This window comes from Cobetia sp. LC6 (genome assembly GCF_030264805.1).
GTDB lineage: Bacteria > Pseudomonadota > Gammaproteobacteria > Pseudomonadales > Halomonadaceae > Cobetia.
In genome coordinates, this window is the sequence record NZ_JASSPL010000003.1 from 1 (window position 1) to 57,671 (window position 57,671).

A 57,671-nucleotide genomic window follows, 5' to 3' on the forward strand; every position below is an offset into this window, starting at 1 on the left:
TTTCACCGCTGGTAACGCCATGCGTCCCCGGCAGCGGATGCGTACTTTACGCACGAACCGCCGTGAGGGCAAGGGCTTTTTTGAGAGAATCTCGCCACGATGAGGCCAGGCGCTCAGAACGCGCTCGGCCCCACCATGTCTGGTGAGGCCGAGCGGGAGGTGACTTACGACAGCGACTTCTCAGTAATAGTACATCTGAGTACCTCAGCGCGTCACGGTCACTCGTGCGTAGCGCTTCTTGCCCGCCTGGATGACGATGGCAGTATCGAAAGGTGCCATATAGGAAGGCTCGACCACTTCGCCATCCACTTTCACGCGGCCATTCTTGAGCATGTCCTTGGCCTGGGCACTGTTGTTGGCCAGACCCGCACGATTGATGACCGCCGCGATCGGCGCCACCTCGGCGCCCTCCAGGCTGACGGTGACATCCGGCATGTCCGCCGGCAGCTCGCCGTCAGCCAGCTGATTGCCGCTGGAAAGGTGCGCCGTCGCCGCCGCATCTTCATCGTGGAAGCGTGCCACCAGCTCGCGTGCCAGCTCCATCTTGATATCACGCGGGTTGGCGCCGTCGTCGATGCTGGCCATCAGCGCCTTCACTTCATCGAGAGGACGCAGCGACAGCAGCTCGAAGTAACGCCACATCAGCGAATCCGGCATGGAGACGATCTTGTTGAACATCTCGCCCGGGCGGTCATTGATGCCGATGTAGTTGCCCAGCGACTTGGACATCTTCTGCACACCATCCAGGCCTTCGAGGATCGGCATGGTGATCACCACCTGCGGCTCCTGGCCGCGCTGGCGCTGAAGCTCACGCCCCATCAGCAGATTGAACTTCTGATCGGTGCCGCCAAGCTCGATATCCGCTTCCAGCGCCACGGAGTCATACCCCTGGATCAGCGGGTAGAGGAACTCGTGGATGGAGATCGGCTGATTGCCGCTATAGCGCTTGTCGAAATCGTCACGCTCGAGCATGCGCGCGACCGTGCTGGAGGCCGCCAGCTCGATCATGTCACCCGCGGAGAGCTTGCTGATCCATTCGGAGTTGAAGGCTATGCGCGTCTTCTCCTTGTCGAGAATCTTGAAGACCTGCTCCTGATACGTCAGGGCGTTGGCCTTCACATCCTCTTCGGTCAACGGCTTGCGCGTCACGCTCTTACCGGTGGGGTCGCCGATGCGGCCGGTGAAATCACCGATCAGGAAGATGATCTCGTGACCGAGGTCCTGCAGCTGGCGCAGCTTGTTGATCAGCACCGTATGACCGAGGTGCAGGTCCGGCGCCGTCGGATCAAAGCCCGCCTTGACCTTGAGCTTGCGCCCGGACTCGAGCTTCTTGATCAGCTCTTCCTCGACCAGTACCTCATCGGTACCGCGCTTGATGATCTCCAGCGCTTCCACTACTGACTTGTCGCTCATCCTGCCCTCTCTGACCGTTGCTGCTCCCCTCGTAGCGGGGCATGTTGGCCGAGAATGTTAGCATGACGAGCATGGCATGCACCCCCTGCCGCAGGGCGGCGTGCTCACGAGCTTCACGCCCCTGTTGCACGCCCCCCCAATGATCGGGAGATCCCAATGGCGCTTTACCTTGGCTTGATGACCGGCACCAGCCTGGACGGACTCGATATCGCCTTGCTCGATATCGCCCCCTCCTCGCCAGACCACGAGCGGATTCGTTTCATTGATGGGCTCGACCTGCCGCTGCCCGAGACACTGCGGTCTCGCCTCTGGCAGCTGATGCATTGTGATGAAGCATGCTTCGCGGATCTCGCCGCCGCCGAGAAGGCGTTGGCTGAACTGGCTGCCAGCGCGGTGACGCGCTTGCTGACACGCCAGCAACTGACTGCAGAGGAAGTCACGGCCATTGGCAGCCATGGCCAGACCATCGAGCATCGCCCCTATGGCTTCAGCGATCAGCCATGCCACACGCCCTACACCCTGCAGCTCGACAACCCCAGCCTGCTGGCCGAGCTGTGCGGCATTCCCGTCGTCGCTGACTTCCGGCGCCGTGATCTGGCCGCCGGCGGTCAGGCGGCCCCGCTGGCGCCCGCCTTCCACGCTGCTCTCTTCAGTCAGCCAGGCCAATGGCATGGGCTGCTCAACCTGGGCGGCATCGCCAATCTGACACTACTTCCCCCTCAGGGCTCCACAGCTGACATCATCGGCTTCGACACCGGCCCCGCCAACTGCCTGCTGGATGCCTGGCATGCGCGTCATCGTGGTACCGCAGTGGATCAGGACGGTCAGTGGGCCGCCAGCGGCAAGGTGATTCCCGACTTGCTCGAGAGATTGCTGTCGGCCGATTACTTCCGCCGACCACTTCCCAAGAGCACCGGCCGCGAAGATTTCCATCTCGACTGGCTGGCTCAGCATCTGACCGGCGACGAGTCACCGGCCAACGTGCAGGCCACGCTCCTGAGTCTGACCGTCGAAAGCATCGTGCGAGCATTGGAGCAGACCGGCGTATCACTGGCCGCGCTGACCCCCTGCGGTGGCGGGGCACGCAATGGCGCCCTGCTCACGCAGCTGGAGCAGCGCCTGGCGCAAGGCGAGCAGGCGACGCCTCTCGTGTCCTGCGCTGACATGGGCTGGAATGCAGACCTGCTCGAAGCCAGCGCATTCGCCTGGCTCGCGGCACGCAGAGTACTGGAGCGCCCCGGCAACCTGCCCAGCGTCACTGGCGCGAGCGGCCCGAGAGTGCTGGGCGGCCTCTACGCTCGCTGACCCTCATCGGATACGAAAAAGCCGCCCTTCTCGTGATGAAGAGGGCGGCTTTTGATTGAGACAATCACTGCGCTGGCATCACCGACACGCCTCAGTCGTCATCCCCTTGCAACGAGAAGCGACTGGCGGCGTTCATGACATCCAGCTGGGCTTCCTGGGCACTATCGGAATCACCGAACTTGATCATCAGGCGCAGGTCATTGGCGGAATCGGCATGCGCCAATGCCACTTCCTCGGTGATCAAGCCCTGCTGATGCAAGGCGTAAAGCGATTGATCGAAAGTCATCATGCCCTGTTGCTGCGAGCGCTTCATGACGTCCTTGATCTCGACCACCGCGCCCTTGCGGATCAGGTCGACAATCAACGGCGAACGCAGCATCACCTCAATGGCAGGCACGCGCTGGGTGGTGTTGCCGCTCTTGTGAGGCAACAGCTGCTGGGCCACGATGCCCTTGAGGTTCAGCGACAGATCCATCCACACCTGTTCGTGACGCTCCTCCGGGAAGAAGTGGATGATGCGGTCCAGCGCCTGGTTGGCATTGTTGGCATGCAACGTCGCAAGACACAGGTGACCTGTCTCGGCGAAGGTCAGCGCGTGCTCCATGGTCTCACGCGAGCGGATCTCGCCGATCATGATCACGTCCGGCGCCTGACGCAGCGTATTGCGCAGCGCCACCTCGAAGGACTCGGTATCGATTCCCACTTCACGCTGCGTCACGATGGAGCGCTGGTGAGGATGGATATACTCGATCGGGTCTTCGATGCAGATGATATGCCCGCTCGAGGTCTGGTTGCGGTGCTGTATCATCGCCGCCAGCGAGGTCGACTTGCCGGCGCCGGTACCGCCGACGAAGATCACCAGACCACGCTTGGTTTCGGAAAGCCCCTTGATGATCTCCGGCAGCCGCAACTCTTCCAGGCTGGGAATCGACAGCTGGATGCGGCGAATCACCATGCCCATCTGGCTGCGCTGGTAGAAGGCGCTGATCCTGAAGCGCCCGACTCCCGGCAGACTATGCGCGAAGTTGGCCTCGCGCTCTTCCTCGAAGCGCTCGCGCTGCATGTCACTCATCGGTGCGAGCACCAGCTCTCTCACCTGATCGACACCCAGCTTCCTGTCACCCAGCGCCACCATGCGGCCATTGACCTTCATCTGCGGCGGTGTGCCAGTGGAGATGAACAGGTCCGAGCTGCCCTTGCTGACCATCAACTGCAGAAGTTCATGCAGCCATTCATGAGGAGTCATGAGTTGTATCCCGATATGCGCCTTGAGAGTCGCGCCCAAGGCCTCGCGCTGAAATGCCGTCCCATGAACCTGAAAAGTTGACGTGTTCCGGCCCCTGCCCCACCTACCTGCAACGTGATTGTCGGCCCTCCTGGCGAATTCAGCTCAACAAGCCCTTGGCTTTCGCCTGAGCATCTTCATTGGTCACCAGCCCTTCAGCCAACAGACGCGTCAGCGCTGCATCCAATGTCTGCATGCCCAGGGCACCACCGGTCTGGATGGAGGAGTACATCTGCGCCACCTTGTCCTCGCGGATCAGGTTACGAATGGCAGGCGTCGCGATCATGATCTCGTGAGCCGCCACCCGGCCACCGCCAATCTTCTTGAGCAGTGTCTGGGCGATGACGCCCTGCAGGGACTCGGACAGCATCGAGCGCACCATTGCCTTCTCCTCGCCGGGGAAGACGTCAATGATACGGTCGACGGTCTTGGTCGCGGAGGTAGTGTGCAGGGTGCCGAATACCAGGTGACCCGTCTCGGCCGCGGTCAGAGCCAGACGGATGGTCTCGAGATCTCGCAGCTCCCCGACCAGAATGACATCCGGGTCTTCACGCAGCGCTGAACGCAGCGCGGGCGCGAAGCCGTGGGTATCACGATGCACTTCACGCTGGTTGACCAGACACCGCTTGGACTGGTGCACGAATTCCACCGGGTCCTCGATGGTGAGAATGTGGTCGTACTTGTTCTCATTGATGTAATCGACCATTGCCGCCAGCGTGGTGGATTTACCGGAACCGGTCGGCCCGGTGACAAGAATCAGGCCGCGCGGCAGCATGCACATCTTGCGGAAGGCTTCACCGAGCCCCAGATCCTCCATCGTCAGCACTTCCGAGGGGATGGTGCGGAAGACAGCCCCCGCGCCACGCCCCTGATGGAAGGCGTTGACACGAAAGCGCGAGACACCCGGCACCTCAAAGGAGAAATCGGTCTCGAGGAATTCCTCGAAGTCACGGCGCTGCTTGTCGTTCATGATCTCGTAGATCAGCGCGCGCACCTGCTTGTCATCCATTGACGGCACATTGATGCGCCGCACATCACCGTCGACACGAATCATCGGTGGCAAACCTGCGGACAGGTGAAGATCCGACGCGTTCTGTTTTGCCGAAAAAGCCAGCAGTTCGGTAATATCCATGCAGTTCCCTCGCGAAGACCGAAGCTCTTGTACCAACGAGTCTTGTGTACTCTGGTGAAAGTGTGAAGTGGCTCTTCAGTAGATAGTGCGATGGGCACCATGTCACCAGGCCTGTCACGCCCATGCCATTGATGACATGCCTGACACCGTGCCAGCCATCGCCAGGTTGTTCCGCAAATTCTGGAGCCGAGCCGCATGACCGCAGTCCCCGACGACGAAGCTTGTGTTACCCAGTGTATCCTAGAGGCCCGTGCGCGGCTGGAAAAGGCATTGCAGGCAAGTAAACGCAACGCTGATTCGGCGCAAGTGCTGGCCGTCAGCAAGACCAAACCCGCGACGCTGATGCGCGCTGCCTGGCAATCCGGCCAGCGGGCCTTCGGCGAGAACTATCTGCAGGAAGCGCTGGACAAGCAGCAGGCGCTGTCGGACCTCACCGATATCGAATGGCATTTCATCGGCCCCATCCAGTCCAACAAGACGCGCGCCATCGCTGAGCACTTCGCCTGGGTGCATACCGTGGAACGCGAGAAGATAGCACGCCGACTGAGCGAGCAGCGCCCCGGTGAGCTTGGCGCGCTCGATGTCTGTCTGCAGGTCAATATCTCCGGCGAAGCCTCCAAGGCTGGCGTGGCACCGCAGGAACTGCTGGCGCTGGCCGAGACGGTGATCGCGCTGCCCGGGCTGCGCCTGCGCGGCCTGATGGCGATTCCGGCCCCCTGCGCCGCCGATGCCAGTGAGACCGAGCGCCGTGCGCCCTTCCGCCAGCTGCGCGAGCTGCTGGAGCGACTGCAGACGCGCTTCCCCGCCGCCAGCTACCCGCAGGCCCGGCTCGATACTCTCTCGATGGGCATGAGCGCGGATCTTGAGGCCGCCGTCGCCGAAGGCGCGACACTGGTACGCCTCGGCACTGCCATCTTCGGCGCACGTGACTATTCCCACGTCCATTGAGCCCAACGCTCGTTGAGGCAAATCCAACGCTCACGCAAGGCTCTCGAGCTTGCCGCCAGCCCTCCCACTGAATGATCAGGAGCACCGCATGACGCACCAGAGCACCGCTACACCGCGCACCATCGCGTTCATCGGCGCCGGCAACATGGCCAGCGCCATCTTCGGCGGCATGGTCGATGCCGGCTATCCCGCGGACCGCATCATCGCCACGGCTCGCTCGCGCGAGACACTCGAAGCCCTCGAGCAGCGCTACGGCGTAAGCACGACCCAGGACAACGCCTACGCCGTCTCGCAAGCCGATGTGGTGGTGCTGGGCGTCAAGCCACAGATGATGCATGACGTCTGCCAGGCGCTGACCCCTGCGGTGCAGAACCGCAAGCCGCTGATCGTCTCGGTCGCGGCCGGCATCACCTGCGACAGCCTCGAACGCTGGCTGGGCGGCGACCTCGCCATCATCCGCTGCATGCCCAACACGCCGTCGCTGGTCGGTGTCGGCGCCAGCGGCCTCTATGCCACCGCCCAGGTGACGGAGGAGCAGCGCAGCTTGATGGATGAGATGCTGACCGCGGTCGGTATCGTCGAGTGGGTCGAGGAAGAAGGTCTGCTGGAAGCCGTCACCGGCATTTCCGGCTCCGGCCCGGCCTATTTCTTCCTGTTCATCGAGTCGCTCGAGGCGGCAGGCATCGAGCTGGGGCTGAACGCCGAGACCGCCCGCCGCCTGGCGATCCAGACCGCCCGCGGTGCCGCCGAGATGGCCTTCTCCAGCGAGCATGAGCCTGCCGAGCTGCGCCGTCGCGTGTGCTCGCCGAATGGCACCACGGAGCGCGCCATCAACAGCTTCGAGGAGGAAGGCCTGCGCGATATCGTCGAGCGCGCCGCCAAGGCCTCCAGCGTGCGCGCCGCCGAGCTTGCCCGCGAGCTGGATCGCTGACAGCCTCTGCTCCACTGACAACTCCTGCAGACCGCTGGCAGCCCGGGCCACAACAGGCCATCATGCGCTGTTCATCCGTTGTTGGCATGCTAGCGGCATGATGCGTGCACTATCGCGCGCCCACTTCTCACCGTCTTAAGGAAAGCCCCATGGGTGCTATGGGTAATATCGGACTTCAGCTGGTCACCATCCTGCTGCAACTGTTTGTCTACATCCTGATGCTGCGCTTCCTGCTGCAGCTGTCCCGCGCGGACTTCTACAACCCGGTCACCCAGTCAGTGGTCAAGGCGACCAACCCGCTGGTGGCCCCGTTGCAGGGCATCCTGCGTCCGCTGGGTCGCTTCGACATCGCCACCCTGGCCGCGGCCTTCATCGTCGTCAGCCTGGTGCTGGTCGCGATCGGCGCCCTGTTCGGTGGCGGCATGCTGCCGGTCGGCTTCATCGCGCTGACGGCACTGGGCACCATTCTCGACAGCATCATCAACATCTACTTCTTCGCGCTGATCGCGATGATCATCCTGTCGTGGGTCGCTCCGCAGGCCAACCACCCGGGCGCCATCCTGGTCCACCAGCTGGTCGATCCGATCATGAAGCCGGTGCGCAAGGTGATTCCGTCGATCGGCATGCTCGACCTGTCTCCGATCTTCGTGTTCATCGCGCTCAACCTGGTCGGCAGCCTGATCAACCAGACCCTGCCGTCACTGGGCATGCTGCGCAGCGCCTTCAGCTAAGCCGGCACTCCGCCAGCAAGAATGGCTCGCATGCGCCCAAGGCACATGCCGACGAGACCAGCGCCCGCCACGGACTCTCGTGGCGGGCGCTCTTGCATCGCGTGCCACTGGATCACGCGTGCGCACGCTGTGCTAGAGTGAGCCCTCGGCCGAAGCCAGAACCACGGTGCACGAGACGCCCACAAGGCGCATCACCGCGGCTTCGCGCCCCGGACACGGGCCTTGCCCCGAACACTCTGCTGGACATGATGCTGGAAACCTTCACCACGATGCCTGATTCCCTGCCCCCGGATTCGGTCGGTCTCGTCACGCCTCAGACTGCCCACTTCGATACCCCGCTGGAGCTGGCCTGCGGCAGACGCCTCGAGCAGTACTCGCTGGTCTACGAGACCTACGGCGAGCTGAACGCGGACGCCAGCAACGCCATCCTGATCTGTCATGCCCTCACCGGCCACCATCATGCGGCTGGCTATCACGCCATGAGCGACCGCAAGCCTGGTTGGTGGGACGACTACATCGGCCCCGGCAAGCCCATTGATACCTCGCGCTTCTTCGTGATCGCGCTGAACAACATCGGCGGCTGCCACGGCAGTACCGGCCCGACCTCGATCAACCCGGAAACGGGCGAGCAATGGGGGCCTGACTTCCCGTTGGTGACCGTGCCGGACTGGGTCGAGAGCCAGAAGCGCCTCGCCGAGTCTCTCGGCATCACCCGCTTCGCGGCGGTGGTCGGTGGCTCGCTGGGTGGCATGCAGGCGCTGCAGTGGGTGATGGACCACCCTGATCGCGTCGGTCACGTCGCCATCATCGCCTGTACGCCGAAACTCTCGGCACAGAACATCGCCTTCAATGAAGTCGCGCGTCAGGCGATTCGCTCTGACCCGGAATTCCATGACGGCTGGTACTCGCGTGTCAATGCCGTGCCCAGACGCGGCCTCAAGCTGGCGCGCATGGTCGGTCACATCACCTATCTTTCCGAGCATTCGATGGGCACCAAGTTCGGGCGCGACCTGCGTCAGGACCGCCTCAACTTCGGTTACGACGTCGACTTCCAGGTCGAGAGCTATCTGCGCCACCAGGGCGATACCTTCTCCACCGCCTTCGATGCCAATACCTATCTGCTGATGACCAAGGCGCTCGACTACTTCGATCCTGCCGCCACGGCAGGCGATGACCTGTCCGCGGCCATGGCGCCGATCAGCTGCCCGGTACTGGTGGTCAGCTTCACCACCGACTGGCGCTTCGCGCCGTCACGCTCGCGCGAGCTGGTCAACGCCATGATCCATGCCGGCAAGTCGGTCAGCTACGCCAACATCGACTCGCCGCACGGACATGACGCCTTCCTGCTGCCGGGCGAACGCTACCAGACGGTGCTGGGCAACTTCCTGACTCGCGCTTACGACCACGCCTGTGGCGCCAAAGCCACGAAAAAGCCGAGCACCAGGGAGACCAGCCATGCGTAACGACCTCGCCCAGATTCATGACTGGATTCCCGAAGGCGCACGCGTGCTGGACCTCGCCTGCGGTGACGGCACCCTGCTGGCCTCCCTCAAGGAGACCAAGCAGGTCTTCGGCTATGGTCTGGAGATCGACCCCGACAACATCAGTGCCTGTGTCGCCCGTGGCGTGAACGTCATCGAGCAGAATGTCGATGACGGCCTGGCCAACTTCGCCGATGACACCTTCGATCGTGTGGTGATGTCCCAGGCATTGCAGGTACTGCGTCGCCCGGACCGTGCGCTGGAGGAGATGATGCGCGTCTCGCGTGAGGCCATCATCACCTTCCCCAACTTCGCCTATTGGCGTCACCGCCTGCACCTGGGCCTCAAGGGGCGCATGCCGGTCTCCAAGTCGCTGCCTCATGCCTGGTACGACACGCCGAACATCCATCTGTCGACCTTCGCGGACTTCGAGCGCCTGTGTCGCGCCCAGGGCCTCAAGATCATCGACCGCGCGGTCGGCAATGGCGATCACGAGCCGCATCCGGCGGCGACCTGGTGGCCGAACCTGTTCGGGGAAGTGGCCATCTTCCGCGTCTGTCGCGACAACTGCCCGCCCAACCAGCGCTGAGTCAAGGCGCGCTACAGCAGTCGCCACAGACCCAGCGCCAGGTACCGCAAGAAAACGGCCGACAGGACACTCCTGTCGGCCGTTTCGCGTCATGACACCACCAATTCTTCCGCGCCGCGATAGCGCTGCACTATCCGGGCCATGCACAGACAGTCGCAACTAAAGTCTATATACTTTCGAGGTAAACGCAGCTGAGGATCACGGCTCGCACTTCCGGTGAGGTGCGCCGGCATCCCGAGGAGAGAGTGCATGAACTTCCATACCCGCAAATGGGTCAAGCCCGAAGACCTCAACCCCAACGGCACCCTGTTCGGTGGACGACTGCTGGCCTGGATCGATGAAGAAGCGGCCATCTACGCCATCGTCCAGCTGGGCACCTCGCGCGTGGTCACCAAGTTCATGTCGGAGATCAACTTCGTCTCCAGCGCGCGTCAGGGCGACATCATCGAACTGGGCATCACCGCCAGCGCCTTCGGTCGTACCTCGATCTCGCTGTGCGTCGAGATCCGCAACAAGATCACCCGCGAACGCATTCTGACCATCGACCGCATCGTGCTGGTCAGCGTCGATGCCGACTTCAAGCCCGTGCCCCACGGCCGCACGCGTATCACCTATATCGAAGACCGTTTCCGTGAGCAGGCCGGCAGCAATGACAGTCATAACGACGGTCACAGCGACGAGACGCCGCAGAAGGCACCGCGTCGTCGTGCCGACAGCGCGTCGGACCTCAAGAACGCCTGATCGCGTCGCTATTCAGGTCGCGACACGCAGGTCGCACCAACGAAAAAGGCACCTCACAAGAGGTGCCTTTTTTCATGCCGAGCATTCAACCCGCTCCAGTGCTGCTGATGTCCGGGGCCTGACCAGGCAGGGCCTGACTAGCCTCTAGCTGACGGTCGTCTGCATCGTCTCACGCAAGCCTTCACAGGCATCCGCGACTGGCGCCGTCGCCGGCGTGAACCACACCAGATCGTAGGCCGGCGCCGCACCGGCGCTCTCCGGCAGATAATCGGCGAGATGCGTCAGCGGCTGCCCCGCGTCATCCCAGGCGACCGGCATCAGCGCTACGGACAGCGTGCTGCCATCCAGCCAGCGCGGCACGCCGATATCGCGACGGGCATGGCCGGAGCCACACACCAGCAGGCTGGTGGTGCCATCAGCCGCCAGGCCTTCCAGACGTTCTGCCATCTGCTGATCCCGCGCCAACTGCGCACGCAGCATCGCGTCCAGGCGCTCTGCGCCCAGCAGGCCACAATGGCCTTCATCCAGTGCCTCACGCTGCAGGCGCAGGACCGCTTCCGGCAGTGCCAGCGGCGACTGCCCCGGTGCCATGCTGGCCTCCAGCTGTGCCACCGACAGGCTGGCAGACGCCAGTGGCGCACCACTGTCCAGCGCTCCGCGCAGCAGAGGGGCGTAGTCGGTGAAGGGCCAGCGCGCATTCCAGGCCAGCAACTGCTGGAGCTCATCATCCGGCAACCCCGAGACCGCAAGCGAGGTACGATTGGCCAGTGATAGCGCGGCGTCCTGGGTCGTGTCCAGCATCTCCAGCGCCACACCGCCCAACTGACGCCGCGCGACCAGCGCATCGATCAACCAGCGTTCCAGCTGGTGATGATCCGGATTGTCGTGATGCTCGCCCAGCAGCACCATCGAGTGCGCCTGGCTCCAATCGACCAGCGCCGCTGGCGATAGACGACGATTGCCCTCCGCGACCAGAATGCTGCCCAGCAACGGGTGGGACGCCTCGGGATCATGCCAAGCCGGCAGCGGTGGCAATGGCCCGTTGGCCGGCTGAGCGGCCTGTGCGAGCGGGGTGCTCAGTGCCGTGCCCAGCACGGTAAGCCCGCCCGCCGAGACGGCCATGCCGGCCAGCAACTGGCGACGGCTCACCCCGGCCGTGCGCTCAGGTGTCCCGGATTCGTTGCTGGAGCGGAAGCTGGAAGTGATCGAGCGGCGAAATAGCGACATGAAGATGACTCGGCATGGAAGGAAGCGGCAAGACACGGTAAAAGACCACAAGAGAGCGTGCCAACGCTGCCATGATACCCGATGCGAGCCCCCTCATGTCCGAAAGGCCACCAACACTCCCCCAAGGGCCCTCATCCAGGCTGTGCTTGAGACTGCCGCTGCCATCACTGCCCGTCGGCCGCAGCATGCCACTGACACTCGATGATGGCCGCCCGGCCCTGCTGGTGATGCAGCCCGATGGCCCGCGCGCCTTTCTCGACCGCTGCCCACACCAGGGCAGCCGAATGCTGACCGAGGACGTGACTGACGATCCCTACATGGACGCGACCGGCGGCTTGATACTCTGCCACCGCCATCAGGCCTGTTTCGAGCCGCATCACGGCACTTGCATCAGCGGCCCCTGCGTCGGCCAACGATTGACGGCGCTAGACGTTGAGCTGGTGCACAACGACGCCTCGCCAACACTGTTGCTGCTGTGGGAGACCGCAGGCAGCGGTGGAGACATGAGGGAGAAATGATGGAAAGAGACATGAGCGCTGACTGACAGGCTGAGCGCCAGCGACCTGATCAGCCAGCAAAGCGCACGTCATGCAGTGGCAGCGCGCGCGTCAGGCCCAGTCTTGCTCGCCACAGTGGCTGGCCCGCATCCGAGAGAGACTCTTCGAGGGTGATCTGCATGCCCAGCGCCAGCACCTCGACACCGGCGGCCTGCGCCCGGGCAAAGGCCTGCGCATAGGCCGGGTCGAGGTGCGCCGCCGGTGCGACATCCTCGATCCCGTCATGGGCGACGCAGAACACCAGCACGCAGCGGTGGCCTGCTGCGACCAGCGCCGCGAGGCTGGCCAGATGACGCTGGGCACGCGTACTCACCGAGTCCGGGAAATAGCCGTGACCGTCAGCTTCGCGCAGTGTCAGTTGCTTGACCTCCAGATAGATCGAGGCCGCGCCCTCCTCCTTCGGCCACATCTGGAAATCGAGCCGTGAGCGCTCCGGCGTGTCATTTCCCGGCAGCAGGACCTCGACACGTGACTCGCGCTTGAGGCGCGCAAAGTCGGCGAGCCTCATGTCGTGCAGCGCGCTGACGCTGGCCTGCTGCAGCGCCGCCTCGACATGGGCATTGGCACGTCCGGTGTGCACCGCCACCAAGGCCTCACGCCGACCGTCAGCGCCGGGCGGATCCAGCGGCAGGCGAATCAGCTCCCAGGTCCAGGCGAGCTTGCGCTTGGGGTTGTCGGACGGCGACAGCCATACCTCACAACCTTCCACGCACACCGCGCGCATCGAGCCGGTATTCGGACAATGCGCCGTCACCACCTCACCTGCCCGCTCCCCCTCGAGCAGCTCCACCTCGGCGAAGAAGCGCTTGTAGCGACGGATCAGGCGACCACGATACAGCCCCTCAAGCACCATCAAGCCGACACTCCTGCCCGGGTGACACGCCGCTCAAGGAAACGCTCCATGCGGGCCAGGGCCTCGCGCAGACGCGCCTCATCGGCGGTGAAGGCGATACGCACATGGCGACGCCCTTCGGCCAGCGCGAAGTCCGTACCCGGCGTGATGGCGACATTCTCTTCTTCCAGCAGTGCGCGGCAGAAGGCCTCGCTGTCATCACTCAGATGCGAGATATCCAGCCAGACGTAGAAGGCACCCTGCGGCGGCACCGACGGCGCCAGCCCCAGGCGCTCTAGCCCGTCCAGCAGTACGCCACGACGGGCTTCGAGTACCTGCCGACGACGCTCGAGCTCTGTTTCGCATTCCGGCGTGAAGGCCGCCAGCGCCGCATGCTGTGCAGGAGTCGACGCGGCCAGGAAGACATTCTGCGCCAGGCGTGACAGTGGCTCGACCGCGGCTTCCGGTGCCACCAGCCAGCCCAGCCGCCAGCCCGTCATGCCGAAGTATTTGGAGAAGCTGTTGATGACGAAGGCGTCCGGGCACTCCGCCAGTGCGGTGTGCGCAGGCACGCCATAGGTCAGTCCCTGATAGATCTCATCCACCAGCAGTTGGGCATCTCGCGACTGACACAGCTCGCCCAGCGCCTTCAATTCCTCGGGCGACAGCACGTGTCCGGTGGGGTTGGAGGGCGATGCCACCATCACGGCCCGCGTGTTCTCGCGCCAGAAATCATCGGCAAGTTCAGCGGTCAGCTGCCAGCCACTCGCGGCACTGACGGGCACCACATCCAGCTGGGCATCCACCAGGCCCATGAAGTGACGATTGCAGGGGTAGGTCGGGTCAGCCATCAATACGCTGTCGCCACGCTCGGCGCACAATAGCGTGGCCAGCAGCAGGGCACCGGAGGCGCCGGGCGTGATGATGATACGGGAAGGGGAGACCGTGACGCCGTGACGGCGCTGATAGTCAGCCGCGATGGCCTCGCGCAGGGCCGGCAGGCCGCAGGCGGGGGTGTAGCGCGTCTGACCGGCCGCCAGCGCCGCTTGGCCGGCGGCGATCACCGCCGCAGGAGTCGGGAAGTCGGGCTCGCCCACTTCCAGATGGATGACGTCATGGCCCGCGGCCTCGCGCGCCTGAGCGGCTTCCAGCAACGTCATCACACGAAAGGCGGCAACGGATTCAAGACGGCGGGCAAACTGCATGATGGCACTCCTCGGGGTCGAAGCATCATTCTAGGCAGCTGCCGAGCCCCATTCCCACCCCCTTGGCACAGGAAACTCCGTGTTTTCTCGAACCCGCCTGTGCATGAGCCGGTACAAACTATCGTCGGAGTTCAGTTGCAAACTTGCCATATTTACGCTAAATAAGCTGATCTTCTCGCGAGGGCAGCAGTCAGGACAGCCCCCTCGCCGTGGCCAAGGAGGCAGTGCAACAGACTGTCGACGGCCCAAGTCACTTGCGGAATGAGGCGGTCCCATGCCATTAGCTGAAACCAAGCCGGAAGCGCTTAAGAAATTCACCCCGTATGAGCCGGCAGCGGGTGAAGAGTACATGAACGAGAAGCAGCTAGCGCACTTCCGCCAGATCCTGATGGAGTGGAAACAGGAGCTGATGGAAGAGGTCGATCGCACCGTGCGTCACCTGCAGGAAGATGCCAACAATTACGCGGACCCTGCAGACCGTGCCACTCAGGAAGAAGGCTTCAGCCTCGAGCTGAGAACACGTGATCGCGAGCGCAAGCTGCTGAAGAAGATCAACGAGACCATCGAGAACATCGATGAGGACGACTACGGTTTCTGCGAGTCCTGTGGCATCGAGATCGGTATTCGCCGTCTGGAAGCACGTCCGACCGCTACCCAGTGTGTCGACTGCAAGACACTGGCCGAGCTGAAGGAAAAGCAGCTGGGCCGCTAAGCCCTGCTGTCGATGAAGCGACGTCAGGCCGTCGCCCTCATCCCCCATACGGGCACCCTCCTCGGAGCGGTGCCCGTATGCGTTCAGGCCCTGCTGCCTGCGAATCCCCTACCACGAAGGATGACGGAGCCCACATGCCTACCGCCTACCGTGGCCGCTTTGCCCCCACCCCTTCCGGTCCGCTGCACGCGGGCTCACTTCTGGCTGCCGTCGCCAGCTATCTCGATGCCCGCCATCACGGCGGCGAGTGGCTGGTGCGTATCGAGGATATCGACCCTCCTCGCTGCCCCGCCGGGAGCGCCGATACCATCCTGCGCCAGCTGGATGCCTTCGGTCTGCAGCGGGATGGTGAGCTCCGCTATCAGAGCCAGCGTCACGCCGCCTACGCCGATGCACTGGAAGAACTGAAGGCCAGTGGTATCGCCTACCCGTGTGACTGCTCGCGCAAGCAGTGGCGCGAGCATGCCATCTACCCCGGTTGGTGCCGTGAGCGGACCGAACCGCCCGAGGGCGAGCATGCCTGGCGGCTGGACGTGCGCGCGGCAGAGCGCTTCGGCGGCTCCCGGGCCATCGCTGGCTGGCAGGACCGCCTGCAGGGCACGGTCCTGCTGGATCTTGTCACGCTAGGCGACGTGGTGCTCAAGCGACGCGATGGCCTGTGGGCCTATCAGCTGGCCGTGGTGGTGGATGATGCCGAGCAGGGCATCACCGATGTCGTGCGCGGGCTCGATCTGCTCGACAACAGCCCCTGGCAACGTCTGCTGCAATCCGCGCTCGACCTGCCGATGCCACGCCTGACGCACCTGCCGCTGATCACGGCCGACAATGGCCAGAAGCTCTCCAAACAGAACCTGGCGCCGGCCCTGCCGGAAGACGCCAGCGCGATTCGAACGCTGCTGCACCATACCCTGACACTGCTCGGTCAGGCGCCGCCACCCGAACTGGCGACCGCCAGCCCCGCTGAGCAACTCGCCCACGCCACTCCTCGCTGGTCACTTGCGGCGGTCGGCACCGCGCCGTCACTCAGTGCAGCCACTGCTCCAATGACAAGGACTGATGAAGGCAGCTGAGGGCAGCCGAGACCGGATACGCCATACAGTCGGAACGCCTGACAACAGCCACGATTGTCGGATTGCCACCCCTGTGGGAACAGGACAGACTCGAGCGACAGTCATCCCCTCATGCACACCCTCAGGCGAGCGACATCACCCCATGGCCCGGATTCTGATCGTCGAAAAGGAAGGTGCTTCGCGCAACACGCTGCAGCATCTGCTGGAGCGCGAGGGTCACGACGTGGTGCAGGCCAGCGGCCTGGAGGATGCCCGTCTGCAGCACCCCGCCGACTTCGCGCTGGTGATCTGCGACAGCGAACTGGCCGGAGACCATGCCGTCCCGATCCTGCGTGCCAGCCGGCCGACCCCCGTGCTGCTGCTGGCCGACGACCCCAGCCTGCATGCCGCCATCGGCTGCCTGAAGGCGGGGGCAGCCGACTATCTTCCCAAGCCGTTTGACCAGCAGGCCTTCGCGCGCAGCGTGCGAGATGCGCTGTCTCTGCCACGTCTGGGGGCGCCGAGTGCTGCGCCGCCTCCGCCCCAGACGCATGCTGGCACGACCAACAAGCCGGTGGAGATGATTGGCCATTGTCGCGCCATGCAACAGGTCTACACCCGCATTCGCAAGGTAGCGCCCGCCGATGTCACCGTGCTGGTACTGGGTGAGTCCGGCACCGGCAAGGAGCTGGTCGCGCGCGCCATTCATCGCCAGAGCGAACGCCATCAGGCGCCGCTGATCTGCGTCAACTGCGCCGCCATTCCCGAGACGTTGATCGAGTCCGAGTTGTTCGGCCATGAAAAAGGTGCCTTCACCGGCGCCACCAGCTCGCGCACAGGTCTGATCGAAGCCGCCGATGGCGGTACACTGTTTCTGGATGAGATCGGTGAACTGCCGCTGGATGCCCAGGCACGCCTGCTGCGGGTGCTGCAGGAGGGCGAGATTCGCCGCGTGGGGGCCATCGAGACCCGCTACGTCGACATTCGCCTCATCGCCGCGACCCACCGCAACCTGCATCAGCTCTCGGCCAGCGGCGAGTTCCGCCTCGACCTCTATTACCGCTTGAACGTGATGGAGATCGACCTGCCGCCACTGCGTGAGCGTGGAGATGACGTGCTGGAACTGGCCGAGCATCTGCTGGCCGGCATCGCCCGCAAGCATGGCCGCGATGGCATGCGACTCTCCCAGCGGGCGCGCCAGGAAATCCATCACTACGCCTGGCCCGGCAATGTCCGTGAGCTGGAAAACGCCCTCGAGCGGGGCGTCATTCTGGCGGAGCGTCGCATCATCGCCCCTGAGGACCTCGGCCTGCGCACGCCCTCAGGGCAGCCGCTTCAAGCAGCGCCCGCCGCCACAACAGCCGACTCGGCGCCCTCCAGTGTTCAGGTGCCCAAGACAGCGGGCAAAGGGGCGGCGAAAGGTGCAGTGAAAGGCGCCGCCAGTGGCTCAAGTCCCAAAACGACTTCCGCGTCTGTCACAGGTCAGCCCGCGGCCGGCCACCAGGGCACGGGCCTACCACCGCCTGCGGACACCCCGCGCAGCGGCCTCTCGGTGATCGGCGGTGCCGGTGAGGAGGAAGACCTCTCGCTGGAGGACTACTTCCAGCACTTCGTGCTCGAGCATCAGGACCACATGAGCGAGACCGAGCTCGCGCGCCGCCTCGGCATCAGTCGCAAGAACCTCTGGGAACGGCGTCAGCGCCTGGGCATTCCACGCCGCAAGGGCCGCCGCAGCTCTCCCGCAAACTGACATTGGCGTGATGAAGCTGGAGCGGCACTGGAGCACTGACGCTGGCGCACAGAAGTCACTGCGCTGAAGTCACTGCACCATGCAGGTGCCCTCCCGGGCGAGCAACCCGCCTGCGGCGCCACCTTGCCTGCCATAGATCCCCGCATCATCGATGGCATCGCTAGACTTTAGTGTCGAAAGACTCGAAAAAAACCCAGCTCAATCATTAGCTTGCAAGCCACTTCGTTAGACCTTCGCACCAATTGTTACCATCGACCCCAAATCATGACCCCATCCAGCGCACCAATGGCCACGTCAGGTAACACCTCGCACCTCTCTACACCTCACGTCTCAGCTACCTATGTCTAAATGACTGAATTGCTGGTTTTTTTTAAGCTGTGGCACATCCGATGCAATAACACGGTCAAGAAAAAGAACAACCGGAAATACGAAGCGCGCCCAACAACAACAAGAACGCGCAATGCTTCGAAAACCCTCGACACCAACAAGAACAATACCCGTCGAGCGCGTGACATTGATGATGAACCGCATGCCTCACTACATGAGTGGTGGCAGGCAAGAGCCAAAACAAGAACAAAGGGCCGCAGTTCATCATCCGCCGATCCAACAACAACAAGATATCGGCAGTCCGGAATCTACTGACCAGGACGCGACGAATCCGGCCTCGAGCACCAACAAGAACAACAGGCTCGACCCCGGATCACCCCCGAAACAACAACAACTCGCGGGGGGAGGCTACTCAGCCGTCGGTGAATGGAAGATTGTTTTGAATACGAGATGGTCACCGAACAGACAGCCAGACAACAACAACATGATCTGCAACACGAAGGATCTGTCTGCATTGATTTGTGACTGTGGTGCGTATTCAGGGCGATGCGCCATCACGAAAAAGAACATCCGCTCAAGGATGCGTGTACCCTACCTGCAAGGGAGACCGAGTGATCGGTCTCCCTTTTTCCTTGTCTGAGAGGTGATTCTTGCCTCGTCAGACGCCTTGAAGTGCAGAGTCGGCCCCTGGATGGCAGACCGGCGCTTTGCCAAGGTATCTGCCCTCGGCTACACTGGGCGGCCTGCCACGCACGAGTCGAATCGCTGCATGCTCAAAGGATTTACCCGCTTTCTACAACGCCCCGGTGACCGCTTGAAGACGCTTTTCAATGCAACTGACGCGCCCGCGGCCCCATTGCCCAGCCTGCGTGTGATACCGCGGGATGAGCATCCCGTGTCCCGTCGCCAGCTCAGCGAGAATGCGCTGAAGGTACTCTATCGCCTGCAAAGCGGTGGATATCAGGCCTATCTGGTCGGCGGCTGTATCCGTGATGCCCTGCTCGGACAACGCCCCAAGGACTTCGACGTGGCCACCAACGCCACGCCGGAACAGGTCCGCGAGCTGTTCCGCAATGCCCGCATCATCGGCCGTCGTTTCCGTATCGTGCACGTGCGCTTCGGTCGTGAGGTGATCGAGGTCACCACCTTCCGCGGCAAGCCGGCCGATAGCACGCCCAGCCAGCATACCCAGCAGTCGGAAGACGGCATGTTGCTGCGCGACAACGTCTTCGGCTCCATCGAGGAGGATGCGCTGCGCCGCGACTTCACGATCAATGCCCTCTATTACGACGTGTCCGATTTCACGATCCATGACTGGGCCAATGGCGTACGCGATATCGAAGCGCGCATGATTCGCCTGATCGGGGATCCGGAAACACGCTATCGCGAAGACCCGGTGCGCATGCTGCGTGCCGTCCGCTTCGCCGGCAAGCTGGACTTCGACATCGAGGAGGCCACGGCCGAACCGATGTACGAACTGGCCCCGCTGCTGCTGCAGATTCCGCCGGCGCGGATGTTCGAGGAAGTGCTCAAGCTGTTCATGTCCGGCTATGCACTGGAAACCTTCCATCTCCTGCGTGAGTTTGGGCTGTTCCAGATGCTGTTCCCCGAGACGGAAGAAAGCTTCGCGCATTATCACTGGTCCATGCCGCTGATCGAGAAGGCACTGGCCAGCACGGACGACCGCATCCGCGAAGACAAGCCGGTCACGCCGGCCTTCCTGTATGCCGCCCTGCTGTGGCCGGGCGTCAAGGCGCGTACCGATCAGCTGATCGCCAGTGGCATGCCCGACATTCCGGCAGCCCACCAGGCGGCCCAGCAGGCGATCGCTCGCCAGCTCAACCACACCTCGATCCCGAAGCGCTTCAGCATTCCGATGCGCGAGATCTGGGACATGCAGGCCAAGTTGCCGCGTCGCCGTGGCAAACGCGCCTTCCAGACCCGTGAGCATCCTCGCTTCCGCGCTGCCTACGACTTCCTGCTGCTGCGTGAATTCGCCGGCGAAGTGAAGCCGGGGCTGGGCAAGTGGTGGACCGACTTCCAGGAAGTCGATGCTCGCACCCAGGTCACGATGATCGAAGGTGTCTCCGATGAAGGCCCCGCCGGCAGCAAGCCGGCCGGCACCAAGCGTCGCGGCAAGCGTCGGCGCAATGGTCGCGGCCAGGGCTGAGCAGTGGCTCGCCTGAGCCACTGCCGTCTCCACGCAGGAACTCCGCATGATTTCGACAGCCTTGATTGGCCTCGGCGCCAATCTTGACGATCCGCGCGCTCAACTGGAGCGCGCGCTTGAGGCTCTCGACCGGCTGCCGCTGACCCGCTGCACGCGACATTCTCGCCTGTATGCCAGCAAGCCGGTCGGCCCGCAGGACCAGCCCGACTTCGTCAACGCCGTTGCCGAGCTAACGACCCGCCTGTCCCCCCTCGCTCTGCTTGATCAGCTGCAAGCCCTTGAACAGCAGCATCGTCGCGTGCGACTGCGTCACTGGGGCCCCCGCACACTGGATCTTGACCTGCTGCTCTTCAATGACAGCAGGATCTCGACGCCGCGTCTCGTCGTACCCCATCGCGAAATGCTCAAGCGTGGTTTCGTGATGCGTCCGTTGGCTGACCTGCTGGGCCCGCAGTGCCTCAGCGTGCTGGGCGAGGAGAATCTCGAAACACTGGCGTCTCGAGTTGAGGGCGATGACTTGCTCCCCCTCGGACCTCAGGAGTAGAGTTTCGCCATCTTGTTACCGTCGTGCCCACTTTGGCCTGTGCGGTAACACTTTCTGGTAACACCGGCCCGTGTCGCTCGCAGTCCGCCCTCGGCGGCCTTCTCGCGATCGCGGCTGCTCGACGCCACGGGCAGCCGCGTCATACGCGCCGCAACGAGTAAGCGTCCCGATGAAAAACGTCACCCTGAGCACCCTGCGCCGCCTCAAGGCCGACGGTGAGACGTTCAGTTGCCTCACCGCCTACGATGCCACCTTTGCTCATCTTGCCAGCGATGCCGGCATTGAAGTGCTGCTGGTCGGCGACTCTCTCGGCATGGTCCTGCAGGGCCATACCAGTACCCTGCCCGTCACCATCGATGACATCTGCTACCACACCGCCGCCGTGGCACGTGGCAAGCAAGGCAGCCTGCTGATGGCCGACCTGCCCTTCATGAGCAATGCCAGCACCGACATCCTGCTCGACCATGCGGCGCGTCTGATGCGTGCCGGTGCCGAGATGGTCAAGGTGGAAGGCGAAGCCTGGCTGGCCGATGCCGTCACTGCACTCGTCCAGCGTGGCGTGCCGGTCTGCGTGCACATGGGCCTGACGCCACAGCACGTGCATGCCTTCGGCGGCTACAAGGTACAGGGCCGCGACGAGGCCCGCGCCGAGCAGATCATCTCCGATGCCCGCACGCTGGAAGCCGCGGGTGCCGCGATCATCCTGCTCGAATGCGTGCCGTCCGAGCTGGCCGCGCGCATTCGTGATGCTGTCGAGGTGCCGGTGATCGGTATCGGTGCCGGCGTGGACGTCGATGGCCAGATTCTGGTCATGCACGACATGCTCGACCTGACGCCCGGCCGCAAGCCGCGCTTCGTCAAGAATTTCATGAGCGATGCCGGCAGCGTGCAGGAGGCCTTCGCCGCCTACCACCAGGCGGTCAAGACGCGCAGCTTCCCGGCGCCGGAGCACGGCTTCTGATGAAAACCGTCTCCCATATCAACGCCCTGCGCGAGCAACTCGCCCAGGCACGCCGCGATGGCCTGCGTATCGCGCTGGTGCCGACCATGGGCAACCTGCATGCCGGCCACCTGTCGCTGGTCCGTGAAGCGCGCCGCCATGCCGACATGGTTGTCGCGAGCATCTTCGTCAATCCGCTGCAGTTCGGCCCCGGCGAAGACCTCGACAGCTATCCGCGCACCCTCGAGGCCGACCAGAATGCGCTGGCCGCCGAAGGATGTGACCTGCTGTTCGCCCCCTCGACGGCGGAACTCTACCCCACGGGCCGCGACGGACTGTGCAACGTGCAGGTGCCGGGCGTTTCCGAAGGCCTGTGCGGCGGCAACCGTCCGGGTCACTTCGATGGCGTCGCCACCGTCGTCAGCATCCTGTTCAATCTGGTACGCCCTGAAGTCGCCTGCTTCGGCGAGAAGGACTTCCAGCAGCTGGCCGTGATCCGCAAACTCAACCGCGACCTGCATTTCGGCATCGAGATCATCGGTGTGCCCATCGTGCGTGCAGAGGATGGTCTGGCGCTGTCATCACGCAACGGCTACCTGAGTGAGCAGGAGCGCGCCATCGCGCCGCGTCTCAAGCAGTGCCTCGATGCCCTGAAAGCTCGTCTTGAGCAGGGCGTGGCACGCGATGTGGCGCTACGCGAGGCCCTGGCCGCCATCAGCGAGAGCGGCTTCAAGCCGGACTACCTCGAACTGCGCCGCGCGGCTGACCTGGGGCCAGTCGAGAATGACACCCGCGAGGCGGTGATACTGATCGCCGCACACCTGGGCCGTACGCGCCTGCTCGATAACCTGAAGGTCGCCTTGCCGGTGGCCTGATGCCTGATTAGACTGCGCCGCCTTGCACCCTGGCGTGGCACTGTCCGCCACGTCAGACGCGCCATGGCCCTGGTCCCAGGGCCTTGATCTGCGCCCGGCGGCGCTCAACTGGAGACATCCTGATGCAAGCCATCATGCTCAAGGCCAAGCTGCACATGGCCCGCGTGACTCACGCCGTCCTCAACTACGAGGGCTCCTGCGCCATCGATGGCGACCTGCTCGACATGGCAGGCATTCGTGAGTACGAACAGATCCAGATCTACAACGTGGACAACGGCAAGCGCTTCACCACCTATGCCATTCGCGGCGAAGAAGGCTCGAAGATCATTTCGGTGAACGGCGCCGCAGCCCACCAGGCCGACGTCGGCGACCGCGTGATCATCTGCGCCTTCGCCAACTATGCCGAGAGCGAACTGGACGCGCACAAGCCCTCCATGGTCTACCTGATGGAAGGCAACGAGGTCAGCCATACAGCTGATGCCATCCCGGTCCAGATGGCCTGAGCACGCCTTGCTGCCTGCTGCTCTACGCTCGGAGGGCTGATGATTCAGGCCTCGAGCCTGCCGCGAGCGCTCCAACACGACGCCAGCCCTGCCTGCCAGAGCGCTGGCGTCGTGCCGTCTAGATAGGCGATACGTATGGCTAAAGGCTGACACTGGAGATGTCCTTTGGCGATTGCCGCACCGCACAAAACTGCCTTATGCTGGAATCTCACCTCAGCAGGACTGCGCCTCGCCCGCTTGATGGCATGGCCATAGTCGCAGCCAATTGACTCAGACAGTCTCGCAAGAGAACAGGAGCGTTCAGATGCAGGATGTGGTGATCGTAGCAGCCCGTCGTACCGCCGTAGGCGCCTTCGGTGGCAGCCTGGCTGGCATTTCCGCCGCGGATCTCGGCGCACATGTCATCAAGGATATCCTCGCCAGCACGGGCGTCAGTGGCGATCAGGTCGATGAAGTGCTTCTGGGCCAGGTGCTGACAGCAGGATGCGGTCAGAACCCGGCACGTCAGGCGGTCATCAAGGCAGGCTTGCCGGAAGGCGTGCCCGCCATGACCATCAACAAGGTCTGCGGGTCTGGCCTCAAGGCGCTGCACCTGGCCACCCAGGCCATCCGTTGCGGCGATGCCGAGCTGATTCTGGCCGGCGGTCAGGAAAACATGTCCCTGTCTCCGCACGTGTTGCCCAACTCGCGTAACGGCAAGCGCATGGGCGACTGGAAGGCGATCGATTCCATGGTCCACGACGGTCTGTGGGATGCCTTCAATGACATCCACATGGGCATCACCGCCGAGAATCTGGCCGAGAAATACGAGATCAGTCGTGAAGCCCAGGACGCCTTCGCGGCCGCCTCTCAGCAGAAGGCCTGCGCAGCCATCGAAGCTGGCCGCTTCAAGGGCCAGATCGTCCCGGTCGAGATCCCGCAGCGCAAGGGCGACCCGATCGTCTTCGATACCGACGAGAACCCGCGCGCCGGCACCACGGCCGAGAAGCTCGCGGGCATGCGCCCGGCCTTCAAGAAGGACGGCACCGTTACCGCCGGCAATGCCTCGGCGCTCAACGACGGCGCTGCCGTGGTCATGCTGTGCTCCGCCGACAAGGCACGCGAGCTGGGTCTGACGCCGCTTGCAACCATCAAGGCCTACTCCAACGCGGGTGTTGATCCGAAGATCATGGGCATCGGCCCGGCGCCGGCGACTCGCCTGTGCCTCAAGAAAGCCGGCTGGAACCTGGAAGACCTCGACCTGATCGAAGCCAACGAAGCCTTCGCCGCCCAGGCCCTGTCGGTCAACAAGGAGCTGGGCTGGGATGTCGACAAGGTCAACGTCAATGGCGGCGCCATTGCCCTCGGCCACCCGATCGGCGCCTCCGGCTGCCGTGTGCTGGTCTCGCTGGTCCACGAGATGATCGAGCGTGATGCCAAGAAAGGTCTGGCGACCCTGTGCATCGGTGGTGGTCAGGGCGTCGCGCTGGCCATCGAGCGCAGCTGATCGCTCACACCTACCCACCGCATGAGCACCCGCCGCTCGCGCAATCTTGAGCATGGAGACATGCAAAAGCCCCCGCCAGATCACTGGCGGGGGCTTTTTCGTGCACGGAGGGTTCGCCTCTCACGCAAAGCAAGGCAGAGAGCGATGTCACTCCATGACGATCTGTCAGTGCCCGGCGGCGGCCTCTTCAGCCTGAGCAGCGGCAAAGGCCGCCTTCTCTTCTTCACTGATCTCTTTCAGCGACAGCTTGACGCGATTGCGGTTGTCGATGTCGAGCACCTTGACCACCACCTCATCGCCTTCGTTGAGGTAGTCACGCACATCATTGACCCGCTCCTCGACGATCTGCGAGATGTGCAGCAGGCCATCTGTGCCCGGCATGAAGGTGATGAAGGCACCGAAGTCGGCGATGCGCGCCACCTTGCCGGCATAGAGCTTGCCGATTTCGGCCTCGGCAATGATGCCCTCGACATATTTGGCAGCCGCCTGAGCCTGCGCCTTGTGCTCGGCATAGATGCGCACGCTGCCATCGTCGTCGAGATCGACATTGGCACCGGTCTCTTCACAGATCTTGCGGATGGTGGAGCCGCCCTTGCCGATCACGTCACGCACCTTGTTGGGGGCGATCTTGAGGGACAGCATCGCCGGGGCATTGTCCGAGACTTCCTGGCGACTGGCGGCCAGTACCTCATTCATCTGCGCGAGGATGGTCAGACGTGCCTCGAGGGCCTGTTCCAGCGCCTGCTCAAGAATCTCCTCGTCGATCCCCTCGATCTTGATGTCCATCTGCAGCGCGGTAACGCCTTCGGCGGTCCCCGCGACCTTGAAGTCCATGTCGCCGAGGTGGTCCTCATCGCCGAGGATATCGGTCAGTATCGCGACGCCATTGGCGTCCTTGACCAATCCCATGGCGATACCCGCGACCGGTGCCTTGAGCGGCACACCGGCATCCATCAGCGCAAGAGAGGCCCCACAGACGGATGCCATCGAGCTCGAACCATTGGATTCGGTGATCTCGGAGACGACACGGATCGCGTAGGGGAAGGCCTGCAACGACGGCAGCATGGATTCGATGCCCCGACGCGCCAGACGCCCATGGCCGATCTCACGCCGCTTGGGCGCGCCGATGAAGCCCGTCTCGCCGACACAGTAGGGCGGGAAGTTGTAGTGCAGCATGAAGCGGTCCTGCTTCTCGCCGGACAGCCCTTCGATCAGCTGTGAGTCGCGCGTGGTCCCCAGGGTGGCAGTGGCGATCGCCTGGGTCTCGCCACGGGTGAACAGCGCCGAGCCATGCGCCTTGGGCAACACACCCACCGCCAGGTCCAGCGGTCGCACAGTGCGCGTATCACGACCATCGATACGCGGCTCACCCGCGATCACGCGCTGACGCACGATACGCTTCTCGAGCGCCGCGAAGGCCGTGGCGACGGCCTCGACACTGAAGCGCGCATCATCCTCGGCGCCCAGCAGGTCGATAGCCTGCGCCTTGAGCGCCGACAGGCTGTCCTGACGCGCCATCTTGTCACTCAGGCGATAGGCATCACCGATCTGGGTGGCAAAGCTCTGCTCCAGCGCCTCGACCAGCACGCGGTCGAGTTTCTGCGGCACCCACGCCCACTTGGGACGATTGACCTTGGCGGCGAACGTCTCGATCCCCGTGATGGCTTTCTGCATCTCGTGATGGCCATAGAGCACGGCGCCGAGCATCTCGTCTTCCAGCAGCTCCTGGGCTTCGGATTCGACCATCAACACGGCCTTCTCGGTGCCCGCCACCACCATGTCCAGCTCGGAATGCGCCAGTTCGCTGTAGCCGGGATTCAGGAAGTAGCCGCGCTGCTCGCTGAAGCCGACGCGCGCCGCACCCACGGGGCCAGCGAAGGGCACACCGGAGATGCAAAGCGCTGCTGAGGTGCCGAGCAGTGCCGCGATGTCCGGGTCGACATTGCGCTCCGCCGACATCACCGTGCAGACCACCTGCACCTCATTCATGAAGCCTTCGGGAAACAGCGGGCGCATCGGACGGTCGATCAAGCGAGAGGTCAGGGTTTCCTTCTCGGTGGGACGCCCTTCGCGCTTGAGGAAGCCGCCGGGGATACGCCCCGCCGCGTAGGCCTTCTCCTGATAGTGGACCGACAACGGGAAGAAGGACTGGCCGGGTTTCGGCGACGCCTTGGCCACCACGGTGCACAACACCGAGGTATTGCCCATGGTCACCATCACGCTACCGGTCGCCTGACGCGCGATGCGGCCGGTCTCGAGGGTGATGGTGTCATTACCGTACTGGAAGCTGTGCGTTACCGGGTTCACGGCGCATGTCCTTTAATCTGATAGTCATCGATGCCAGGCGCTCATGGTAAAGCGCGTCACAGGCAATGAAAAGCGGGTGGATCCCACGCGACAAGCGGGCTGCGGCGAGGGTCGAGCCTCAGTCCTGAAGCTCGGATCACCTCGGTATCAGGCACAAAAAAACCGACACCGCCCGCAGGCAGTGTCGGTTTTCCTGTGCCCACCGGGGGCCCGCCATGCACCGAAGTACATGGCGGCAACATCGCTGATTAGCGACGCAGACCCAGACGCTGGATCAGAGCGGTGTAACGCTCGAAGTCCTTGCGCTTGAGGTAGTCAAGCAGCTTGCGACGCTGGTTGACCATGCGGATCAGACCACGACGGGAGTGGTGATCCTGCTTGTTGGCCTTGAAGTGACCCTGCAGGCCATCAATGTTGGCGCTCAGCAGAGCAACCTGAACTTCCGGGGAACCGGTGTCGTTCTCGCCACGGCCGAATTCGGAAACGATCTCAGCCTTCTTCTCAGCGGTAAGTGCCATCTGTCTCTCCAGTAAGCAATATGCTTGATAGATTGGAAATGTCGAAGACCACGCATATTTGCAGTCTTCATGCGGCTTGCGGCGAGGCCGCAGTCAGCTCACCCAGCCGCCGCCTCGACGGCAGAACTGAGCAGTCGGCGAGGAGCGATGACGCCCTCCGCCGCAATCCGGACCAGCCCGAGCAACTGCTGGTCCTGATACACACGAGCCAGGGAGTCCACTTCCAGCGACCCTGTCGTCGTTTCGGCCTGCTGACCACGCAAAATCATCCGCGCCATCTCGGCAGTGATGTCGAGACGCGGGAGATGATCGAGCAGGATGTCGACAGGTAACAGAACGCCTTCACGTGCCTGCTGATCAGCCAGCGCTTCGAGGCGCTCGAAATCCAGCATGGCATCACCCGTGAACGGGCCCGTCTTGAGACGACGCAGTGCCGTGAGGTGGGCTCCACAGCCCAGCGCCTCACCGATATCCTCGGCCAGACTGCGTATGTAGGTACCCTTGCTGACCGCCACTTCGATCTCGATGCCATCGGAGTGCCGCGCAAGAAGCGACATATTGTAGATGGTAACGCGACGAACTGCACGCTCGATTTCAACCCCCTGGCGCGCCAGCTCATAGAGCGGACGTCCCTGGTGCTTGAGCGCGGAGTACATCGGCGGCACCTGATCTATCTCGCCACGGAACCTGTCCAGCACCGCGTCCAGCTCGGCCTGCGCAATCTCGGGAATCTCCCGCTCGCGAGTCACCGTACCTTCCGCATCACCGGTATCGGTGACCTGGCCAAACTTGATCCGTGCCCGATAGACCTTGTCTGCCTCAAGAAGATGCGAGGAGAACTTGGTCGCTTCCCCGAAGCAGACCGGCAACAGGCCTGTCGCCATCGGGTCGAGCGTGCCGGTATGACCGGCCTTCTGTGCCTGGTAGAGGCGACGAGCCTTCTGAAGCGCATAGTTGCTGGACATGCCCTTGGGCTTGTCCAGCAACAGTACGCCATCGATCGGCAAGCCGCGACGACGACGGCCCATCAGGCGTCCGGCGTGGTGCCCGGGGCACCGTCTTCGCTGTCGTCATCACCACGTTCTGCACTGCGCTTGCGATCGTCGGCGACCGCATCGTTGATCAGTGAGGACAGGTGATGGCCACGAACGACGCTCTCATCGTAATGGAAGCGCAGTTCCGGTACATGACGCAGCTGAATGGTGCGCGCCAGCTGGGAGCGCAGGAAACCTGCCGCGCGCTTGAGCACGGCGAGGTTCTCCTTGATGCGTTCCGGGCTGTCGTCACCCAGCAGGGTCACGTAGACATCGGAGTAGGACAGGTCGCGGCTGACCTTGGCGGCGCTGACCGTCAGCATGCCAAGGCGCGGGTCCTTGACCTCGCGCTGAATCAACAGCGCGAGCTCTTGCTGGATCTGGTCCGCCACGCGGTCAGTACGGCTGTATTCACGCATCCGTGATCTCTCCTTGCAGGGGCGCTATCAGAGCGTGCGCTCGACCTGGATCTGGTCGAACACCTCGATCTTGTCGCCAACCTGCACGTCGTTGTAGTTCTTGACGCCGATACCACATTCCATGCCGTTGCGGACTTCGTTGACGTCATCCTTGAAGCGACGCAGGGATTCCAGCTCGCCTTCATAGATGACCACGTTGTCACGCAGCACGCGGATGCGCTTGGAGCGGTACATGGTGCCTTCGACGACCATGCAACCGGCGATCGCGCCGATCTTCGGTGCCTTGAAGACATCACGCACTTCGGCAACACCGACGATCTGCTCGCGGAATTCCGGTGCCAGCATGCCAGTCATGGCCAGCTTGACCTCGTCGATCAGCTGATAGATGACGCTGTAGTAGCGCAGATCCAGACCTTCACGCTCGACGATCTCACGCGCGGAGGCGTCAGCACGGACATTGAAGCCGACCAGGATCGCTTCGGAAGCGAGTGCCAGGTTGGCATCGGTACCGGTGATGCCACCGACACCGGAAGAGACCACGGCCACCTTGACTTCTTCGGTGGAGAGTTCTTCCAGCGCGCCACGAATGGCTTCCAGAGACCCCTGCACGTCGGCCTTGAGGACGACGTTGACCTTGGCGACTTCGTCCTGGCCCATCTGGGAGAACATGTTCTCCAGCTTGGCCTTCTGCTGACGTGCCAGGCGCACTTCGCGGTACTTGCCCTGACGGAAGTTGGCGACTTCACGTGCCTTCTTCTCGTCCGGTACCACGGTGAACTCTTCACCGGCGTCCGGCGTGCCACCCAGCCCCTGGATCTCGACCGGCATGGCCGGGCCCGCGGAATCGACCTGCTTGCCGAGTTCGTTGATCAGCGCACGCACACGGCCGTAATGCAGGCCGGCGAGGACGATATCGCCCTTCTTCAGCGTACCGTTCTGGACCAGCACGGTCGCGACCGGACCACGGCCCTTGTCGAGACGGGACTCGACCACGACGCCCTTGCCCGGCGCGGACGGCACGGCCTGAAGTTCGAGAACCTCAGAAACCAGCAGGACACCTTCGAGCAGCGCGTCGATGTTCTCGCCGGTCTTGGCGGAAACGTGGACGAACTGGGTATCACCCCCCCATTCCTCGGAGATGACACCGTGCTGGGACAGCTCATTCTTGACGCGGTCCGGATCAGCACCCGGCTTGTCGATCTTGTTCACCGCCACGACCATCGGGACACCCGCGGCCTTGGAGTGCTCGACAGCCTCGATGGTCTGCGGCATCACGCCGTCATCGGCAGCCACCACCAGGATGACGACGTCGGTCGCCTTGGCACCACGAGCACGCATGGCGGTGAACGCCGCGTGGCCCGGGGTATCCAGGAAGGTGATGTCACCGTTGTCGTGCTCGACGTGGTAGGCACCGATGTGCTGGGTGATACCACCCGCTTCACCTGTGGCGACCTTGGTGCGACGGATGTAATCCAGCAGCGAGGTCTTGCCGTGGTCGACGTGACCCATGACGGTGACAACCGGCGCGCGGGTGATCTGCTCACCTTCGTAGGAGATACCTTCGAGAACGGCTGTCTCGAGTGCGTCATCCTTGATCAGCTTGGGCGTGTGACCCATTTCCTCGACCACGATGGTCGCGGTTTCCTGATCGATCGTCTGGTTGATGGTGACCGCAGCGCCCATGTTGAACATGGTCTTGATCACTTCAGACGCCTTGACGGCCATCTTGTCGGCGAGGTCTGCCACTGAGATGGACTCAGGGATGGAGACTTCACGGACGAAGGTCTGGACCGGCTTCGGCGGCTGACGGTTGGCATCACGGCCACCACGACGACCACCGCGACGCTCGGCGCGCTTGACCTTCTTGGCCCCGCCACGCTTGCGTTCACTACGGTCTTCACGGGCTTCGCGACGATCACGTGATTCATCACGCGGCGCAGCCTTGGCGCGACGCGGTGCATCACCACGCGGCTCCTTCGGCGGCGCATTGACTTCCGGCGCAGCGTCGGCGGCCGGCGCAGCAGCCGGTGCACTCTGACGAGGACGCTCTTCGCGACGGTTGTCATTGCCACGACGCTCTTCGCGCTGCGGTGCCGCAGCCGGCTTGTCCGCAACGGCAGCTGCCGGTGCAGCAGCCGCCGGCGCTTCTGCAGCCTGCTCTTCGCCCTCTTTGACGTAGGTACGCTTCTTGCGCACCTGCACCTCGATGGACTTGCCGCGACCACCACCTGTGTTGATGCGAGACTTGGTCTTGCGGGTCAGGGTAATGCGATTCTTGGGCGCTGCCGGAGCCGCGCCACCACCGTGGCTCTTGGTGAGGTGATCAAGCAGCTTCTGCTTGTCGACCTCAGAGACGGCGTCGTTCTCTGACTTGTGCTTCAGACCCGCTTCATGCATCTGTTCCAGTAGGCGGGCTGACTCGCGGCCCACCTTCTTGGCGAATTCTTTGACTGTCATTTCTGACATGTACGACCCTCCTGAGCCCGTGACCTAGTTACTGTTCGCTTGCGAACCAGGGCGCGCGGGCGGTCATGATCAACGCCGCTGCTCGCTCTTCGTCGACGCCTTCGATGTCTTTCAGATCATCGATGGCCTGCTCAGCAAGGTCTTCCATGGTGACGATACCCTTGCTGGCCAGGATGTATGCCAGATGACTCTCCATGCCTTCCATGTTGAGCAGGTCTTCGGCCGGCTGTGCGCCGTCCAGTTGCTCTTCAGTGGCGATGGCGAGATTCAGCAGTTCATCCTTGGCCCGAGCGCGCAGCTCCTCGACCAGATCCTGGTCAAAGCCCTCGACCTCGAGCATTTCCTCGAGCGGGACATAGGCGATTTCCTCGAGTGAGGTGAAGCCCTCGTCCACCAGGACACGGGCTAGATCCTCTTCAATCTCGAGATGAGTGATGAAATATTCGACAAAACTGTCGATTTCCTGCTCGCGCTTGCCCTCGGCTTCCGCCTCGGTCATGACGTTGAGCTGCCAACCGGTCAGCTCACTGGCCAGACGAACGTTCTGACCGCTGCGACCGATGGCCTGAGCCAGGTTGTCCGCAGCGACAGCGACATCCATGGAATGGGTGTCTTCGTCGACCAGAATGGAACCGACATCTGCCGGCGCCATGGCGTTGATGACGAGCTGGGCAGGATTGTCATCCCACAGGATGATATCCACGCGTTCGTTACGCAGTTCATTGGACACGGCCTGCACGCGTGAACCACGCATGCCGACACAGGCACCGATCGGATCGATGCGCTTGTCGTTGCTCTTGACCGCGATCTTGGCGCGCGAACCCGGGTCACGGGCAGCCCCCTTGATCTCGATCAGCTGCTCGGCGATTTCCGGGACTTCGATCTTGAACAGCTCGATGATCAGCTCAGGACGCGTACGCGACAGGATCAGCTGAGAACCACGAGCATCCGCGTCGACTTTCCACAGCAGGGCACGAACCCGCTCGTTCAAGCGGTAGCGCTCGCCGTGAATCATCTCACCGCGCGGCAGGAAGCCTTCGGCGTTGTCGCCCAGATCGATGATGAGGCCATCACGTGTCGTCTTCTTGACGATACCCGCGACCAGCTCACCTTCACGCTCGGCGTAAAGACGCACCACTTCCGCACGCTCGGCCTCGCGCACCTTCTGCACGATGACCTGCTTGGCGGTCTGTGCCGCGATGCGACCGAACGCTTCGGATTCGATCTGCTTCTCGACCACGGCACCCAGCGCCAGCGGCTCTTCGCGCTGTTCGGCGATGCTGGCCTTGATCTCGTAGTCCGGCGTCTCGAACTCGTCGTCTTCGACGACGGTCCAGCGACGGTAGGTCGCGTAATCACCGGTGACACGATCGATCTTGACGCGGATATCCGCCTCTTCCTGATCGAAACGCTTGCGTGACGCCGAAGCCAATGCCGCTTCGACGGCTTCGAAAATCACATCCCGCGGCACGCCTTTCTCGTTGGAGATGGCGTCAACGACCAGCAGAATCTCTTTGCTCATGACTTTGCCTCGCCAGAAACCTGTCCTTGCGCATCGACCCGGGCTCGCAACGCGAGCGGTGTGCCGACAACGTCAGTTATTTGAACTGCGGCACAATGCGTGCCTGGTCGATGCTTTCAATGGGAAAGCAGTATTCTTCTTCATCGACCCGGATCACGACATCACCGTCTTCGGTGCCAGTCACCAGCCCCTGGAACTTGCGCTGGCCATCGAAGGCCTGGCGAAGTCGCAGTGCCACCACGTGACCGATGTAGCGCTCGTACTGGTCAAGCGTGAACAACGGACGATCCATGCCTGGAGACGAGACTTCAAGCTGGAACTGACCGGTAATGGGGTCCTCGACATCCAGTACGGCACCTACCTGACGACTGACGCTTGCGCAGTTGTCCACGGTAATGCCATCGGGATGGTCGATATAGATCACCAGACGGGACTGCTTGCCTTGGGAGAGATAGTCGATACCCCAGAGCTCGAAGCCCAGAGCAGAGACGACTGGATCGATAAGCGCGTTAAGCGCAGCGTCCTTGGTTGACACAGACGAGGCTCCTACAGCAGTTGCATCAGGCACCTGACCGGGAGTAGAGAAGAGAGCTAGGTGGCTGATTGGCACTGGTGCTAACAAAAAGCCCCTTCATAGGAAGGGGCCTTTCAAGAAACTTGGTAGCGGGGACCGGATTTGAACCGATGACCTTCGGGTTATGAGCCCGACGAGCTACCAGACTGCTCCACCCCGCAACAATAGTCGGACGATGGTAATGTCACCGAAAAAGGAGGTCAAGGAATGACGTCTTTCCAAGGTGGCAGAGTTGCGTCCAGACTGCCAATCGATCTAACAAGATGGTGCCGAAGGGGGGACTTGAACCCCCACGACCGTAAGGTCACTACCCCCTCAAGATAGCGTGTCTACCAATTCCACCACTTCGGCACGGGGGCGGGTATCGCCTGAGACGTTACCCGGAAGAATTCAAATTCAACGCCTTGAATTCCTTAGAGTGCTGGCTGGTCTGCGTTGCCGCTTTCCTCAAGCACTGGCGACGTATTCTCCACACTTTCCTCGGAGTCGTCAAGTGATGGCAGTGAATTTTTCTGCTGCTCGATCACGCTGGCATTCGGAATGCCCGCTTCGACTGACGGCTGGTTGGCATTGGATGCGAACCAGGCCAGTGTCAGAGAGGTCGCGAAGAAGCCCGCGGCCAGAACACCCGTGAAGCGCGCGAGGAAGTTGCCGCTACCGCTGGACCCGAAAACGGTCTGGGAAGCACCACCGCCACCAAAGGCAGCGCCAGCTTCGGCACCCTTGCCCTGCTGGAGAAGGACGAGCACGATCAGCGCGACCGCGAGTACCACATGGACCATCAGAACGGCTACTTGCATGAGATTCAACCTGCAGACTGGCAAATGGCTAGGAATTCGTCGATCTGGAGCGAGGCACCGCCCACGAGACCGCCGTCGATATCCGGCTGCGCAAGCAGCTCGGCGGCATTGGCAGCTTTCATGCTACCGCCGTACAACAATTGCATTGCCTCGGCGAGCGAGGAAGACCACTCGGCCAGGCGCGCGCGAATGGCCGCATGGACCTCCTGCGCCTGCTGGGGCGAGGCGGTGCGCCCGGTACCGATGGCCCAGACGGGCTCATAGGCGACGACCAGACGCGTGCGCTCATCGGCGGAGAGCGCGGAGAACACCGCCTCCAGCTGTCCCAGCACGACACGCTCCGTGTCACCGGCTTCACGCTCCTCGAGCGTCTCACCGACGCACAGCACCGGTGTGAGGCCAGCGGCAAGCGCCGCCTCGACACGCGCCAGCACCGCCGCATCGTCTTCAGCATACAGGCTTCGACGCTCCGAGTGCCCGACCAGCACCATCGCGGCACCGACATCCTTGAGCATCTGACCCGCCACTTCGCCGGTAAAGGCACCCTCGCTCGCCGGGTTCAGCGTCTGCCCCGCCAGCGCCACGCTCACAGGCATGCTCGCGCGAGCGGCGCTCAGATAAGGGAAAGGCACTGCCAGCGCCACCTGAATGCCCTGCGGCAGCTCAGCCGCCTGCAGGCCCCGGGCAAACTCATCGACCAAGGCAAGATCACCATTCATCTTCCAGTTTCCGGCAATCAGCGGTGTACGCATGTGCTTCTCCCTTGTGAGCAGTGCGAGGATGGTAATGGAGCCGCCCTTGACTGACAACCTTAGCGACCCCTGTCAAGCCCCGTGATCCGGCACGATCAGGCTCGGGGCAACTGCCAGAAACGACAACAGGCGCACTCGGCGCCTGTTGTCGTCCTGCGCAACCCGACCGCTCGGCGACGTGAACCGTCACCCCGGCGAGCTGCCTTGTCAGCGCATCACGCCGACATGCTGGATTCGACCGTCGCGGCGATCTGGCCCGCCAGCGCATCGACATCGAAGTGCGGACGGCCTTCGACCATGACGCGAATCAGCGGTTCCGTACCGCTGGGACGCAGCAGCACGCGCCCTTCATTGCCCAGCGTCTGCTCCACTTCGACCACCGCGGCCTGCACGGCGTCCGCCGCCATCAGCGCCTTGTTGTCGCAGCCCGGCGCCAGACGCACATTGATCAGCGCCTGCGGAGCCTTTTCGAAGCCGACCAGCAATTCACTGAGCGAGCACTCTTCACGCGCCATGATCGCCAGCACCTGCAGCGCCGAGACGATGCCATCACCGGTGCTCTGGATATGGCTGCAGACGATGTGACCGGAGGATTCGCCGCCCAGCTGCCAGCCGTTGGCTTCCAGACGCTCGATGACGTAGCGATCACCGACCTTGGCACGCTCGAAGGGGATTCCCAGACCTTCCAGCGCCGCCGCCAGACCGAAGTTGGACATCAGGGTGCCGACGACACCGCCGCCCAGCACACCGCGCTCGTGACGGTCACGCGCGATCATGTAGAGGATGTCGTCACCATCGATGACACGGCCATCGGCATCGACCAAGATCAGGCGGTCACCATCCCCATCGAAGGCCACGCCCAGATCGGCGCCCTGCTCGATGACAGCTGCGCGCAGCGCCTGCGGGTGCGTGGAGCCGACGCCCTGATTGATGTTGAGGCCATCCGGCTCACCGCCGATGACGCTGACCTTGGCACCCAGCTCACGGAAGACGTTTGGCGCGATGTGATAGGTCGCACCATGCGCGCAATCCAGCACCACCTTCATGCCGTGCAGACCCAGACGGCCCGGCAGCGTGGACTTGCAGAATTCGATATAGCGGCCGGCCGCATCCTGGATGCGTGACGCCTTGCCCAAGCTATCCGGGCCGACGATCACGATATCGCGGTCCAGCTCGGCTTCGATCTCGGCTTCCAGCGCATCATCCAACTTGGTGCCGGCTGCGGAGAAGAACTTGATGCCGTTGTCCGGATAGGCGTTGTGGGAGGCCGAGATGACGATACCGGCATCGGCGCGGAAGGTGCGCGTCAGATAGGCGATCCCCGGTGTCGGCATCGGGCCGAGCAGGGAAACATCGACACCTGCTGCCGAAAGGCCGGACTCGAGCGCGGATTCGAACATGTAGCCCGAAATGCGCGTGTCCTTGCCGATCAATACCTTGCCGCGGCCGTGACGGGCGAATACGCGCCCTGCCGCCCAGCCCAGCTTGAGCATGAAGTCTGGCGTGATGGGGAATTCCCCAACCGTGCCGCGAATACCATCCGTACCAAAATAACGTCGACTCATCGTATCGTGCCTTCCTGTAGCACGGCCCATGCCATGTCGACAGCGTCGACAGTCGGGGCCACGTCGTGAACGCGAAACAGCCTGGCCCCGTCACGAACGGCCAATGCCGTCAGCGAGAGGTTACCAGCCAAGCGATCCTCTACCGCGCGCCCGAGGGCATTGCCGATCATGCTCTTGCGTGAGGTGCCGATCAGCAGCGGGAGGTTGAATTCATGCAGCTGCGCCATGCGGTGATACAGGCGCAGATTGTCTTGCAGTGACTTGCCGAAGCCGAAACCGGGGTCCAGCAACAGTCGCTCACGCGCGATGCCTGCCGCCTCACAGGCCGCGATGCGCGCCGCCAGAAACGTCCGGACTTCCTGCTCGATGGACTGAGCATAATGCGTATCCTGCTGCATGGTGTCCGGCTCGCCGCGCATGTGCATCAGACAGACGGGCAGCCCGCTGTCAGCGGCAGCCTCGAGCGCGCCGTCTCGATTCAGCGCACGCACGTCATTGATCATGCCGGCCCCCAGCTGTGCGGTCTCGCGCATGACTTGCGGGTTGCTGGTATCGATGCTCACCAACGCGCCCAGCTCGCTCACCAGCCGCTCCACCACCGGGCAGACCCGCTCAAGCTCTTCTTCGGTACTGACCGGCGTCGCCCCGGGGCGTGTCGACTCACCGCCGACATCGATCATCGCGGCACCATCAGCCAGCATCTGCTCGGCATTGCGCAGCGCGGCGTCCAGTGTCGCGCTGCGACCGCCATCCGAGAAGGAGTCCGGGGTCACGTTGAGAATCCCCATCACCCGCGGACGCGAAAGATCGAGAAGGTGTCCACCACACTCCAGCGACATCAGATGGCCCACTCGAGGCTCTAGAGGCGTACTCAAGGCAGAATTCGTCATGGCATTCCATGCAGGCGAGAGGGGCACGAAGGTGTCTTCGCAGCCCAGTCAGAAATGATTGCGCACCACTTTAAAGAGCCAGCCCATGGCGCGCAAGGCGTGGAATGGCCGCCACACGGGGCGTCAGCAGATGGCAACGCCATCGGCTCAGACCTTTCACCCCACGCTCATCATGGCGCTGACAATGCCCGTGCAGAGACATGAGTCGACGCCGCCACGCCACGGCGTAGGCAACTCATCAGCAGCACCTTAACTTCACCAGCGTCATTGCTGCAGCGGCACAGGCCACCACTGCTGCAGACAAGAAAACGCCCGACTGGCAAGCCAGTCGGGCGTTTTTCCTTTCTGAGGCTCAGACATCGCATGCGATATCGGGCGCCCCTTATGCCTAGATCAGGCCTAGATCAGGCCTACATCAATGACCGCTCGGACCACCCAGCGGGTCAGACGGGCGACGGCGGTTGCTGTCGTCATCTTCACTGCCATCAGCGTCATCATCCGCCTTGGGAGCTTCCGCCTTCGGAGTGTCGGCAACCGGGGCCACCAGGCCACCGTCACCGCCGCTTGCCGGGCCACCCCAGTCTTTCGGCGGACGCGGAGTACGACCTGCCATGATGTCCGCCAACTGCTCGGCATCGATGGTCTCGTAGGTCATCAGCGCTTCGGTCATCGCATCCAGCTTGTCGCGATTCTCTTCCAGGATCTGCTGCGCCTTGGCGTAGCACTCGTCGATGATACGACGCACTTCCTTGTCGAGACGCGAGGTGGTGTCGCCAGACTTCAGCTTGCCACCACCCTGACCCGGACCACCGAGGAACTGATGGGACTCGTCCTCGTCGTACATGATCGGGCCCATCTCGCTGGAGAGGCCCCACTTGGCGACCATGTTGTGGGCAAGCTCGGTAGCACGCTTGATGTCGTTGGACGCACCGGTGGTGACACCATTCGGGCCCAGCGTCATCTCTTCGGCGATACGACCACCGAACAGCGAGCAGATCTGACTGATGATCTGCTGGCGCGAGTAGCTGTAGCGATCCTCTTCCGGCAGGAACATCGTCACACCCAGCGCACGACCGCGCGGAATGATCGACACCTTGTAGACCGGATCATGCTCGGGCATCACCAGACCGATGATGGCGTGGCCAGACTCGTGATAGGCCGTGTTGCGCTTCTCCTTCTCGGACATGACCATCGACTTGCGCTCGGCGCCCATCATGATCTTGTCCTTGGCCAGCTCCAGCTCTTCCATGCCGACCAGACGCTTGTTGCGACGCGCGGCGAACAGGGCGGCTTCATTGACCAGGTTGGCCAGGTCAGCACCGGAGAACCCCGGCGTACCACGTGCAATGTTGACCGGCACGACGTCGTCGCCCATCGGCACCTTGCGCAGGTGCACGCCGAGGATGTGCTCGCGACCACGGATGTCCGGCAGTGCAACGGTCACCTGACGGTCAAAGCGGCCCGGGCGCAGCAGCGCAGGGTCAAGCACGTCAGGACGGTTGGTCGCGGCGATGACGATGATGCCGTCGTTCGCCTCGAAGCCATCCATCTCGACCAGCAGCTGGTTCAGTGTCTGCTCACGCTCATCGTGACCACCGCCCATGCCGGAGCCACGGTGACGGCCGACGGCGTCGATCTCATCGATGAAGATGATGCACGGCGCCTGCTTCTTGGCCTGCTCGAACATGTCACGCACACGAGAGGCACCGACACCGACGAACATCTCGACGAAGTCAGAGCCGGAGATGCTGAAGAACGGCACCTTGGCCTCACCGGCGATCGCCTTGGCGAGCAGAGTCTTACCGGTACCCGGCGGGCCTACCATCAAGACGCCACGTGGGATCTGACCACCAAGACGCTGGAACTTGCTGGGGTCCTTGAGGAAGTCGACCAGTTCCTCGACCTCTTCCTTCGCTTCGTCACAGCCTGCGACGTCGCTGAAGGTGGTCTTGATCTGGTCCTGGCTCAGCAGCTTGGCCTTGGACTTGCCGAAGCTCATCGGGCCACCCTTGCCGGCACCGCCACCCTGCATCTGGCGCATGAAGAACATGAAGATGGCCAGAATGATCAGAATCGGGAAGCTGGCAATCAACAGGCGTGTCCACAGCGACTGCTGCTCAGGCTTCTTGCCGATGACCTCCACCTTGTTGGCAAGCAGGTCATCCATCAGCTTGGGGTCGGACGCCGCCGGCCGGATGGTGGTGAAGCTGGAGCCATCGGCCCGCTCACCCTCAATGGTGTAACCATCGATGGTCACACTCTTGATCCGGTCGTTCTGCACCTGCTGGACGAACTGTGAATAGTTCATCGCCTGCGGCGAGGTATCGACGCTGAAGTTGTTGAACACCGTCAGCAGCACTGCTGCGATGATCAACCAGAGAATCAGGTTCTTCGCCATGTCGTTCAAGGGGACACCCTCATTGCATGAATCTGTCTTGGCATGCCGTGAATACTCCGACTGCCGTCTTGTGGTGGCCTGCCATGCTATCTGATCGTGCCTGCGGGGTATCAAGTCAGCGCAACGCGCCACTTCGCCCTACCGAGTCACTCAAAGCTTGCCGTGCATTGTGCTACTTGCCTGCCAGCATCGGTAAGGCATTGAAACCCACCGAACTGTCACTGGCCCATCGTACTCAAGACCCAATGATATCGACACTACACCAGATGGGGGCTGGCAACCATTGCTTAAAGCCCGACAATGGACTATTGCGCCGATAGACAGCCTGCATCAGCCAGCGCCAGTGATTCGCCCGGACACATTGGCACCAGCTTGGACGAGCATCGCATGGCTCGCCTTAACCCGCGATGAAGCATGCGACCAGCAACGTGGGAATCTCGCCACCGCGAGCCGATGCCTGCCGCATGCAGCGCCGGACAAGGACACTTACCGTCAACCCTTGAAGCCCTGCCCCAGCAGATAGACTTCGCGTGAGCGAGCACGCGACGCTTCCGGCTTGCGGGTCACGACCTTCTTGAAGCTGCCGCGCATGTCCTTCAGGTAGGCATCGAAGCCCTCGCCCTGGAAGACCTTGACCAGGAAATTGCCGCCCGGCTTGAGAGTCTGGCGCGCCAGATCCAGCGCCAGCTCGACCAGGTACATGCCGGCAGGCTGATCGATCGCGCTCATGCCGCTCATGTTGGGCGCCATGTCGGAGATCACAAGGTCCACCGGGCGGTCGCCCAAGGTGGCCAGAATCTGGTTCAGCACGGCCTCTTCGGTGAAGTCGCCCTGAATGAAGTCGACCCCGGCCAGGGCGTCCATCTCGAGAATGTCGGAGGCGATGACCACGCCTTCCATGCCGACGCGGTCCGCGGCGATCTGGCTCCAGCCACCGGGGGCTGCGCCGAGGTCAATGACGGTGGCGCCCGGCTTGAGCAGGCGGTCCTTGTCATCGATTTCAATCAGTTTGTAGCTGGCACGGGAACGATAACCGTCGGCCCAGCTGCGCTGGACATAGGCGTCATCAAAGTGTTCCTTCATCCAGCCAGCACTGCTCTTGCTGGGGTGAGCCACGTTGTCACCTGGAATGTCGGGGAAAATCGAATACTGGCGGGAGATAGCGCGGGGGATAACGACGACACGAAAGGCGTGGCGAGCTTGCGCACGGGTCGTGTCATGAGCGTCGTCATGGAGTAGAATGGCGGGTCCTGCGCGCGGTTCCGCCCGCGGGCACAGACATTGCCTGCGCAACAGACGGGTTCACACCCCTGGATTTCAAGCCCTGGAGTCGACCCTGTCTTTCGCTACGCTCCCCGCTCCCATCGGACGCCAACAGGGAAACTTTACGATACCATGAGCTTGTCACAGTCACAAAAGAAAGCATTTCGCAGCATCGGGCACCATCTTGACCCGATCGTCACCGTCTCGGAAAACGGCCTTTCCGAAGGCGTCGTGACCGAACTGGAGCGCGCACTCCACGATCACGAACTGATCAAGCTGAAGCTGGCGATCAACGATCGCGAAGCGCGCGGCGAGGTGGCTCGCCACCTGTGCAGCGAAACCGGCGCGACCCTGATCCAGAGCATCGGCAAGATCGCTCTACTGTATCGCCGGAACCCGCAGGCCAAGCCGAAGCTGTCGAACGTACAGCGCTTCAGCGAAAAGTAAGCCGCCAGGCCCAGGCCTGACGAGGCTCACCTCGCACGCCACGCCTGCCGCAGACAGAAACGCCGCCCTCATCGAGGGCGGCGTTTCTGTCTTCTGTTGCTGACAATCACGACCTGACGCGCTGATTCAGCTCGAAGGTGATGTCGTCCAGCGCCCGCTGGGTGACCTGATGACGCTTGAGTGTCGTCTGCCTGGACTCCCCATCACCGTTACCGGCATCGCGATACTTGATGACCAGCGTCTTCTTGTCGAAGGTGAAATCATCGATCAGCTCATAATCGATCTTGCGACACCCCATGAGTGGTGACGGCCGCAGATAAAGCGCCTGATCTCCGAAGTGCGCCAGCGGCATCACCAGGTGGAAAACTCCCCTCGCCAACAGGGCACTCCCCAGGAGCAATGATGGCGTCAACAGCGCCGATTCCCCGGTGTACCGATAGGCAAACGACTGGGAGGCCACATAAGCCACCCCGAACAGCATGAACCCGAGCACCATGAAGATGGCCACCATGGGGGTTGCCATGATGCGCTTTTCCGGCTGACTTCCCTGTACTTCCATCACTCCCTCCCTGAAGGTTTTCGTGCCCGCAGGCAAAAAAACAGCCCTGCCGGGATGACCGGCAGGGCTGTCACGACATCAGGATCTGACGAATCAGAGACGATGCACTTCAGATGTGACGTGCTTCAGATGTGATGCACTTCGGAGATTTCATACTCCACATCGCCACCCGGGGTACGCACGACCACGACATCCCCTTCTTCCTTGCCGATCAGCGCACGCGCGATCGGAGAGGTGACGGAGATCTTGCCGTCCTTGATGCTGGCTTCATCTTCGCCAACGATGCGGTAGCGCACTTCGCTATCGTCATCGAGGTTCATCAGGTCGACCGTGGTGCCGAAGATCACCTTGCCGGTCTTCGGCAACTTGGTGACGTCGATCACTTGGGACATGGAGAGCTTGGACTCGATCTCCTGGATACGACCCTCGATGAAACCCTGCTGTTCACGCGCAGCGTGGTACTCGGCATTCTCCTTGAGATCGCCGTGCTCACGGGCTTCCGCGATGTCAGCGATGACCCGGGGACGCTCAGTGCCCTTTAGGTGCTCGAGCTCCTTGCGAAGGCGGTCTTCGCCTTCGACGGTCATCGGACTTCTACTCATATCATGACTCCTGCATGCATATCCTGGAGACGACGGACCTTGACGTCGTTGCCGTAGGCAAGCGCCATGCACACGGCATTGGCTCCCGCCAGCGTCGTGGCGTAGGGCACCTTGTGTGCCAGCGCCGTGCGACGGATCACGGACGAGTCATTGATGGCCTGACGTCCCTCTGTGGTGTTGACGATATAGGCGATCTCGCCGTTCTTGATCATGTCGACGATATGCGGCCGCCCTTCGAACACCTTGTTGACGGGTTCAACCTCGAGGCCGGCAGCGGCGATCACCTCTGCCGTGCCACGGGTAGCACAAAGCGTAAAGCCTAATGTTACCAGAGAGCGGGCTACCTCGATAACGCCCGCCTTGTCGAACTCACGCACGGACAGGAAGGCCTTGCGGTCGCCAGTCAGGGTCGGTATGGCTTCACCGGCACCCAGCTGCGCCTTGTAGAAGGCTTCCGCGAAGGTATCGCCAGAGCCCATCACTTCGCCGGTGGACTTCATTTCCGGCGACAGGATCGGGTCGACCCCCGGGAACTTGGCGAACGGCAGCACCGCTTCCTTCACACTGTAGAAGGTCGGCACGATTTCCTGGGTGAAACCGATCTCTTCCAGGGTCTGGCCAGCCATGCAGCGTGCGGCGATCTGCGCCAGCGACTGGCCGATGCACTTGGAGACGAACGGCACGGTACGTGAAGCGCGCGGATTGACCTCGATGACGTAGATCACGCCATCCTGCCAGGCCAGCTGCACGTTCATCAGGCCGACGACGTTGAGTTCCAGTGCCATGCGCTTGACCTGCTCGCGCATCTCTTCCTGGACGTCTGCCGGCAGCGAGTACGGCGGCAGGGCGCACGCGGAGTCACCGGAGTGGATACCGGCCTGCTCGATGTGCTGCATGATGGCGCCGATCACGACCTGCTTGCCGTCGGACACCGCATCGATGTCGACTTCGATGGCCGCGTTCAGGAAGTGGTCCAGCAGCACCGGCGAGTCATTGGAGACCTTGACCGCGTGGGTCATGTAGTTCTCGAGCTCGGCGGCGGAGTAGACGATTTCCATCGCGCGACCGCCCAGCACGTAGCTCGGGCGCACCACCAGCGGGTAACCGATGACCTCGGCCTTGACGAAGGCTTCCTCAAAGCTGCGCGCGGTGGCGTTTTCCGGCTGGATCAGATCGAGCTTCTCGATCATCTGCTGGAAACGCTCGCGGTCTTCGGCGCGGTCGATGGCGTCCGGCGTGGTACCGATGATCGGCACACCGGCGGCTTCGAGCTCACGCGCCAGCTTCAGCGGCGTCTGGCCGCCGAACTGGACGATGACACCGACCGGCTGTTCCTTGTCGGCGATCTCCAGCACGTCTTCCAGGGTGACCGGCTCGAAGTAGAGGCGATCGGAAGTGTCGTAGTCGGTCGAGACCGTTTCCGGATTGCAGTTGACCATGATGGTCTCGTAGCCGTCCGCGCGCATGGCGAGGGAGGCGTGGACACAGCAGTAGTCGAACTCGATGCCCTGACCGATACGGTTCGGCCCGCCACCCAGCACCATGATCTTCTTCTTGTCGCTGACTTCCGCCTCGCACTCTTCCTCATAGGTGGAGTACATGTAGGCGGTGTCGGACGCGAATTCGGCCGCGCAAGTGTCGACGCGCTTGTAGACCGGACGGATGCCCTGCTTCTGACGGTGCTTGCGGAAGGCCTTCTCGGACACGCCCATCAGACGCGCCAGGCGCGCATCGCTGAAGCCCTTGCGCTTGAGGCGGAACAGACGATCGGCGTCCATCTCGCCCAGCGAGCTTGCGGCCACTGCGCCTTCCTGGGCGATCAGGTCGGCCAGCTGCACCAGGTACCAGCGGTCGATGTTGGTGAGACGGAAGATCTCTTCGATATCGAGGCCGGCACGCATGGCATCGGCGATGTAGAAGATACGCTCGGCACCAGCGGCCTGCAGCTCGCCCTTGATGCGCGCCATGTTCTCGTCGCTGAAGTTCTCGACGATCGGATCGAGACCGTCAACGCCGGTCTCCATGCCACGCAGCGCCTTCTGCAGGGATTCCTGGAAGGTACGGCCGATGGCCATGACTTCGCCGACCGACTTCATCTGCGTGGTCAGGCGGTCATTGGCCTGCGGGAATTTCTCGAAGGTGAAGCGCGGAATCTTGGTGACGACGTAATCGATGGACGGCTCGAATGACGCCGGCGTCTTGCCACCGGTGATGTCGTTCTGCAGCTCATCCAGGGTGTAGCCGACGGCCAGCTTGGCGGCGATCTTGGCGATCGGGAAGCCGGTCGCCTTGGAAGCCAGTGCCGAGGAACGCGACACGCGCGGGTTCATCTCGATCACGACCATGCGGCCAGTGTCCGGGCAGATGCCGAACTGGACGTTGGAGCCGCCGGTCTCGACGCCGATCTCGCGCAGAACGGCCAGCGACGCATCACGCATCAGCTGGTATTCCTTGTCGGTCAGAGTCTGGGCCGGGGCGACGGTGATGGAGTCACCGGTGTGCACACCCATCGGATCGAAGTTCTCGATGGCGCAGACGATGATGCAGTTGTCGTTCTTGTCACGAACGACCTCCATCTCGTATTCCTTCCAGCCCAGCAGCGACTCGTCGATCAACAGCTCGCGGGTCGGCGACAGCTCGAAGCCGCGATGGCAGATCTCTTCGAATTCTTCACGGTTGTACGCCACGCCGCCGCCGGAACCGCCCATGGTGAAGCTGGGGCGGATGATGGACGGGAAGCCCAGCTCGGCCTGGATTTCCCAGGCTTCTTCCATGGAGTGCGCGACCTTGGCCTTCGGGCACGCCAGACCGATCTTCTTCATCGCCTTGTCGAAGCGATCACGGTCTTCGGCCTTGTCGATGGTGTCGGCGTTGGCACCGATCATCTCGACGCCGTACTGCTCGAGCACGCCTTCGCGCTCCAGTGCCAGTGCACAGTTCAGCGCGGTCTGGCCGCCCATGGTCGGCAGGACAGCATCCGGGCGTTCCTTCTCGATGATGCGCGCCACGGCTTCCCAGGTGATCGGCTCGATGTAGGTCGCATCGGCCATCACCGGGTCGGTCATGATGGTTGCCGGGTTGGAGTTGACCAGGATGACCCGGTAACCCTCTTCACGCAGGGCCTTGCAGGCCTGTGCGCCGGAATAGTCGAACTCGCACGCTTGGCCGATGACGATGGGGCCGGCGCCGATGATCAGGATGCTTTTCAGGTCTGTACGTTTAGGCATGTCTCTTCCCGCAATGATCTGGTGACTGAACTCAACGATGGATCAGGCCCTCGGGCCTGCGCTCGGCTCAGCGTCGCGCGCGCATCATCTCGATGAAACGATCGAACAGCGGGGCGACGTCCTGCGGGCCGGGACTGGCTTCCGGGTGCCCCTGGAAGCTGAAGGCCGGGCGGTCGGTGCGCTCGATGCCCTGCAGGCTACCGTCAAACAGCGACTTGTGGGTCGCGCGCAGGTTGCTGGGCATGCCCGCTTCATCCACTGCGAAGCCGTGGTTCTGGCTGGTGATCATCACCACACCGCTGTCGAGGTCCTGCACCGGGTGGTTCGCACCGTGGTGACCGTGGCCCATCTTGACCGTAGTCGCGCCGGAGGCCAGTGCCAGCAGCTGGTGGCCCAGACAGATGCCGAAGACCGGCGTGTCGGTCTCGAGCACTTCACGAATCGCCGTGATGGCGTAGTCGCAGGGCTCGGGGTCACCCGGGCCGTTGGACAGGAAGATGCCATCCGGATTGAGCGCCAGCACCTCAGCGGCAGGCGTCTGCGCCGGCACGACGGTCAGGCGGCAGCCGCGGGAGGCCAGCATGCGCAGGATGTTGTGCTTGACGCCGTAGTCGTAGGCGACCACGTGGAAGGGGCGTTCGGACTCACGGGTATCGGCGTAGCCTTCGCCCAGTGTCCATTCGCCTTCGTGCCACTCGAACTGCTCGCTGCAGGAGGCTTCCTTGGCCAGGTCCATGCCCTTCAGACCCGGGAAGGCGCGTGCCGCTTCCAGCGCGCGTTCCACGGCGTCATCACCCTGGGCATCTTCACCGGCGAGGATGGCACCGTTCAGGGAACCCTTCTCGCGCAGGATGCGCGTCAGGCGACGCGTGTCGATGTCAGCGATGCCGACGACATTCTCGTCGCGCAGGTACTGATCGAGGGAGCGAGTGGAGCGGAAGTTGCTGGCCAGCAGCGGGAGGTCGCGGATGACCAGGCCGGCGGCTGCGACGCTGCCGGACTCGGTGTCCTCGTCGTTGATGCCGGTATTGCCGATGTGCGGATACGTCAGAGTGACGATCTGTCGGGTGTAGGAGGGATCGGTCAGGATTTCCTGGTAGCCGGTCATGGCAGTGTTGAACACTACCTCGCCGCTGGTCTGCCCATCAGCACCGATGGCGCTGCCGTGAAATACACTGCCGTCTTCCAAGGCCAGTATCGCGGGTTTGATCAACGCAACGTCCTCCCCATAGTGTCCACTTTCCTGCCCGGAATCCGCGGTCGAACACCGGACATGCTGCTTGATTATCGTGCTCGGCATTCGCCGAGCCTGTGTCCCGCTGCCGACTTCTGCCAGGCGCCTGTCACTGGACAGACGCGCGCCAGAAGCGGCAAATTCAGGTTGCAAAAAAGCGGGACGAAACCGAAAAATCAGGTTTCATCCCGCTTGTTATCATTCTTCGGAATGCTGCTGGCCCGAGCGCTGCCAAAACGGCAACCAATAGGGCGGCCAAGAACGTGGCCAAATTGGGTAGAGATTACCGGAATCCTTGAGTGCTGACCACCCCGCGCATGCCCCGCCAGCAGGCGACAAGGCCCACGATACGGCCGTTTCGTCGCTGCGGTCAGCTTGACGAAACCCTTGGCCGGGCCAGGACACTGCACACCACTTGCAAAGCGAGGCAGTCCAGCGGCACAAGGCGGCCCCAATGGCTCACACTTGCGCCGCATCCTGCCCACCAAGACAGCTTTCAAGAAATGCTCCTGAATGTCGCCAGACGGTCATCTCAGCGCTTCGCTCTGCATTCCGCTTGCCCCTTTGCTCTCCACTTCGCTCACTTGAGCCCCAGCACATCCTGCATGTCATAGCGGCCGACTTCACGCCCTGACAGCCATTCGGCCGCGCGTGCCGCACCCTTGGCGAAGGTCATGCGGCTCGACGCCTTGTGGGTGATCTCGATGCGCTCGCCTTCGGTGGCGAACATCACGGTGTGCTCGCCGACGATGTCACCGGCACGCACGGTAGCGAAGCCGATTTCCTTGTCGGTACGCGGGCCACACTGGCCTTCACGCGCAAAGACACCATGGGTGGCGAGATCACGCCCGATGGAATGTGCCACGGCCTCGCCCATCGCCAGCGCCGTGCCGGACGGGGCATCGACCTTGTGACGGTGGTGCGCCTCGATGATCTCGATGTCATAGCCGGCATCGCCCAGGGCACGCGCGGCGGTCTCCAGCAGCTTGAGGGTCAGGTTGACGCCGGAACTCATGTTGGCCGCGAACACGAAGGGCACGCTGTCACGGTAGCCATCCAGCTGCTCGAGCTGCTCCGGCGTGAAACCGGTCGTGCCGATCACCATGCGCTTGCCGTGCTCGGCGCACAGCGCCAGGTTGGCCAGTGTCACCTGCGGTGCGGTGAAGTCGATCACCACATCGAAGTCATCCACCACGGCAGCCAGACTGTCGCTGGCGACCACGCCCAGACGGCCCTGACCGGCCAGCTCACCGATGTCGACGCCCGCCAGGGAGCTGCCGGATTCGACGATGCCCGCCGCCAGCGTCAGACCTTCCACTGCACCGACGGCCTCGACCAACGTGCGTCCCATGCGTCCGGCGACGCCCATGATTGCGATACGGGTCATGCTGACTCCTGCCTGTTGTGGGTCTTGAGGGTGACAGCCCGCGAGCATGCCCCGAGCGTGCCACCTATGCTGTGCCACGAGTATATCAGCCGCCTGCAGCGTTGGCTGACGTCATGTATTTGTGCCGGTTACGCGCTAGAGTAGCCTCGTACCGGGTTGTCTCCTGTTGATCGTCATTTTTCTCTTCACCGCCCAGTCTCCGGAGTCAGCATGCCTGCACGCCAATTCTTCGCCTCGCGCCGCTGGCGCATGCTCCAGACCATCGCTGTCACCGCAGCGCTCGCCAGCCTGTTGAGCGCCTGCGGCGTCCACCCGCGCCCCTACACGCTGGCATCGCCGGAGCAGAAGAGCGAGTTCCCGGAAATCCAGTGGTGCGGCACGCTCAGGCTGCCGGGCAAATGGCTGGATGACACTCCCGTCGGTGGCCTGTCGGACATCGGCTGGGACCAGGACGAGTCACTGCTGTATGCCGTGTCGGACCGCGGCTGGCTGCATCGTCTGCGGCTCGCCTTCCGCCATGGCGAGCTGGTCGGAGCCAAGGCGCTCAATACCTACACCCTGCGCGACGAGACCGATGTCTCGCTGCGCGGCGCCCTCAGTGATGCCGAGGGCCTGCAGCTGCTGCGCGCGAACAATGACCGCCGCGGCGATTCCCGCCTGGTGATCAGCTTCGAGCAGCAGCCACGTGTCGAGCACTTCCTGCCCAGCGGCCTGGCCGTCAGCGAGCCCTTCACCCCGATGGGTGCGCGTGGCGCGGCGCCCAACAACGGCATGGAGGCCCTGACCCTGCACCCGCAATACGGCATGCTCGCCGGGCTGGAAGCCACGCCCGAGGGCATGAGCGAGGGCATGACGCGCATCTTCAGCCTCGACGACAAGCACGAGTGGAGCTACCCGCTGGCCAGCGACACCGGCTCGAGCCTGACCGCGATGGAGATGCTGCCCGACGGTGACATGCTGATGCTGGAGCGCGCCTTCTCACCGCCCTTCCCGCTGGTGATCAGTCTGCGCCGCGCGCATCTCGGCGAGCCCGGCACCCAGGCCGAGGTACGCACCCTGGCACGCCTGTCGAGCGGCGACGGCTGGTCGCTGGACAACTTCGAAGGGCTCACGCATCTGGAAGGCAATCGCTTCCTGATGATCTCGGATGACAACTTCAGCAGCTTCCAGACCACGCTGCTGAGCTGCTTTGCGGTCATCGAACCAGAAGCCTTCACGGCTGAATCAGCGCCGCAATAGCCATGCCCCGGGCTGCGTTACTGGACTGAATTGCTGGACTGAGTCACCGGGCCTGAAACGCGAGAGCCCCGCACTCGAATTGTCGAGTGCGGGGCTCTCTGGCATGAAGGCCATCCACGGAACTGGCCCGCGAATGGCAAGGCGAATGCCTAGGGCTTCATGTCCTCGAAGAACTTCTTCACGCCATCGAAGAAGCTGTTCTCCTTCGGTGAATGGCTCTTGCCGGTATCACCGAGGCTCTGCTGGAACTGACGCAGCAGCTCCTTCTGCTCTTCATTCAGGCTGACCGGGGTCTCGATGACCACCTTGCACAGCAGGTCCCCCGCGGGGCCGCCGCGCACCGGCTTGACACCCTTGCCGCGCAGGCGGAACAGCTTGCCGGTCTGGGTCTCGGCCGGAATCTTCAGCACGACACGTCCGTCGAGGGTCGGCACGTTGAGCTCGCCGCCCAGCGCCGCATCGACGAAGCTGATCGGCACTTCACACTGCAGGTGACGACCATCGCGCTTGAAGATCTCGTGCTCGCGCAGGTTGACCTGCACATACAGATCACCGGACGGCCCGCCATTGACACCGCCCTCGCCTTCGCCATTCAGACGGATGCGGTCGCCAGTATCGACGCCCGGCGGAATCTTGACCGAGAGGGTCTTGGATTCCTGGACGCGGCCTTCGCCGTGACACTTGCGGCACGGCACGCTGATCTTCTCGCCACGACCGTGGCAGGTCGGACACGCCTGCTCGACCGCGAAGAAGCCCTGCTGCATGCGCACCTTGCCCATGCCATTGCAGGTCGGGCAGGTTTCCTTGCTGGAACCCGGCTCGGCACCATCGCCATCGCAGTGGTCACAGGCCGCCAGACGCGGCACGCGGATGTCGACCGTGGTACCGGCAACCGCCGATTCCAGATCGAGATCCAGGTTGTAACGCAGGTCGCTGCCGCGCTGCGGAGCGTTCGGGTTGCGACGACCACCGCCGCCACCGAAGATGTCACCGAAGACATCGCCGAACACATCGCCGAAGCCGCCGGCACCACCACCGCCAAAGCCGCCGCCACCGAAGCCGCCGCCGCCCTGACCATCGACACCGGCATGACCGAACTGGTCATAGGCGGCGCGCTTGTCAGCGTCGGACAGCACTTCGTAGGCTTCAGAGACTTCCCGGAACTTCTCGGCCGAAGTTTCATCATCCGGGTTGCGGTCCGGGTGATGCTTCTGGGCCAGGCGTCGGTACGCCTTCTTGATGTCCTTGGTGTCGGCGCCACGCTCGACACCAAGCACTTCGTAATAATCACGCTTGGACATGGATCAGGTCCGCCTGGATTGCTGGCAGCCTGAGGCTGCCGGTCTGTTCTGGAATGCCGGTTGTCACCGGTGGCTCGCGGCTAGCGCAAGGCGCCACCGATGCAAACGACAACGCGGGACACCTTCACAAGGCTCCCGCGCTGTCATCAGACGTCGTTCAAGAAATCCCTCAGGACTTCTTGTCGTCGTTGACTTCCTCGTACTCGGCGTCAACCACGTCGTCGTCCTGCTTCTTGCCAGCCTGACCTTCGGCAGCCTGCTCCCCCTGGGCGCCCTGCTCGGCGTAGAGCTTCTGCGCCAGGTTGCCGGACGCTTCGGTCAGTGCATCCAGCTTGGCCTGGATCGCATCCTTGTCATCGCCTTTCAGGGCTTCTTCCAGCTCGGAGATCGCCGTCTCGATGGCTTCCTTCTCGCTGGCTTCAGCCTTGTCACCGGCTTCGGTCAGGGTCTTCTTGGTCGCGTGAATCATGCCGTCGGCCTGATTGCGCAGCTGGACCATTTCCTCGAACTTCTTGTCTTCGTCGGCGTTGGCTTCCGCGTCACGCACCATCTGCTCGATCTCGTCGTCGGACAGGCCGCCGGAAGACTTGATGACGATGGACTGTTCCTTGCCGGTCGCCTTGTCCTTGGCGGACACGTTCAGGATACCGTTGGCATCCAGATCGAAGGCGACTTCGATCTGTGGCACACCGCGCGGTGCCGGCGGAATGTCGGCCAGGTCGAAGCGACCCAGAGACTTGTTCTGCGCGGCCTGCTTGCGCTCACCCTGCAGGACGTGGATGGTCACCGCGCCCTGGTTGTCTTCAGCGGTGGAGAACACCTGAGACTTCTTGGTCGGGATGGTGGTGTTCTTCTCGATCAGCGGCGTCAGCACGCCACCCATGGTCTCGATACCGAGGGTCAGCGGCGTCACGTCCAGCAGCAGCACGTCCTTGACGTCGCCGCCCAGCACGCCGCCCTGGATGCCGGCACCGACAGCGACCGCTTCATCCGGGTTGACGTCCTTGCGTGCTTCCTTGCCGAAGAACTCGGCTACCTTGGACTGCACCAGCGGCATGCGGGTCTGACCACCGACCAGGATGACGTCGTCGATCTCGGAGGCGGACAGGCCGGCGTCGGACAGCGCGGTCTGGCACGGCTTCAGGGAGCGTGCGACCAGGTCGTCGACCAGAGACTCGAGCTTGGAACGAGTCACCTTGACGTTCAGGTGCTTCGGACCGGTGTTGTCAGCCGTGATGTACGGCAGGTTCACGTCGGTCTGCTGAGCGCTGGACAGTTCGATCTTGGCCTTCTCGGCGGCTTCCTTCAGACGCTGCATGGCGAGGTTGTCGCCGGACAGGTCGATACCGCTGTCTGCCTTGAACTGGTCAACCAGGTAGTTGATCAGGTGCATGTCGAAATCTTCACCGCCCAGGAAGGTGTCGCCGTTGGTGGCGAGCACTTCGAACTGGGTCTCACCGTCGACGTCGGCGACTTCGATGATGGAGATATCGAAGGTACCGCCGCCCAGGTCGTAGACCGCGATGGTCTTGTCACCACGGGACTTGTCCATACCGTAGGCGAGGGCTGCGGCAGTCGGCTCGTTGATGATGCGCTTGACGTCGAGACCCGCGATGCGGCCGGCATCCTTGGTCGCCTGACGCTGGGAATCGTTGAAGTAGGCCGGAACGGTGATGACGGCTTCGGTGACTTCTTCACCGAGGTAGTCTTCCGCGGTCTTCTTCATCTTCTTGAGGATTTCCGCACTGATCTGCGGCGGTGCCATCTTCTTGTCTTTCACCTGCACCCAGGCGTCGCCGTTGTCGGCTTCGACAATCTTGTATGGCACCATCTTGATGTCTTTCTGAACCACATCATCCTTGAACTTGCGACCGATCAGACGCTTGACCGCGAAGAGGGTGTTCTCCGGGTTGGTCACTGCCTGACGCTTGGCCGACTGGCCGACCAGAATCTCGTTGTCGTCGGTGTAAGCGATGATGGACGGTGTGGTGCGACCGCCTTCAGCGTTTTCGATGACCTTGGTTTTCTCGCCGTCGAGCACTGCCACACAGGAGTTGGTAGTTCCCAAGTCAATACCGATGATGCGTCCCATAATCGTATACCTCGAATCTATTGCTAGCCTGAAAGATAAGTCTGGATGTCGGCACCTTGTGTCGGTGCCTGAACTTGTTTCTCTAGATGGGGTCGCGTGTCAGGGTTTCAAGACCCGGCCGGGCAAATTTTCCCGGGCCGGATCGCCCTGAGCCCCCACAGGGCGCGATCCAACGCCGACTGGGCGCTGGGAGCGCGCAGGCCTCATGAGGCCTTGCTGACTGCCACCATCGCCGGACGCACCAGGCGGCCATTGAGGGTGTAACCCTTCTGCATCACGTCGATGACGCTGTTCGGTTCCGCGTCCGGGGACGGCACCATGGCGACAGCCTGATGGTATTCCGGATCGAAGGGCTCGCCGTGCGGGTCCAGCTGCTCGACGCCTGACTTGTTCAGGGCATCCAGCTGCATTTTCAAGGTCATCTCGATGCCTTCGACGTGGGTCTTGGCCGCTTCGTCACCCGACATGGATTCCAGCGCCTTCTCGAGGGAATCCACCACCGGCAGCATTTCCTTGACGAACTTCTCCAGCGCGAACTTGCGCGCCTTCTCGGCGTCCTGCTCGGCACGACGGCGCGCGTTCTGCGCATCGGCAGCCGCGCGCAGCGCCTGGTCCTTGGCTTCCTTCACGGCCTGCTCAAGCTCTTCGACCTGAGCGGCCAGCATCTCGGCTTCCGGGTTGTCCACCAGAGTACCTTCGCCGCCGGTATCGTCGGCATCCAGTACGTTGTCGATCACTTCACCTTCCGGCGTTTCCGGCTGCGGCTCGGCATCGCGAGCGGCACGCTGAAGCTCTTCATCCATCGGGGTCTGCGGGTCCTGAGCCATGCTGATCTCCTGCGGGCCGGCGTCTATGCGCCATTGCCCTGATTCGTGGCCTGCTGAGCGTGTCGCGAAGCATCACACGCACTGGCTGACAGACAGGCCATGAGTTGCCTTGAGAGGCAGCAAGGCCAGGCCATTGCTGCCGACTGAAAGTGTCAGTGCCTCTATATGGGGACAGCACATCGCTTCTCAAGCCTTGCCGCGGGCTTTTCTCCCCACTGAACCCGGCATGGATTGAAGGCCACCCGAACGTGCTGTATAAAAAGCCATGCTCACTGTATAAACATACTGTATGGCGACACCGTAGCCCGCCCATCGAGTCCGGGTCCGCTGATGTTCCCCCAGCACGGCGTACGTCAAAGCCCCCTCGGAGGTAGTCATGCTGCTGCAACTCGCCATCCAAGATTTTGCCATCGTCGAAACGCTGGAACTCGATTTCCGCCGCGGCATGACCGCCATCACCGGCGAGACCGGTGCCGGCAAGTCCATCCTGCTCGGCGCCCTCGGCCTGTGCCTGGGCGAGCGTGCCGATGCCGGCAGCGTGCGCCATGGCGCCGACCGCGCCGACCTCATCGCGCGCTTCGATATCAGTGAGCTTGACGACGCTCGCCAGTGGCTGGATGAACGCGAACTGGGCAGCGACGACTGCCTGCTGCGTCGCGTCATCACCGCCAGCGGCCGCTCAAAGGCCTGGATCAACGGCACACCCTGCACCATCGCCGACCTTCGCGAGCTGGGCGAGCACCTGATCGACATCCACTCCCAGCACGCCCATCACTCCCTGCTCAAGGAAGAGACGCACCTGCGTCAGCTCGACGAATATGCGGGCCTGGAGACTCAGGCCGCCCAGCTGCGCGAGGACTTCCGTCACTGGCAGGAGGCGCATCGTCGTCTCAAGCGCATGAGCAATGATGGCGATGAAGTGCGTGCGCGCCGCCAGCTGCTGCGCTATCAGGTCGAGGAGCTCGATGAACTGGCGCTATGCGAAGGGGAACTGGGAGCCCTGGAGCAGGAGCAGGAAACGCTGGCCAATGCCGAGCAGATTCTGGCCGAGGCGCAGTCCGCCGCCGAGTGCTGTGATCACGACGAAGAAGGTGCGCTGTCTCGCCTCAACCAGGCCCTGGCCCGCCTGGCGCATCTGCCGGGCAACGAGCACGGCTCACTGGCCAGTGCGCTGGGCATGCTCGAGGAAGCGCGCATCCAGATAGAGGAAGCGGCGCGTGAGCTGCACCGCTTCGTGGAAGTCACCGAACTCGACCCCGAGCGCCTCGCCTTCGTCGATGAGCGCCTGAGCCGCATCCATCATATCGCGCGCAAGCATCATGTGATGCCGGACGAGCTGCATGGCCTTCATCAGCGCCTGAGCGAAGAACTCGACGGCCTGGGTGGCGATGAGGAGGCCATCGAAGCCTTGCGCGAAGAAGTGGCTCAGCGTCGCGAGGCCTGGAAGGGGCTGGCGAGTGAGGTGAGCGCCAGACGCGCCACTGCCGCCCCGCAACTGGCCAGCGACATCCAGGATCAGCTGGCCTTCCTGGGCATGGGCAAGGCCACCTTCGAGGTCGCCATCGAGGCGCGAGAGCGTCCGCAACCGGAAGGCATGGAGCGTATCCACTTCCGCATCAGCGCCAACCCGGGCCAGCCGCCACGTGCGCTGGCCAAGGTCGCCTCCGGCGGCGAGCTCTCGCGTGTGTCGCTGGCGATCCAGGTCGTGGCCGCCAGTCGCTCGACCATCCCCAGCCTGGTCTTCGATGAAGTCGATGTCGGCATCTCCGGCGCTACCGCCGAGATCGTCGGTCAACTGTTGCGTCGGCTGGGCGACAAGGGGCAGGTGCTGACCGTCACTCACCTGCCGCAGGTCGCCGCACAGGCGCATCAGCACCTGCATATAGAGAAGCAGGCAGAGAAGGACACGACCCGCACCCACATGGCGCTGCTGGATGAATGCGGCCGCGTGCGCGAGCTGGCACGCATGCTGGGCGGCATTCACCTTTCCGAGCAGACCCTCGCCCATGCCCGCGAGATGCTGGGCGCTGCCGACAGCCGCCACTGAACGCTGCCGTCGACCTCCATGCACCGCTGCTGACGTCCATTCGTCCAATGACACTCCCCGGCAAGACGAGCGCTGGAGTCATGGATCGAGGAAAAATGAACGCCAGAGACACGAACGGCCGCCCTTGAGGGCGGCCGTTCGTGTCTCTGGCCGGAGAAGGCTCTCCGGCCACGTCATCCCTGACGCAACCCGCGTCAGCTATCGCTCTTGTCACCCTTGGGGCGCACGTAGAGCACTAGCGCATGCTCGACCAGCTCATAGCCGTGCTCCTCGACGATCTCGCGCTGACGGCGCTCGATCTCGGGATCACAGAACTCTATGATCTCGCCGCTGTCCAGACATACCATGTGGTCATGGTGTTCTTCCTGGGACAGTTCGAAGACAGCGTGACCGCCATCGAAGTTGTGGCGCATCACCAGTCCCGCTGTTTCAAACTGGGTGAGCACACGATAAACCGTCGCCAGACCGACATCTTCGCCAGCCTCAAGCAACGCCTTGTACACGTCCTCGGCACTCAGGTGTCGATCCGTCGATTTCTCGAGGATCTGCAGGATCTTGACTCGCGGTAGGGTCACCTTGAGTCCCGCCTTGCGCAGTTCATGGTTCTGATCGGCCATGCTGGGGTACTCTTCGCAGTCGCTTGATGTATCAGGTATGATCGGCCAAGGCAAAACGATAGGGAATCTTCAGGGCAAATGCAAAACTTGATCAAAACAGTCGCCTTTTGCAGCGCCCTGTCGCTGCTCACCGGGTGCAGCTACTTCAGCGTCTACAAGCGCGACCTTCCTCAGGGCAACCTGATCAAGCCGGAAATGGTCGAGCAATTGAAGCCGGGCATGAGCCGCGAACAGGTCATCTACGTGATGGGCTCACCGCTGCTGACCGCCCCCTTCAGTGAGGATAGCTGGGACTACGTCTATCGCCTCAAGAAAGCGGATGGCGAAATCATCAACAAGCGTGTGACGTTGACCTTCGCAGGCGATTCACTCTCCAACATCGACAAGAGTGGCGACATCGACCAGGAAACCGTCATCGTGCCGGACCTGGACATCGACCCTCGCGCGGCACAGCCTAACCGTGCTGAATCCAAGGCAGGCGCAGCCGACCTGCCTGAAGAGCGCTGATCACTGTCCTATTCACTCAGTGACAAGCCGGAAAAACAACGGGGCACCTCTCAAGGTGCCCCGTTGTTTTTGATTCTCGCCGGCCATCGTCTTACTGGCCGGCGCGAGCAGCCTTGTCGGCGCGCCGTTTGCGCGCAAGCTTGGGGTCGGTGATCAAGGCACGATAGACCTCGACACGATCCCCGGCGTCCAGCACATGCTCATCGGGCTTGCGCAGCGCCTTGCCGAAGATACCCAGGTCCGCCTCGAGAAACACCTCGGCGGAAATCGTCGGAAAGTGCTGCTCCAGGCGCGCCATGCGCACGGCCTCGCGCGCCGTGGTGCCGGGGGCGACCGCCAGCGAG

The 57,671-nt window shown here is 62.8% G+C and carries 50 protein-coding genes, 2 tRNA genes and 1 pseudogene (1 of these 53 running past the window's edge); 22 read left to right on the forward strand and 31 right to left on the reverse strand.

The genetic code is table 11. From position 1 onward, the window contains the following. Positions 1 to 204 precede the first annotated feature (204 nt). A complete protein-coding gene (tyrS, locus tag QQF40_RS04935; RefSeq protein ID WP_285460622.1) occupies positions 205 to 1,413 on the reverse strand; it encodes a tyrosine--tRNA ligase in 1,209 nt (402 codons plus the stop codon). 156 nt (positions 1,414 to 1,569) lie between these two features. On the opposite strand from tyrS, the gene QQF40_RS04940 reads away from it, so the two are divergent. After that, on the forward strand, positions 1,570 to 2,718 hold the full coding sequence (locus tag QQF40_RS04940; protein WP_285460623.1) for an anhydro-N-acetylmuramic acid kinase: 1,149 nt from the start codon (positions 1,570 to 1,572) through the stop codon (positions 2,716 to 2,718). 91 nt (positions 2,719 to 2,809) lie between these two features. Here the strand turns inward: QQF40_RS04940 and QQF40_RS04945 are convergent, their stop codons facing one another. Further along, positions 2,810 to 3,964 carry a PilT/PilU family type 4a pilus ATPase gene (locus tag QQF40_RS04945; protein WP_175089062.1) on the reverse strand — a complete coding sequence of 385 codons (1,155 nt, stop codon included), beginning with the start codon at positions 3,962 to 3,964 and terminating at the stop codon, positions 2,810 to 2,812. 139 nt (positions 3,965 to 4,103) lie between these two features. Then, positions 4,104 to 5,135, reverse strand: coding sequence for a type IV pilus twitching motility protein PilT (locus tag QQF40_RS04950; RefSeq protein ID WP_175089061.1), 1,032 nt, complete (start codon positions 5,133 to 5,135; stop codon positions 4,104 to 4,106). A 195-nt stretch (positions 5,136 to 5,330) separates the two neighbouring features. Here QQF40_RS04950 and QQF40_RS04955 point away from each other — a divergent pair, with 195 nt between their 5' ends. The 6 genes from QQF40_RS04955 to QQF40_RS04980 all read left to right on the forward strand — a co-directional run bounded on the left by QQF40_RS04955 (position 5,331) and on the right by QQF40_RS04980 (position 10,556). Next, entirely contained in the window at positions 5,331 to 6,083 is a 753-nt protein-coding gene (locus tag QQF40_RS04955) for a YggS family pyridoxal phosphate-dependent enzyme (protein ID WP_285460624.1), read from the forward strand. Positions 6,084 to 6,171: 88 nt separating this feature from the next. Next, positions 6,172 to 7,014 carry a pyrroline-5-carboxylate reductase gene (gene proC / locus QQF40_RS04960; protein WP_285460625.1) on the forward strand — a complete coding sequence of 281 codons (843 nt, stop codon included), beginning with the start codon at positions 6,172 to 6,174 and terminating at the stop codon, positions 7,012 to 7,014. 149 nt (positions 7,015 to 7,163) lie between these two features. Then, positions 7,164 to 7,745: a YggT family protein gene (locus QQF40_RS04965; protein ID WP_043333437.1), complete on the forward strand. Its 582-nt coding sequence runs from the start codon at positions 7,164 to 7,166 to the stop codon at positions 7,743 to 7,745. A gap of 269 nt (positions 7,746 to 8,014) precedes the next feature. Beyond that, on the forward strand, positions 8,015 to 9,208 hold the full coding sequence (gene metX, locus QQF40_RS04970) for a homoserine O-succinyltransferase MetX (RefSeq protein WP_285460626.1): 1,194 nt from the start codon (positions 8,015 to 8,017) through the stop codon (positions 9,206 to 9,208). After that, a complete protein-coding gene (gene metW / locus QQF40_RS04975; RefSeq protein WP_285460627.1) occupies positions 9,201 to 9,815 on the forward strand; it encodes a methionine biosynthesis protein MetW in 615 nt (204 codons plus the stop codon). The genes metX and metW overlap by 8 nt, the downstream gene beginning before the upstream one ends. Before the next feature lie 249 nt (positions 9,816 to 10,064). After that, positions 10,065 to 10,556, forward strand: a complete 492-nt coding sequence (locus QQF40_RS04980; RefSeq protein ID WP_175089056.1) for an acyl-CoA thioesterase — start codon at positions 10,065 to 10,067, stop codon at positions 10,554 to 10,556. A 144-nt stretch (positions 10,557 to 10,700) separates the two neighbouring features. Here QQF40_RS04980 and QQF40_RS04985 read toward each other — a convergent pair whose 3' ends face one another. Next, positions 10,701 to 11,783 (reverse strand): ChaN family lipoprotein, encoded by a 1,083-nt coding sequence (locus QQF40_RS04985; RefSeq protein ID WP_285460628.1) that lies wholly within the window; start codon positions 11,781 to 11,783, stop codon positions 10,701 to 10,703. Between the two features lie 185 nt (positions 11,784 to 11,968). Here QQF40_RS04985 and QQF40_RS04990 point away from each other — a divergent pair, with 185 nt between their 5' ends. Further along, a complete protein-coding gene (locus QQF40_RS04990; protein ID WP_285460629.1) occupies positions 11,969 to 12,301 on the forward strand; it encodes a Rieske (2Fe-2S) protein in 333 nt (110 codons plus the stop codon). A 49-nt stretch (positions 12,302 to 12,350) separates the two neighbouring features. Here QQF40_RS04990 and sfsA read toward each other — a convergent pair whose 3' ends face one another. Both sfsA and QQF40_RS05000 read right to left on the reverse strand, forming a co-directional pair. Further along, complete coding sequence (gene sfsA, locus QQF40_RS04995; protein ID WP_175089080.1) at positions 12,351 to 13,193, reverse strand: DNA/RNA nuclease SfsA; 843 nt, start codon at positions 13,191 to 13,193, stop codon at positions 12,351 to 12,353. After that, positions 13,193 to 14,377 carry an aminotransferase class I/II-fold pyridoxal phosphate-dependent enzyme gene (locus tag QQF40_RS05000; RefSeq protein WP_175089053.1) on the reverse strand — a complete coding sequence of 395 codons (1,185 nt, stop codon included), beginning with the start codon at positions 14,375 to 14,377 and terminating at the stop codon, positions 13,193 to 13,195. Before QQF40_RS05000 ends, sfsA begins: the two co-directional genes overlap by 1 nt. A 274-nt stretch (positions 14,378 to 14,651) precedes the next feature. Here QQF40_RS05000 and dksA point away from each other — a divergent pair, with 274 nt between their 5' ends. The 10 genes and pseudogenes from dksA to QQF40_RS05050 all read left to right on the forward strand — a co-directional run bounded on the left by dksA (position 14,652) and on the right by QQF40_RS05050 (position 24,733). After that, positions 14,652 to 15,089, forward strand: coding sequence for an RNA polymerase-binding protein DksA (gene dksA / locus QQF40_RS05005; protein ID WP_175089052.1), 438 nt, complete (start codon positions 14,652 to 14,654; stop codon positions 15,087 to 15,089). A 134-nt stretch (positions 15,090 to 15,223) separates the two neighbouring features. Beyond that, positions 15,224 to 16,159 carry a tRNA glutamyl-Q(34) synthetase GluQRS gene (gene gluQRS / locus QQF40_RS05010; protein WP_285460630.1) on the forward strand — a complete coding sequence of 312 codons (936 nt, stop codon included), beginning with the start codon at positions 15,224 to 15,226 and terminating at the stop codon, positions 16,157 to 16,159. A 142-nt stretch (positions 16,160 to 16,301) separates the two neighbouring features. Continuing rightward, positions 16,302 to 17,513, forward strand: a pseudogene (locus tag QQF40_RS05015) (sigma-54-dependent transcriptional regulator); the annotation flags it as partial. Positions 17,514 to 18,236: 723 nt separating this feature from the next. Further along, positions 18,237 to 18,530 (forward strand): hypothetical protein, encoded by a 294-nt coding sequence (locus tag QQF40_RS05020; RefSeq protein WP_285460632.1) that lies wholly within the window; start codon positions 18,237 to 18,239, stop codon positions 18,528 to 18,530. A gap of 454 nt (positions 18,531 to 18,984) precedes the next feature. Continuing rightward, the gene (gene pcnB, locus QQF40_RS05025) at positions 18,985 to 20,385 is read left to right on the forward strand and encodes a polynucleotide adenylyltransferase PcnB (RefSeq protein WP_175089049.1); all 1,401 of its coding nucleotides are present in this window, start codon (positions 18,985 to 18,987) and stop codon (positions 20,383 to 20,385) included. Between the two features lie 46 nt (positions 20,386 to 20,431). Beyond that, positions 20,432 to 20,929: a 2-amino-4-hydroxy-6-hydroxymethyldihydropteridine diphosphokinase gene (gene folK / locus QQF40_RS05030; RefSeq protein WP_175089048.1), complete on the forward strand. Its 498-nt coding sequence runs from the start codon at positions 20,432 to 20,434 to the stop codon at positions 20,927 to 20,929. Between the two features lie 169 nt (positions 20,930 to 21,098). Beyond that, positions 21,099 to 21,890, forward strand: coding sequence for a 3-methyl-2-oxobutanoate hydroxymethyltransferase (gene panB / locus QQF40_RS05035; RefSeq protein WP_285460633.1), 792 nt, complete (start codon positions 21,099 to 21,101; stop codon positions 21,888 to 21,890). Then, positions 21,890 to 22,744, forward strand: coding sequence for a pantoate--beta-alanine ligase (gene panC / locus QQF40_RS05040; RefSeq protein ID WP_285460634.1), 855 nt, complete (start codon positions 21,890 to 21,892; stop codon positions 22,742 to 22,744). Before panB ends, panC begins: the two co-directional genes overlap by 1 nt. A gap of 122 nt (positions 22,745 to 22,866) precedes the next feature. After that, positions 22,867 to 23,247, forward strand: a complete 381-nt coding sequence (gene panD / locus QQF40_RS05045; RefSeq protein ID WP_285460635.1) for an aspartate 1-decarboxylase — start codon at positions 22,867 to 22,869, stop codon at positions 23,245 to 23,247. A 304-nt stretch (positions 23,248 to 23,551) separates the two neighbouring features. After that, positions 23,552 to 24,733 (forward strand): acetyl-CoA C-acetyltransferase, encoded by a 1,182-nt coding sequence (locus QQF40_RS05050; RefSeq protein ID WP_285460636.1) that lies wholly within the window; start codon positions 23,552 to 23,554, stop codon positions 24,731 to 24,733. Between the two features lie 165 nt (positions 24,734 to 24,898). On the opposite strand, the gene pnp is transcribed toward QQF40_RS05050, so the two are convergent. From pnp to rlmE, 15 genes are all read right to left on the reverse strand, one after another. Then, positions 24,899 to 27,040 (reverse strand): polyribonucleotide nucleotidyltransferase, encoded by a 2,142-nt coding sequence (gene pnp / locus QQF40_RS05055; protein ID WP_285460637.1) that lies wholly within the window; start codon positions 27,038 to 27,040, stop codon positions 24,899 to 24,901. Between the two features lie 248 nt (positions 27,041 to 27,288). Beyond that, entirely contained in the window at positions 27,289 to 27,558 is a 270-nt protein-coding gene (rpsO, locus tag QQF40_RS05060; RefSeq protein WP_065392421.1) for a 30S ribosomal protein S15, read from the reverse strand. A 98-nt stretch (positions 27,559 to 27,656) separates the two neighbouring features. Continuing rightward, on the reverse strand, positions 27,657 to 28,586 hold the full coding sequence (truB, locus tag QQF40_RS05065) for a tRNA pseudouridine(55) synthase TruB (protein WP_285460638.1): 930 nt from the start codon (positions 28,584 to 28,586) through the stop codon (positions 27,657 to 27,659). After that, complete coding sequence (gene rbfA, locus QQF40_RS05070) at positions 28,586 to 29,011, reverse strand: 30S ribosome-binding factor RbfA (RefSeq protein ID WP_043333400.1); 426 nt, start codon at positions 29,009 to 29,011, stop codon at positions 28,586 to 28,588. The genes truB and rbfA overlap by 1 nt, the downstream gene beginning before the upstream one ends. 27 nt (positions 29,012 to 29,038) lie before the next feature. Next, positions 29,039 to 31,477 carry a translation initiation factor IF-2 gene (gene infB, locus QQF40_RS05075; RefSeq protein ID WP_175089041.1) on the reverse strand — a complete coding sequence of 813 codons (2,439 nt, stop codon included), beginning with the start codon at positions 31,475 to 31,477 and terminating at the stop codon, positions 29,039 to 29,041. A gap of 28 nt (positions 31,478 to 31,505) precedes the next feature. Beyond that, on the reverse strand, positions 31,506 to 32,999 hold the full coding sequence (gene nusA / locus QQF40_RS05080) for a transcription termination factor NusA (protein WP_054556444.1): 1,494 nt from the start codon (positions 32,997 to 32,999) through the stop codon (positions 31,506 to 31,508). Positions 33,000 to 33,075: 76 nt separating this feature from the next. Beyond that, positions 33,076 to 33,534, reverse strand: a complete 459-nt coding sequence (rimP, locus tag QQF40_RS05085; protein ID WP_175089040.1) for a ribosome maturation factor RimP — start codon at positions 33,532 to 33,534, stop codon at positions 33,076 to 33,078. A 123-nt stretch (positions 33,535 to 33,657) separates the two neighbouring features. Further along, positions 33,658 to 33,734 (reverse strand) — tRNA-Met (locus tag QQF40_RS05090). Between the two features lie 103 nt (positions 33,735 to 33,837). Beyond that, positions 33,838 to 33,924: transfer RNA gene (locus QQF40_RS05095), tRNA-Leu, on the reverse strand. A gap of 62 nt (positions 33,925 to 33,986) precedes the next feature. After that, positions 33,987 to 34,373: a preprotein translocase subunit SecG gene (gene secG / locus QQF40_RS05100; RefSeq protein WP_043333391.1), complete on the reverse strand. Its 387-nt coding sequence runs from the start codon at positions 34,371 to 34,373 to the stop codon at positions 33,987 to 33,989. A gap of 5 nt (positions 34,374 to 34,378) precedes the next feature. Continuing rightward, positions 34,379 to 35,125, reverse strand: a complete 747-nt coding sequence (tpiA, locus tag QQF40_RS05105; protein WP_175089039.1) for a triose-phosphate isomerase — start codon at positions 35,123 to 35,125, stop codon at positions 34,379 to 34,381. 215 nt (positions 35,126 to 35,340) lie between these two features. Continuing rightward, the gene (gene glmM / locus QQF40_RS05110; RefSeq protein ID WP_043333386.1) at positions 35,341 to 36,690 is read right to left on the reverse strand and encodes a phosphoglucosamine mutase; all 1,350 of its coding nucleotides are present in this window, start codon (positions 36,688 to 36,690) and stop codon (positions 35,341 to 35,343) included. Continuing rightward, on the reverse strand, positions 36,687 to 37,580 hold the full coding sequence (folP, locus tag QQF40_RS05115) for a dihydropteroate synthase (protein ID WP_285460639.1): 894 nt from the start codon (positions 37,578 to 37,580) through the stop codon (positions 36,687 to 36,689). The genes glmM and folP overlap by 4 nt, the downstream gene beginning before the upstream one ends. 415 nt (positions 37,581 to 37,995) lie before the next feature. Beyond that, positions 37,996 to 39,987 (reverse strand): ATP-dependent zinc metalloprotease FtsH, encoded by a 1,992-nt coding sequence (gene ftsH / locus QQF40_RS05120; RefSeq protein ID WP_175089038.1) that lies wholly within the window; start codon positions 39,985 to 39,987, stop codon positions 37,996 to 37,998. A gap of 483 nt (positions 39,988 to 40,470) precedes the next feature. Further along, the gene (gene rlmE / locus QQF40_RS05125; protein ID WP_225347478.1) at positions 40,471 to 41,094 is read right to left on the reverse strand and encodes a 23S rRNA (uridine(2552)-2'-O)-methyltransferase RlmE; all 624 of its coding nucleotides are present in this window, start codon (positions 41,092 to 41,094) and stop codon (positions 40,471 to 40,473) included. Between the two features lie 279 nt (positions 41,095 to 41,373). Here rlmE and yhbY point away from each other — a divergent pair, with 279 nt between their 5' ends. Continuing rightward, positions 41,374 to 41,688: a ribosome assembly RNA-binding protein YhbY gene (gene yhbY, locus QQF40_RS05130; protein ID WP_043333380.1), complete on the forward strand. Its 315-nt coding sequence runs from the start codon at positions 41,374 to 41,376 to the stop codon at positions 41,686 to 41,688. A 106-nt stretch (positions 41,689 to 41,794) separates the two neighbouring features. On the opposite strand, the gene QQF40_RS05135 is transcribed toward yhbY, so the two are convergent. The 5 genes from QQF40_RS05135 to dapB form a co-directional block, all read right to left on the reverse strand. Further along, a complete protein-coding gene (locus tag QQF40_RS05135) occupies positions 41,795 to 42,247 on the reverse strand; it encodes a hypothetical protein (RefSeq protein ID WP_285460640.1) in 453 nt (150 codons plus the stop codon). 125 nt (positions 42,248 to 42,372) lie between these two features. Continuing rightward, positions 42,373 to 42,849 carry a transcription elongation factor GreA gene (gene greA, locus QQF40_RS05140; RefSeq protein WP_043333374.1) on the reverse strand — a complete coding sequence of 159 codons (477 nt, stop codon included), beginning with the start codon at positions 42,847 to 42,849 and terminating at the stop codon, positions 42,373 to 42,375. Beyond that, a complete protein-coding gene (gene carB / locus QQF40_RS05145; protein ID WP_285460641.1) occupies positions 42,846 to 46,076 on the reverse strand; it encodes a carbamoyl-phosphate synthase large subunit in 3,231 nt (1,076 codons plus the stop codon). The genes greA and carB overlap by 4 nt, the downstream gene beginning before the upstream one ends. Before the next feature lie 67 nt (positions 46,077 to 46,143). Next, entirely contained in the window at positions 46,144 to 47,289 is a 1,146-nt protein-coding gene (gene carA / locus QQF40_RS05150; protein ID WP_285460642.1) for a glutamine-hydrolyzing carbamoyl-phosphate synthase small subunit, read from the reverse strand. Between the two features lie 601 nt (positions 47,290 to 47,890). Further along, a complete protein-coding gene (gene dapB, locus QQF40_RS05155) occupies positions 47,891 to 48,697 on the reverse strand; it encodes a 4-hydroxy-tetrahydrodipicolinate reductase (protein ID WP_043333367.1) in 807 nt (268 codons plus the stop codon). A gap of 210 nt (positions 48,698 to 48,907) precedes the next feature. Between dapB and QQF40_RS05160 the strand changes: the two genes are divergently transcribed. Continuing rightward, positions 48,908 to 49,936 (forward strand): esterase-like activity of phytase family protein, encoded by a 1,029-nt coding sequence (locus tag QQF40_RS05160; protein ID WP_285460643.1) that lies wholly within the window; start codon positions 48,908 to 48,910, stop codon positions 49,934 to 49,936. 149 nt (positions 49,937 to 50,085) lie between these two features. On the opposite strand, the gene dnaJ is transcribed toward QQF40_RS05160, so the two are convergent. The 3 genes from dnaJ to grpE form a co-directional block, all read right to left on the reverse strand. After that, positions 50,086 to 51,237, reverse strand: a complete 1,152-nt coding sequence (gene dnaJ, locus QQF40_RS05165; protein WP_175089033.1) for a molecular chaperone DnaJ — start codon at positions 51,235 to 51,237, stop codon at positions 50,086 to 50,088. 169 nt (positions 51,238 to 51,406) lie between these two features. Continuing rightward, the gene (gene dnaK / locus QQF40_RS05170; RefSeq protein ID WP_175089032.1) at positions 51,407 to 53,329 is read right to left on the reverse strand and encodes a molecular chaperone DnaK; all 1,923 of its coding nucleotides are present in this window, start codon (positions 53,327 to 53,329) and stop codon (positions 51,407 to 51,409) included. Between the two features lie 203 nt (positions 53,330 to 53,532). After that, a complete protein-coding gene (gene grpE / locus QQF40_RS05175; RefSeq protein WP_175089031.1) occupies positions 53,533 to 54,156 on the reverse strand; it encodes a nucleotide exchange factor GrpE in 624 nt (207 codons plus the stop codon). 376 nt (positions 54,157 to 54,532) lie between these two features. Between grpE and recN the strand changes: the two genes are divergently transcribed. Beyond that, the gene (recN, locus tag QQF40_RS05180) at positions 54,533 to 56,203 is read left to right on the forward strand and encodes a DNA repair protein RecN (protein WP_285460644.1); all 1,671 of its coding nucleotides are present in this window, start codon (positions 54,533 to 54,535) and stop codon (positions 56,201 to 56,203) included. Between the two features lie 194 nt (positions 56,204 to 56,397). Here the strand turns inward: recN and fur are convergent, their stop codons facing one another. Beyond that, on the reverse strand, positions 56,398 to 56,820 hold the full coding sequence (fur, locus tag QQF40_RS05185; protein ID WP_043333352.1) for a ferric iron uptake transcriptional regulator: 423 nt from the start codon (positions 56,818 to 56,820) through the stop codon (positions 56,398 to 56,400). A gap of 78 nt (positions 56,821 to 56,898) precedes the next feature. Between fur and QQF40_RS05190 the strand changes: the two genes are divergently transcribed. Continuing rightward, positions 56,899 to 57,327: an outer membrane protein assembly factor BamE gene (locus tag QQF40_RS05190; RefSeq protein ID WP_166019032.1), complete on the forward strand. Its 429-nt coding sequence runs from the start codon at positions 56,899 to 56,901 to the stop codon at positions 57,325 to 57,327. A gap of 91 nt (positions 57,328 to 57,418) precedes the next feature. On the opposite strand, the gene QQF40_RS05195 is transcribed toward QQF40_RS05190, so the two are convergent. After that, on the reverse strand, positions 57,419 to 57,671 hold the 3' portion of the coding sequence (locus tag QQF40_RS05195) for an RnfH family protein (RefSeq protein WP_175089029.1). Its footprint extends 59 nt past the window's final position; 253 of the gene's 312 nt are visible here — the last part of the coding sequence; its start codon lies beyond the right edge, outside the window — the gene reads right to left on this strand; the stop codon is at positions 57,419 to 57,421.

Coding starts and splice junctions, on each gene's coding strand:
- tyrS (WP_285460622.1), bottom strand. CDS start 1,413: ATGAGCGACAAGTCAGTAGTGGAAGCGCTGGAGATCATCAAGCGCGGT.
- QQF40_RS04940 (WP_285460623.1), top strand. CDS start 1,570: ATGGCGCTTTACCTTGGCTTGATGACCGGCACCAGCCTGGACGGACTC.
- QQF40_RS04945 (WP_175089062.1), bottom strand. CDS start 3,964: ATGACTCCTCATGAATGGCTGCATGAACTTCTGCAGTTGATGGTCAGC.
- QQF40_RS04950 (WP_175089061.1), bottom strand. CDS start 5,135: ATGGATATTACCGAACTGCTGGCTTTTTCGGCAAAACAGAACGCGTCG.
- QQF40_RS04955 (WP_285460624.1), top strand. CDS start 5,331: ATGACCGCAGTCCCCGACGACGAAGCTTGTGTTACCCAGTGTATCCTA.
- proC (WP_285460625.1), top strand. CDS start 6,172: ATGACGCACCAGAGCACCGCTACACCGCGCACCATCGCGTTCATCGGC.
- QQF40_RS04965 (WP_043333437.1), top strand. CDS start 7,164: ATGGGTGCTATGGGTAATATCGGACTTCAGCTGGTCACCATCCTGCTG.
- metX (WP_285460626.1), top strand. CDS start 8,015: ATGCCTGATTCCCTGCCCCCGGATTCGGTCGGTCTCGTCACGCCTCAG.
- metW (WP_285460627.1), top strand. CDS start 9,201: ATGCGTAACGACCTCGCCCAGATTCATGACTGGATTCCCGAAGGCGCA.
- QQF40_RS04980 (WP_175089056.1), top strand. CDS start 10,065: ATGAACTTCCATACCCGCAAATGGGTCAAGCCCGAAGACCTCAACCCC.
- QQF40_RS04985 (WP_285460628.1), bottom strand. CDS start 11,783: ATGTCGCTATTTCGCCGCTCGATCACTTCCAGCTTCCGCTCCAGCAAC.
- QQF40_RS04990 (WP_285460629.1), top strand. CDS start 11,969: ATGCCACTGACACTCGATGATGGCCGCCCGGCCCTGCTGGTGATGCAG.
- sfsA (WP_175089080.1), bottom strand. CDS start 13,193: ATGGTGCTTGAGGGGCTGTATCGTGGTCGCCTGATCCGTCGCTACAAG.
- QQF40_RS05000 (WP_175089053.1), bottom strand. CDS start 14,377: ATGCAGTTTGCCCGCCGTCTTGAATCCGTTGCCGCCTTTCGTGTGATG.
- dksA (WP_175089052.1), top strand. CDS start 14,652: ATGCCATTAGCTGAAACCAAGCCGGAAGCGCTTAAGAAATTCACCCCG.
- gluQRS (WP_285460630.1), top strand. CDS start 15,224: ATGCCTACCGCCTACCGTGGCCGCTTTGCCCCCACCCCTTCCGGTCCG.
- QQF40_RS05020 (WP_285460632.1), top strand. CDS start 18,237: ATGACTGAATTGCTGGTTTTTTTTAAGCTGTGGCACATCCGATGCAAT.
- pcnB (WP_175089049.1), top strand. CDS start 18,985: ATGCTCAAAGGATTTACCCGCTTTCTACAACGCCCCGGTGACCGCTTG.
- folK (WP_175089048.1), top strand. CDS start 20,432: ATGATTTCGACAGCCTTGATTGGCCTCGGCGCCAATCTTGACGATCCG.
- panB (WP_285460633.1), top strand. CDS start 21,099: ATGAAAAACGTCACCCTGAGCACCCTGCGCCGCCTCAAGGCCGACGGT.
- panC (WP_285460634.1), top strand. CDS start 21,890: ATGAAAACCGTCTCCCATATCAACGCCCTGCGCGAGCAACTCGCCCAG.
- panD (WP_285460635.1), top strand. CDS start 22,867: ATGCAAGCCATCATGCTCAAGGCCAAGCTGCACATGGCCCGCGTGACT.
- QQF40_RS05050 (WP_285460636.1), top strand. CDS start 23,552: ATGCAGGATGTGGTGATCGTAGCAGCCCGTCGTACCGCCGTAGGCGCC.
- rpsO (WP_065392421.1), bottom strand. CDS start 27,558: ATGGCACTTACCGCTGAGAAGAAGGCTGAGATCGTTTCCGAATTCGGC.
- truB (WP_285460638.1), bottom strand. CDS start 28,586: ATGGGCCGTCGTCGTCGCGGCTTGCCGATCGATGGCGTACTGTTGCTG.
- rbfA (WP_043333400.1), bottom strand. CDS start 29,011: ATGCGTGAATACAGCCGTACTGACCGCGTGGCGGACCAGATCCAGCAA.
- infB (WP_175089041.1), bottom strand. CDS start 31,477: ATGTCAGAAATGACAGTCAAAGAATTCGCCAAGAAGGTGGGCCGCGAG.
- nusA (WP_054556444.1), bottom strand. CDS start 32,999: ATGAGCAAAGAGATTCTGCTGGTCGTTGACGCCATCTCCAACGAGAAA.
- secG (WP_043333391.1), bottom strand. CDS start 34,373: ATGCAAGTAGCCGTTCTGATGGTCCATGTGGTACTCGCGGTCGCGCTG.
- tpiA (WP_175089039.1), bottom strand. CDS start 35,125: ATGCGTACACCGCTGATTGCCGGAAACTGGAAGATGAATGGTGATCTT.
- glmM (WP_043333386.1), bottom strand. CDS start 36,690: ATGAGTCGACGTTATTTTGGTACGGATGGTATTCGCGGCACGGTTGGG.
- folP (WP_285460639.1), bottom strand. CDS start 37,580: ATGACGAATTCTGCCTTGAGTACGCCTCTAGAGCCTCGAGTGGGCCAT.
- yhbY (WP_043333380.1), top strand. CDS start 41,374: ATGAGCTTGTCACAGTCACAAAAGAAAGCATTTCGCAGCATCGGGCAC.
- QQF40_RS05135 (WP_285460640.1), bottom strand. CDS start 42,247: ATGGAAGTACAGGGAAGTCAGCCGGAAAAGCGCATCATGGCAACCCCC.
- greA (WP_043333374.1), bottom strand. CDS start 42,849: ATGAGTAGAAGTCCGATGACCGTCGAAGGCGAAGACCGCCTTCGCAAG.
- carB (WP_285460641.1), bottom strand. CDS start 46,076: ATGCCTAAACGTACAGACCTGAAAAGCATCCTGATCATCGGCGCCGGC.
- dapB (WP_043333367.1), bottom strand. CDS start 48,697: ATGACCCGTATCGCAATCATGGGCGTCGCCGGACGCATGGGACGCACG.
- QQF40_RS05160 (WP_285460643.1), top strand. CDS start 48,908: ATGCCTGCACGCCAATTCTTCGCCTCGCGCCGCTGGCGCATGCTCCAG.
- dnaJ (WP_175089033.1), bottom strand. CDS start 51,237: ATGTCCAAGCGTGATTATTACGAAGTGCTTGGTGTCGAGCGTGGCGCC.
- dnaK (WP_175089032.1), bottom strand. CDS start 53,329: ATGGGACGCATCATCGGTATTGACTTGGGAACTACCAACTCCTGTGTG.
- grpE (WP_175089031.1), bottom strand. CDS start 54,156: ATGGCTCAGGACCCGCAGACCCCGATGGATGAAGAGCTTCAGCGTGCC.
- recN (WP_285460644.1), top strand. CDS start 54,533: ATGCTGCTGCAACTCGCCATCCAAGATTTTGCCATCGTCGAAACGCTG.
- fur (WP_043333352.1), bottom strand. CDS start 56,820: ATGGCCGATCAGAACCATGAACTGCGCAAGGCGGGACTCAAGGTGACC.
- QQF40_RS05190 (WP_166019032.1), top strand. CDS start 56,899: ATGCAAAACTTGATCAAAACAGTCGCCTTTTGCAGCGCCCTGTCGCTG.